The sequence below is a fragment of the Micromonospora sp. WMMD998 genome, assembly GCF_029581235.1.
Classification (GTDB): domain Bacteria; phylum Actinomycetota; class Actinomycetes; order Mycobacteriales; family Micromonosporaceae; genus Micromonospora.
Window position 1 is genome coordinate 5,267,313 of the sequence record NZ_CP120740.1, and the last position, 57,403, is coordinate 5,324,715.

The window sequence follows — 57,403 nt, forward strand, 5'->3', positions numbered from 1 at the left end:
CCGGTCGGCGCCACCGCCTGAGCCGCGCGTTACGGCGCGGCGGGAGCGGGAATACGGCCCGGACGACGGACCGTACGCCCGAGGGGAGCCACCGGTGCCGCGCAAGGGACTCGCCACGACCGCACCGCAGCGGCTGACCCCGGTGGCCGGCGCGCCGCTGTGGTGCGACGCCCGGGAGCACGGACTCACCGGGGACGGGGTGACGAACGACCAGCCGGCGCTGGCCGCGCTCGTGGACCGCCTCGGCGCGGGGTACGACGCCGACGGCCGGGCCCGGGTCATCCACTGCCCACCCGGCCTCTACTCGATCCGCGACGCCGGCACGATCTGGCGCAGCGGCGTCTCCCTGATCGGCGCCGGCCCGGCGGCGACCCGGTTCCTGCTCAGCAACGAGGGCAACCGCGCCGATCCGGTGCCGCTGGCCTTCTGGACCACCGTGCAGCACGGCGCGGACCGGGACCGGCACATCGCCGACTGCACCTTCGCCGACTTCGAGATCGACGGCTCCGGGGTGGCCCAGACCGCCTACGACTACCTGGCCAAGGGCCTGGGCCTGCAATACGTGGTGCGGGGCGTGTTCCGCAACCTCTACATCCACCACACCGGCGCGACCGGCCTCGGCTGCGACTTCCTCCAGGACAGCCTGATCGACGGCGTGGTCGTGGTGGGCTGCGGCCGGCTGGACAACGGCCGGCAGATGGGCGGCGCCGGGATCGGGGTGGGCATCGGCGGCTGGGGTGACGTGGAACGCCTCACCATCACCAACTGCACCACCATCGGCAACGGCACCAACGGCATCTTCCTGGAGTTGCAGAAGGACTACTGGACCCCGCCGCGCGGCATCCGCATCATCGGCTGCCACAGCCAGGCCAACCGGTTCGGCATCTCGGACTGGGGCGCGGACGGGCTGATCGTCTCCGGCTGCACCATGACCAACAACCTGGAGGCCGGTTTCGACGTCTCGGCCAACGGCACCGCCGGCGTCGCCGGACACGGCGGGCTGCTCACCGGCTGCGTGATCGACTGCAACGTCGGAAACGGGATCAGCATGGGCGACACCCCCGGGCCGTACGCCGTGCAGGCCAACCGGATCAGCCGCAACGGCGGGTACGGCTACCACGAGCACGACCTGGGCCGCGGCTACCGGGGCACGGCCGCGGACGTGGTGATCCAGGACAACGACATCCGGGAGAACGCGCTGGACGGGATCCGGATCGACCGGCCGATGCTCGACGCGTCGATCGTCGGCAACCGGATCCGGGACAACGGACGCCGCTCCGCGCCGCCGTACCGCGGCTCGGGTGACGCGGTGCGCTACGGCCCCCGGGAGGTCACCGACGGCGCGGCGGACTGGCCGACCGGCGGGCACCGGGGGAAGGTGGTCCGGGCCGGCACCCGGGAGGCGGTGGTCGCCGACAACACCAGCAACCGGCTCTCCCTGGCCGAGGTACGCCCCGACGGCGCCACCGGCTGGAACGAGGCCACCCCGGGCCCGGGCACCGCGTACGAGCTGCCGGACGGGCCGGCGGTGTGCGCCGGGATCACGATCGCCGCCCCGTTCGACTCGGCCACCGTGCGGGGCAACCGGATCTGGCAGCGGGACGCCGACACCCAGGCGTACGGCATCTGGGTCACCGAGTCGGGAAGCTGCGTCTCCTGCGCGGTGGAGGACAACGACCTGGCCGGGTCGTCGGCCGCGCTGCGGCTGGACACCCCGCCGATCGGCGGTCGCTGGGAACGCAACCACACCGACCGGGACTGAGGTTGCGCGGCCCAGCCGGCCCCGGCGGCGACGTCCGCGACCGTGACCGTGACCCGCCTCGCCGGGCGGCGGAGCGGACTGACCGGGCTGACCGGGCGCCGCGCATGCGCGGACGGTGGGCACGCGGTCGCCGCTCGGGCACCTCAGCAGGGCGCCCCCGCCGTGGGAACACCATCGGCGTGTCACTGCTCCGCAGACACCCCTGGCGTTCCACCCATCGGCCATGGACGTCACGGCTGGAACGCCACGGGTGCCTCAGACCCGCTCAGACACCCCTGGCGTTCCACCCATCGGCCACGGACGTCGCGGGTGGAACGCCATGGGTGCGTCGGCGGCGATCGGGCGGGCGCACGGGCGGAGGACCGCGTCGGGACAGCCATCGGGCCTCGTCGCGCGAGGGGTGGCGCTCTGGCGGGTGAAGGCGGTCGGGGCGGCGGGTTACGCCAGCGCGGCAGACCAGGCCGGTCAGAGCCGGAGCGGAGCCGGGCCGGAGCGGGCCGGAGCAGGGGGCAGACGGGACCGAACCGGAGGAGCGGGCGGGGCCGGTCAGCGGCGGTGGGCCAGGTGGGTCGTCACGGCATCGGCGAGGCGGTCCGGGGCGCCGTCGGCGTACCCGACGAACAGGCTCGGCTCGGTCAGCTCCAGCTCGACCAGCACCGGCGTGCCGTCCGGGCCGGGAATCAGGTCGACCCGGGCGTAGAGCAGCCGGTCGGCGCCGCCCGGCACGGCGGCGAGCACCCGCTCCGCGACGGCCCGCTGGCCCGGGGTGGCGGTGCGGGCCTCGATGCGCTCCTCCTTGTAGAGCGCGGCCTCGCCCAGGTCCGGGCCGGTCAGCATCGGCCCCTTGCGGATCGCGTGACTGAACGCCAGGCCGTCGGGGCCGGCCAGGAAGAGCAGCGCGGTCTCGCCGGCGGTGTCCACCGCGTCGAGGTACGGCTGGACCATGGTGACCCGGCCGGCGTCACCGAGCCGCCGTAGGTGCGCCCACGCCAGCTCACGGTGCTCCGGGTCGGCCAGGTCGTAGCGCCCGGTGTCCTGACTGCCGGCGCTGATCGCCGGTTTGAGCACGTGCTCGCCGCCGGTGGGCGGCGTCCAGCTCTCCCCCGGCCCGACCCACACGGTCGGCACGGTCGGCACGCCGGCGGCCGAGAGCGCGGCGAGGTAGCGCTTGTCGGTGTTCCAGGCGACCACGTCGGCCGGATTGACCAGGGCCGGGACGGTGCGCGCCCAGGCGACGAACTCGTCCCGGCGCAGCGCGTAGTCCCAGGGCGAGCGGAGGACGACGAGGGCGTAGGCGGCCCAGTCCACGGTCGGGTCGTCCCAGACCGCGATCTCGGCGGTGACGCCGCGCGCGGCGAGCGGGCCGAGCACGAGCCGGTCGTCGGGGTCGAGGTCGGGCAGGGCGGCGCAGGTGACGAGAGCGACCCGGGGTTTCCCCCGGGTCGACTGGTGGTGGTTGGTCATGCGGTTATGTGTGTCAACGGGCCATCGTGCGCCGAGCCATCGACCGCCAGAGGTCGTTGCTCGGACGCATCTGGTCCATCAGTTCACGCTCCCAAGCGTTTTCGATGTCGACCCCGGCCGTGGCGCAGGCCTGCCGCGCGACGTCGGTGTCGTCGGCGAACTGGTCGGCCCATGCCCCGTCGGAACCCACGAGGACGATCCGTGCACCGCGCTTGCCGACGTACTCGATGACGGCCTTCGCGCCACCGTGCCCGGCGGCGAACGACTTGATGCCCGCGACCAGGCCGTTGGAGGCCTGCTCAGGGGACTGATCAGCCGTAAGCGTCGTATCGGAACCATCTGCCATGACGCGAAGCCTAAGCAGACTTCCACCCGGATGTGCGAGAACAGTGAACTGAATGTGATACCAATTACCCGTCGGTTTAAGCGGAACCACAGGTAATTAGCCTAGATTTATCCGTTAAGTCTGGGCGAAACGGGCAACCAATATCGTCACACTCTGTCCCGGTTGGTCCCCCGGGTCGGTCTCCGGAAAAACTTCTGATGAACCGCCGCGCGGGGCGGGTCAGAGCAGCGCGTCGAGCGCGACGGCGGCGAAGAGGATGGTGAGGTAGGTGGTGGACCAGTGGAACAGCCGCATCGGCTTGACCGCCTCGCCACGGGCCGCGCGCCGGCACAGCTTGTGCGCCTCGACCACGAAGATGCCGCCGACGACGAGCGCCGTCACCCCGTAGAGCGGGCTCATCCCGAGCGGCCAGACCGCCAGCGAGGAGAGCAGCGTCAGCCAGGAGAACGCGATGATCTCCGCGTTGACCCGCCGGACGGAGGCGACCACCGGGAGCATCGGGATGCCGGCCCGCGCGTAGTCGTCCTTGTACTTGATGGCGAGCGCGTAGAAGTGCGGCATCTGCCAGAAGAACACCACCGCGAACAGGCCCCAGGCCGCGGGCGCCAGCGAGCCGGTCACCGCGGCCCAGCCGATCAGCACCGGCGCGGCCCCGCAGACACCGCCCCAGAACGTGTTGGCGGCCGTGGTCCGCTTCAACCAGAGCGTGTAGACCAGGTCGTAGTAGGCGATCGCGGCGAGCGTCAGCCCGGCCGCCAGCCAGTTGGTGGTGGCCGCCATCAGCGCCACCGACACCACCGCCAGGACCAACCCGAAGACGAGCGCGCTGCGGGGCGACACGGTGTGCGCGGGCAGCGGCCGGCGCTTGGTGCGCCGCATCAACTGGTCGATGTCGCGGTCGATGTAGCAGTTGAGCACGCTTGCCGCGCCGGCGGCGAGCGAGCCGCCGACAAGCACCACGGCCACCAGCCACAGCGACGGCATCCCGCCGTCCGCGAGCATCATCGCCGGCACGGTGGTGACCAGCAGCAGCTCCACGATCCGCGGCTTGGTCAACGCCACGTACGCGGCCACCACGGCCCGCACGTCCCGCCGGCCGGTCGCCGGCGCCGCGGTCACCGTGCCCACCGGCGACGTCCCGGCAGGATTGCTGACCGGGCGCTCGGTGATCATGCTCACGGATTGCCACCTTCCGGCATCGGCAGGGGAGGTCGTCGGCCCGGACCCGAGGCAGGTCCACACACCGCCCCACACCCTACGCGCCGTCGTTTTGGCTGCCCCGTGGACCCGGCAACGGTGCGGGCCGTCACACCGGTGGTTGAACGGCCGGTCGGGGCGGAAACGTACAAGTCAGCATGCCGAGATCCCCGGGCGGACGTTTAGCGTCGCTCGATAGGGTCATCAGTGAGGGTTCCGCCCATCTGCCGAGGAGCACATGAACGTGGCTGCGAAACGACCCGAGCTTCCCGCTCTCAACTGGTCCGACCTCGACCGCAGGGCCGTCGACACGGTCCGCGTGCTGGCCATGGACGCCGTGGAGAAATCCGGCAACGGCCACCCGGGTACGGCGATGAGCCTCGCCCCGGCGGCCTACCTCCTGTTCAACCGGGTCATGCGGCACAACCCGACCGACCCGAACTGGCCCGGCCGGGACCGGTTCGTGCTGTCCGCCGGGCACTCCAGCCTGACCCTCTACATCCAGCTCTTCCTCTCCGGCTACCCGCTGGCCCTGGACGACCTCAAGGCGCTGCGCCAGTGGGGCTCGCTCACCCCGGGCCACCCGGAGCACGGCCACACCCCGGGCGTGGAGACCACCACCGGCCCGCTCGGGCAGGGCCTCGGCAACGCGGTCGGCATGGCCATGGCGGCCCGCCGGGAGCGCGGCCTGTTCGACCCCGAGCCGGACCGCGCCGACTCGCCGTTCCGGCACGACATCTGGTGCATCGCCTCCGACGGCGACATCGAGGAGGGCATCACCCACGAGGTCAGCGCGCTCGCCGGCCACCAGCAGCTCGGCAACCTCTGCGTGATCTACGACGACAACGAGATCTCGATCGAGGACGACACCCGGATCGCCAAGAGCGAGGACGTGGCGGCCCGCTACGAGGCGTACGGCTGGCACGTGCAGACCGTCGACTGGCGCACCGGCGACGCGGACCAGGGCGACTACCACGAGGACGTGGAGGCGCTCTACCAGGCGCTGCTGGCCGCCAGGGCGGAGACCGGCAGGCCGTCGTTCGTCGCGCTGCGCACCATCATCGGCTGGCCCGCGCCGAACAAGCAGAACACCGGCAAGATCCACGGCTCGGCGCTCGGCGCCGACGAGGTGAAGGCCACCAAGGAGGTCCTCGGCTTCGACCCGCAGCGCACGTTCGAGGTCGACGAGGAGGTGCTCAAGCACGCCCGCCAGGTCGTCGAGCGCGGCACGCAGGCGCAGGCCGAGTGGACCAAGGGGTTCGACGCCTGGGCGCAGGCCAACCCGGAGCGCAAGGCGCTGTGGGACCGGATGGCCACCCGTACCCTGCCGACCGGCTGGACCGACGCGCTGCCCGACTTCCCGGCGGACGCCAAGGGCGTCGCCACCCGGGCCGCCTCCGGCAAGGTCCTGGAGGCGCTCGCCCCGGTGCTGCCGGAGCTGTGGGGCGGCTCGGCCGACCTGGCCGAGAGCAACAACACCACCATGAAGGGCGAGCCGTCGTTCGTCCCGGCCGGCCACGCCACCAAGGACTTCCCGGGCGACGAGTACGGCCGCACGCTGCACTTCGGCATCCGTGAGCACGGCATGGGGTCGATCCTCAACGGCATCGCGCTGCACGGTGGCACCCGCCCCTACGGCGGCACGTTCCTCGTGTTCAGCGACTACATGCGCCCGTCGGTGCGGCTCGCCGCGCTGATGAAGCTGCCGGTGACCTACGTCTGGACACACGACTCGATCGGCCTCGGCGAGGACGGCCCGACCCACCAGCCGATCGAACACCTGAGCGCGCTGCGGGCCATCCCCGGCCTGGACGTGGTCCGCCCGGCCGACGCCAACGAGACGGCGTGGGCGTGGCGGCAGGCGTTGGAGCACACCGACCGGCCGACCGCGCTGGCGCTCAGCCGGCAGGCGCTGCCGACTGTCGACCGCACCGAGTTCGGGTCCGCCGAGGGCACCGCCAAGGGCGGGTACGTCCTGGCCGAGGCGTCCAACGGCAAGCCGCAGGTGATCCTGGTCGGCACCGGCTCCGAGGTGCAGCTCTGCCTCACCGCCCGGGAGCGGCTGGAGGCCGACGGCACCCCCACCCGGGTGGTGTCCATGCCGTGCCAGGAATGGTTCTTCGCGCAGGACGAGGCATACCGGGAGTCGGTGCTACCGCGCGGGGTAAAGGCACGGGTGAGCGTGGAGGCGGGCATCGCGATGTCGTGGCGGGCGATCGTCGGCGACAGCGGCGAGTGCGTGAGCATCGAGCACTACGGCGCGAGCGCGCCCTACACCGTGCTCTTCGAGCAGTTCGGGTTCACCCCCGACCGGATCGTGGCCGCCGCGCACGCGGCGCTGACCCGGGTGGGCGACATCACCGGTTTCACGACCGGCAACTGAGGGGAGCGTGACGGCATGACGGACAGGCTGAGCGAGCTCCAGAGCGCCGGGGTGGCGATCTGGCTCGACGATCTTTCCCGGGTGCGACTGACCTCCGGCGGGCTGGACAAGCTGCGCCGGGAGAGCCACGTGGCCGGGGTGACCACCAACCCGACGATCTTCGCCAAGGCGCTGAGCGACGCCGACGAGTACGACTGGCAGCTCCGTGACCTCGCCACCCGCGACGTGGACGTCGAGGAGGCGGTCCGCATGCTCACCACGTACGACGTGCGGTGGGCGTGCGACGTGATGCGCCCGTCGTACGACGCCAGCGCCGGGGTGGACGGCCGGGTCTCGATCGAGGTGGACCCGCGGTCGGCGCACGACGCGGACAAGACCGCCGCCGAGGCGAAGGCGCTGTGGTGGCTGGTCGACCGGCCGAACCTCTTCATCAAGATCCCGGCGACCGAGGAGGGCCTGCCGGCGATCACGAAGACGCTGGCCGAGGGGATCAGCGTCAACGTCACGCTGATCTTCGGGCTGGACCGCTACTCGCAGGTGATGGAGGCGTTCCTCGCCGGCCTGGAGCAGGCGCAGGCGAACGGGCACGACCTGTCGAAGATCGGCTCGGTCGCCTCGTTCTTCGTCTCCCGGGTCGACACCGAGGTGGACAAGCGGCTGGAGAAGATCGGCTCCGACCAGGCCAAGTCGCTGCGCGGCAAGGCCGCGGTCGCCAACGCCCGGCTGGCCTACGAGCGCTACGGCGAGGTGTTCTCCTCGGCGCGCTGGCAGAAGCTGGCCGACGCCGGCGCCCACCCGCAGCGCCCGCTGTGGGCCTCCACGTCGACGAAGAACCCGGACTACCGGGACGTCATCTACGTCGAGGAGCTGATCGCCCCCGGCACGGTCAACACCATGCCGGAGCCGGTCGTCCACGCCTACGCCGACCACGGCGAGACCCAGGCGGACACGATCACCGGCGCGTACGACGACGCGCGCACGGTCTTCGCCGACCTGGAATCGGTCGGCATCGACCTGGCCGACGTGATCGCCACGCTGGAACGCGAGGGCGTGGAGAAGTTCGAGGCGAGCTGGCTGGAGCTGCTGGAGGGGGTCAAGAAGTCCCTCGCCGAGGCGGCCAAGGGCGTCGACCGCCCGCACCAGGCCGCCGAGGGCAACGCGCAGAACGCCCAGCAGGCCGGCGGGAACGCGTGACCGACGGCGTCCGACACGTCCCGGGGCGCTGCCCCGGGACGTGTTCCGCCGTACCGTGGAACCGGTGAGGTGAGTGACCTGAGCGACCTGGTGGCCGGTCCGGCGGACGTCGCCGCCGGCTTGGCCGTGCACGGCGCGGACGCGGTGGACCGGTCCGCGCGCGCCGCGCTGGTCGCCCACGACGTCCCCGCGCGGCTGGCCGCCCAGGACCCGACCCTCTGGGGGCCCGGGGCCGAGCCGGCGGCGCGCACCCGGCTGGGCTGGCTGGACACCCACTGCCGCAGCTGGGACCTGCTCCCCCAACTCGCCGAGCTGACCGCCGAGCTGGGCGACCTGGACCACGTGGTGCTGGCCGGCGACCGCGCCACCACGCTCGCCGCCGAGGTGATCGCCGAGTGCCTGGGCCGGCCGCTGACCGTGCTCGACACGGCCGATCCCGGTCCGGTCCGGGCGGCGCTGGCCGACCGGCCGGCGCGCACCGTGCTGGTGCTCGCCGGCCCCGACCTGGACCGCACCACCGACGCGCACCTGCGGGCCTACCGGCAGGTGTGGCGTGACGCGGGGCCGGAGGCCGCCCGGCACGTCGTGGTGGTCACCCGGCCCGGCTCGGCGCTGGAGACGCTCGCCGACGAGTGGGGCGCGGTGGTGCTTCCGGTCGATCCGGAGGTGGCCGGGCACTGGGCCGCGCTCACCGCGTTCGGGCTGGTCCCGGCGGCGCTCGCCGGCGCCCCGGTCACCGAGCTGCTGGACGAGGCGGCGGCGCTGGCCGGCGCGCTGGACCGGGTCCGGGACAATCCCGGCCTGGCGCTCGGCGCGGCCCTGGGCGCGGCGCCCGGCGGCGGCCGGGCCACCGTGGCGCTGGTGCCCGACGGCACCGGCCTCGACGGGCTGCGCCACTGGGCCGCCGCGCTGCTCGCCACGGCGACCGGCGGGCGGATCCTGCCGGTCGCGGCGGAGTCCCCGGACGCGCCCGGCGCCACCGGCCCGGACGTGCTGACGGTGAGCCTCGGCGGCGCGCTCGGCCCGGGCGCGGCACCCGGCCCGGTCGCCGACGTGGCGGTCAACGGCCCGCTCGGCGCGCAGTTCCTCACCTGGCAGTACGCCGCCGCGACCGCCGCGGCGGCGCTGCGGGTGGACCCGTTCGCCGCGCCCGCCGGCGTCGCGGGCGACGACGAGCCGACGCCGGCGGGCCGGTCGCCCTCGTCGGTCGAGGGCGCGATCGAGGTGTACGCCCCGGCGGGCGCCCCCGCCGACCTGGCCGGCGCGCTGCGCTGGCTCACCGACGGGCGGGGCCCCGAGGAGCACCTCGCGGTGACCGCGTGGCTCGACCGGCGGGCCGACGCGGCGGTGGCCGGGCTGCGCCCGGTGCTGGCGCGGCGGACCGGGTGGCCGGTGACCTTCGGGTGGGGTCCCCGTCGCCCGGCCCACACCGACGGGCGCGCCCGGCACCTCCAGATCACCGGTGCGGTCACCGATGATCTCCCGGTGCCCGGTCGTCCGTACACCTTCGCGGAGCTACAGGCGGCCCAGGCCGCCGACGACCGGGGGGCCCTGGCCCGCCGGGGGCGACCGGTGCTGCGACTGCATCTGACCGAGCGGGCGACCGGGGTCGCCCAGCTGCTGGACACGGCCGGACGGACACGTACGTGACGATCAACGACCTGGAATCGGTGGACCGAGACGCAGGAGGAGGTGGCCCGGTGAACCCGCTGCGTGACCCCCAGGACCGGCGGCTGCCGCGTATCCCTGAGCCGTGCGCCCTGGTGATCTTCGGAGTCACCGGCGACCTGGCCCGGAAGAAGCTGTTGCCGGCGGTCTACGACCTGGCGAACCGGGGGCTGCTGCCGCCCGGCTTCGCGGTGCTGGGCTTCGCCCGCCGCGACTGGGGCGACGGCGACTTCGAGTCGCTGGCCCACGACGCGGCCAAGAAGCACGCCCGCACCCCGTGGCGCGAGGAGGTCTGGGCCCGGCTGGTCGGCAACATCAAGTTCGTCGGCGGCTCGTTCGACGACGACGACGCCTTCGACCGTCTCGCCAGCACGCTCGACGAGCTGCGCGACTCGCACGGCATCCAGGGCAACGCCGCGTTCTACTTCTCCATCCCGCCGGCCGCCTTCCCGGTGGTGCTCAAGCAGCTCGCCCGCACCGGCATGGCGGACAACGAGAAGTCCGGCGGCTGGCGGCGGGTGGTCGTGGAGAAGCCGTTCGGCAACGACCTGCCCTCGGCCAAGGCGCTCAACGACCTGGTCGACGACGTCTTCACCCGTCAGGACGTCTTCCGGATCGACCACTACCTGGGCAAGGAGACGGTCCAGAACATCCTGGCCCTGCGGTTCGCCAACAACCTGTTCGAGCCGCTGTGGAACTCCCAGTACGTCGACTCGGTGCAGATCACCATGGCCGAGGACGTCGGCATCGGCACCCGGGCCGCGTTCTACGACTCGGTCGGCACCGCCCGGGACGTGCTCCAGAACCATCTGCTCCAGTTGCTCGCCCTGGTCGCGATGGAGGAGCCGACAAGCTTCGACGCCGACGAGATCCGGGCCGAGAAGCTCAAGGTGCTCAAGGCCATCGCCGTGCCGCGGGACATCGCCGCGGACACCGTGCGCGGGCAATACCTGCCCGGCTGGGTGGGCGGCGAGCGCGCCAAGGGCTACCGGGAGGAGGACGACGTCCCGGAGGACTCCACCACCGAGACGTACGTGGCGGTGAAGCTGGCCATCCAGAACCGGCGCTGGGCCGGGGTGCCGTTCTACATCCGGGCCGGCAAGCGGCTGCCCCGGCGGGTCACTGAGGTGGCCATCATGTTCAAGAAGGCGCCGCACCTGCCGTTCGACCCGGCCGACATGGAGTCCCTCGGCGCCAACCAGCTCGTCATCCGGGTGCAGCCGGACGAGGGCGTGGTGCTGAAGTTCGGCTCCAAGGTGCCGGGCACCACGATGGAGGTCCGCGACATCGCGATGGACTTCCAGTACGGCGAGGCGTTCACCGAGTCCAGCCCGGAGGCGTACGAACGGCTTGTCCTGGACGTGCTGGTCGGCGACCGGACGCTGTTCCCGGACGCCGCCGAGGTCGAGCAGAGCTGGCAGGTCGTCGACCCGCTGGAGCACGCCTGGGCGGGCACGAAGCCGGAGCCGTACCGGGCCGGCGAGTGGGGCCCCCGGGCCGCCGACGAGATGCTGGCCCGCGAGGGCCGGGCCTGGCGGAGAGCGTGACCGAGCAGAGCGAGCGGACCGGGAGGCTCCAGTGATCGGGTTGTGGGACACCACGGGCAACGAGGTGGTCAAGGCGCTGGCCGCCGAGCGACGCAGCGCCGGCGGGGTGGCCAGCGGCATGGCGCTCAGCCTGATCGTGGTGGTGGACGAGAAGCGGGTCCGGGAGGCGGAGGCGGCGGCCACCATCGCCGCCGCCGCGCACCCCTGCCGGCTCCTGGTGGTGGTCCGCTCGGACGTCGAGCGGGACCGCAACCGCCTGGACGCGGAGATCGTCGTGGGCGGCCGGCTCGGCCCGTGCGAGGCGGTGGTCACCCGGATGTACGGCCGGCTCGCGCTGCACGCCGAGTCCGTGGTGTTGCCGCTGCTGGTGCCGGACGTACCGGTGGTGACCTGGTGGCACGACGAGCCGCCGCACGAGATCGCCACCGACTTCCTCGGCGTGGTGGCCGACCGCCGGATCACCGACTCGGCGCAGGCCGCCGACCCGATCGCCGCGCTGCGGCAGCGGGCGCAGGACTACGCGCCGGGCGACACCGACCTGGCCTGGACCCGGATCACCCCGTGGCGCACGCTCGTCGCCGGGGCGTTCGACACCACCCAGGCCCGGGTGACCGAGGCGACGGTGGTGGCGCCGCGCACCGACCCGACCGCGGCGCTGATGCGCGGGTGGCTCACCGCCCGGCTCGGCATCGAGCCGACCTGGGAGCACACCGACGAGTTCCCGCGGATGCGCGAGGTGCAGTTGCGCTGCGCCAACGGCGACGAGCTGACGCTGACCCGGGACGACAGCATCGCGAACTTCCGGCGTACCGGGCAGGAGGACCGGACGCTGCCGCTGGTCCGCCGGCCGCTCGGCGACGAGTTGGCCGAGGAGCTGCGCCGGCTCGACGCCGACCAGGTGTACGCCGAGGCGCTCGGCGCGACGGTCGGGCTGACCGGTTTGGACCAGCGTCCGGCCCAGCGGGTGCACGTGTGGAAGGATCCGGCGACCGCCCGACGGGCCGAGGCCGGGGTGACCGCGCACGCGGGCGCGACCGCGAACGAGTGACCGTCCGGACCGGGCGGCGACACGCAGCGAGGACCGCCGCGGGGTGGTCGGAACGTGAGGGCACGACGGATGAGTGAGGCGAGTGTCGCCGTACACGCCGACCCTGACCTGCTGGCGCAGGCCGTGGCGGCCCGGCTGGTGGTGAAGCTGCTCGACGCGCAGGCCGAGCGCGGTCAGGCGTCGGTGGTGCTGACCGGCGGGCGGATCGCCGCGGCCGTCCACCGGGCGGTCGGCGAGCTTCCCGCCCGGGACGCCGTCGACTGGTCCCGGGTGGACGTCTGGTGGGGTGACGAGCGGTTCCTGCCGGCCGGTGACCCGGATCGCAACGAGACCCAGGCGCGGGCGGCGCTGCTGGACGCGCTGCCGCTGGACCCGGCGCGGGTGCACCAGATGCCGGCGTCGGACGGTCCGGCCGGTGACGACCCGGAGGCGGCTGCCGCCGGGTACGCGCGGGAGCTGGCCGCCGCCGCCCGCCCGGGGCACGCCGCCCTCCCCCACTTCGACGTGCTGATGCTCGGCGTCGGTGAGGACGGGCACGTGGCGTCGGTGTTCCCGGAGCATCCGGTGCACCACGACAGCCGCCCGGTCAGCGCGGTGCGGGGTAGCCCGAAGCCGCCGCCGGTGCGGACCACGCTGACCCTGCCGACGATCAACACGGCGGAGGAGGTGTGGCTGATCGCCGCCGGGGCGGACAAGGCCCGGGCGGTGGGCATGGCGTTGGCCGGGGCCGGGCCGGTGCAGTTGCCGGCGGCCGGCGTGCACGGCGTCTCCCGTACCCTCTGGCTGCTGGACCGCGCCGCGGCGGCGCACGTGCCGCCGCGCTCGCGCAGCTTGAGGTGATAAGGAGGGGCCCCCTTTTAACGCCTGCGGTAGAGGCGGGGCCCCTTCTTAACACCCGGGCTCAGGCGCGGCCCCTACGGCGACGCAGCGCCGCGAGTGCCTCCGCCAGCAGCGCCTCGCCCTCCTCGGGGGTGCGCCGCTCCTGCACGTACGCCAGGTGGGTCTTGTAGGGCTCGGCGCGCTGCCGGCCCGGCGGGTTGCCCGGCTCGGGACCGGCCGGCTCCCCGCAGCGGGGGCAGTCCCACGACGCCGGGGTCTCCGCCTCGGCCGCGATCAGGAACTCGACCCGGTGCTCGTGGCGGCACCAGTAGACGACCGGCCGGCGTGGGGCCGGCTCGGAGCGCTGGTCGAAGCGCTCGGGGGCGGACCCGATCCGGGTGCCGCGGATGACGTTGTTGCTGGGCACGGTTGCGCGCTCCCTGTCGTCGGAGGGGACCGCCGCCGGATGGGGTCGGCGACGGGCGACGGGCGGAGAAACAAACTGCGCGCGGTCCGTGACGGACCGCGCGCAGATTGTACGCTTATTCGGCGCTCGCTCAGGTGCCGCTGCTCATCTGGAGCCGGAGCCAGAGCCCGAGCCCGACGATGCACGCGAACCAGACGATCCCCACCAGAACGGTGTAGCGGTCGAGGTTCTTCTCGGCCACCGAGGAACCGGCCAGGCTGGAGCTGACGCCGCCGCCGAACATGCTCGACAACCCGCCGCCCTTACCGCGGTGCAGGAGGATCAGCAGGACGAGCAGCACGCTGGTGATGACCAGCAACGTGATCATCGTGTAGGCGAACCAGATCGGCATGGCGGGGGTCAGTCCTCTCGTTACGATCACTGCCCGGACCTGTCGGGCACGGTGGCACCGACCGGTGGACGGGCAGCGTCAAGGATAGCGAGCGATCAGCGGCCCGTGTGCTCCGGGAACCGACAGATCTGTGCGAACTCCTCCGCGTCGAGGCTCGCGCCCCCGACCAGCGCCCCGTCCACGTCCGGCTGGGCCATGATCGCGGCGACGTTCGACGCCTTGACCGACCCGCCGTAGAGGATCCGGACCTGCCCGGCGGTGGCCTCGTCGTAGGTCTCCACGAGCCGCTTGCGCACCTCGCCGCAGACCTCCTGCGCGTCCTCCGGCGTCGCCGTCTTGCCGGTGCCGATCGCCCAGACCGGCTCGTACGCGACGACGACCTTGGTGACCTGCTCGGCGGTGAGGCCCTTCAGCGCGCCGTCGAGCTGGTCGCAGCAGTGCGGAACCTGCTTGAGCTGCTCCCGGATCTCCAGGCCCTCGCCGATGCAGAGGATCGGGGTGAGCCCGTTCGCCAGCGCCGCCGCCACCTTCGCGTTGACGAGCGCGTCGTCCTCGTAGTGGTATTGCCGCCGCTCGGAGTGGCCGACCGCCACGTAGGTGCAGCCGAGCTTGGCGAGCATCGACCCGGCGATGTCACCGGTGTACGCCCCGGACGGGAACGGCGACAGGTCCTGCGCGCCGTAGCCGATCAGCAGCTTGTCGCCGTCCACCGCGGTCTGCACGGTACGCAGGTCGGTGAAGGGCGGCAGCACCACGCACTCGACGTCGGTGAGCTGCTTCTCGGTCAGGCTCGCGGCCAGCTTCTGCATCAGCAGGTTGGCCTCGAGGTGGTTCAAATTCATCTTCCAGTTGCCGGCCATCAGCGGCCGGCGGGTCGTGCTCGCCATTCAGTTCTCCAGAGCCGCGATGCCGGGGAGGGTCTTGCCCTCCAGATATTCCAGGGAGGCGCCGCCACCGGTGGAGATGTGCCCGAACGAGGACTCGTCCAGGCCCAGCGCGCGCACCGCCGCGGCGGAGTCGCCGCCGCCCACCACGCTGAACGCGTCGGCCTTGGTGATCGCCTCGGCCACCCCGCGGGTGCCGTTCGCGAACGCCGCCATCTCGAACACGCCCATCGGGCCGTTCCAGAAGATCGTCTTCGCCTGGGACAGCACGGCGGCGAACCCGGCCACCGTCTCCGGGCCGATGTCCAGGCCCAGGCGGTGGCTGGGGATGCCGTCGGCGGGCACCGTGTCGTGCGCGGCGTCCGGAGCGAACGCGTCCGCGGCCACCACGTCGACCGGGAGCATGATCTTGCCGGGCGCGCGTTCCATCAGGTTGCGGCAGGTCTCGACCATCTCCTCCTCCAGCAGCGAGGTGCCCACCTCGTGGCCCTGGGCCTTGAGGAAGGTGAAGCACATCCCGCCGCCGATGAGCAGCCGGTCGACCGTGGGCAGCAGCGCCTCGATCACGGCCAGCTTGTCGGAGACCTTCGAGCCGCCCAGCACCACCACGTACGGCCGCTCCGGGTCGCCGGTGAGCCGGCTGAGCACCTCGACCTCGCGCAGCACGAGGCGGCCGGCGACGTGCGGCAGCCGCGCCGGCACGTCGTGCACACTCGCGTGCTTGCGGTGCACCGCGCCGAAGGCGTCGTCGACGTAGGCGTCGCCGAGCGCCGCGAGCTGATCGGCGAACGCGCCGCGCTCGGCGGAGTCCTTGCTGGTCTCGCCCTTGTTGAACCGCAGGTTCTCCAGCAGCGCGACCTGACCGTCGGCCAGCCCGGCCACGGTCGACTGCGCCGAGTCGCCGACGGTGTCCTCGGCGAAGCTCACCGGGGCGTCGAGCAGCTCGCCGAGCCGCCCGGCGACCGGGCGGAGGCTGAACTGCGGGTCCGGCGCGCCCTTCGGGCGGCCCAGGTGCGAGCAGACGACCACCTTCGCGCCCGCCTGCACCAGCGCGCCGAGCGTCGGCAGCACGGCCCGGATCCGGCCGTCGTCGGTGATGGCACCGGTCTGCTTGTCGAGCGGGACGTTCAGGTCGGCGCGCACCAGCACGCGCCGACCCGAGACCCCCTCGGCGAGCAGGTCGTCGAGGTTACGGATCCCACTCACAGGGACTGACCCACCAGCTTGACCAGGTCGACCAGGCGGTTGGAGTAGCCCCACTCGTTGTCGTACCAGCCGACGACCTTGACCTGGTTGCCGATCACCTTGGTCAGCGGCGCGTCGAAGATGCACGACGCCGGGTCGGTGACGATATCGGCGGAGACGATCGGGTCCTCGTTGTAGACCAGGATGCCCTTGAGCGGGCCGTCCGCGGCGGCCTTCAGCGCGGCGTTGACCTCGTCCACGGTGGTCTCCCGGCCGACCTCGACGGTCAGGTCGGTGGCCGAGCCGGTCGGGATCGGCACCCGCAGCGCGTACCCGTCGAGCTTGCCCTTGAGATCCGGCAGGACCAGGCCGATGGCCTTCGCGGCGCCGGTCGAGGTCGGCACGATGTTGAGCGCGGCGGCGCGGGCCCGGCGCAGGTCCTTGTGCGGCGCGTCCTGCAGGTTCTGGTCCTGCGTGTACGCGTGGATGGTGGTCATCAGACCCTTGGTGATGCCGAACGTGTCGTGCAGCACCTTGGCCATCGGGGCGAGGCAGTTGGTGGTGCAGGAGGCGTTCGAGATGATGGTGTGCTTGGCCGGGTCGTACTGGTCCTGGTTGACGCCCATGACCACGGTGACGTCCTCGTTCTTCGCCGGCGCGGAGATGATGACCTTCTTGGCCCCGCCGTCGATGTGCGCCTTCGCCTTGCCGCCGTCGGTGAAGAACCCGGTGGACTCGATGACCACGTCGGCGCCGACCTCGCCCCACGGCAGCTTCGCCGGGTCCTTCTCGGCGAACGCCTTGATGGTCTTGCCGCCCACGGTGATCTCGTCGGCGGTGGCCTTCACCTCGTGCGGGAGGCGGCCCAGGATGCTGTCGTACTTGACGAGGTGAGCGAGCGTCGCGTTGTCGGTCAGGTCGTTGACGGCGACGACCTCGATGTCAGCGCCGGACGCCAGCACTGCCCGGAAGAAGTTACGGCCGATCCGGCCGAAGCCGTTGATGCCAACCCGGATGGTCACAGGTCCCATCTCCTCGCGTTCTGGTCCGCCGGCGTCAGACCACGGCCGGCGAAGGTGTGTGCGCCGACCGTTCGAGCCGGCCGTTGACGGTTCATCTCGGCCACCCCGCCGCGGTCTCTGGGGACCTGACCGCCCGAGGCGGTGATGACGGCGAGAGTGCCTGTGCCGGCCCCCTTGCCGTACGCAGCGACCCTATCCGAGCGCGTGACGGCCCGCTCGGGCGGGTGGTGGTCCCGCTCGGGCGACGTCGCCCCACCGTCCTATCAGACCACGAGCATGTCCGGCGTGACTGCCGCTTCGGTATCCGGGATGCCCAGGTCGCGGGCCCTTTTGTCGGCGAGCGCGAGCAGCCGGCGGATCCGGCCGGCGATGGCGTCCTTGGTCAGCGGCGGCTCGGCCAGCGCGCCCAACTCCTCCAGGGACGCCTGGCGGTGCTCCAGCCGCAGCCGACCGGCCGAGGTCAGGTGGTTGGGCGCGTCGTCGGCGAGGATCTCCAACGCCCGGGTGACCCGGGCGGCGGCGGCCACCGCGGCGCGCGCCGAGCGGCGCAGGTTGGCGTCGTCGAAGTTGGCCAGCCGGTTGGCGGTGGCCCGCACCTCCCGGCGTACCCGCCGCTCCTCCCAGGCCAGCACGCTGGAGTGCGCGCCGATGCGGGTGAGCAGCGCGGCGATCGCGTCACCGTCCTTGACCACCACCCGGTCCACGCCGCGTACCTCACGGTTCTTGGCGGTGATGCCGATGCGGCGGGCGGCGCCGACCAGCGCCAGCGCCGACTCCGGCCCCGGGCAGGTGATCTCCAACGCGCTGGAGCGGCCCGGCTCGGTCAGCGAGCCGTGCGCCATGAACGCGCCCCGCCAGGCGGAGACCGCGCAGCAGACGTTCGCGGCCACCACGTGCGGCGGCAGGCCCCGCACCGGACGGCCCCGCACGTCCAGCAGGCCGGTCTGCCGGGCGAGCGCCTCGCCGTCCTTGACCACCCGCACGATGAAGTGACTGCCCTTGCGCAGGCCGCCCGAGGCGAGCACGTGGATCTCACTCGGGTAGCCGTAGACCTCGGCGATCTCCCGCCGCAGCCGGCGGGCCACCGCGCCGGTGTCCAACTCCGCCTCGACCACCACGCGACCTGACACGATGTGCAGGCCGCCGGCGAAGCGCAGCAGGGCGGCCATCTCCGCCCGGCGGCAGCAGGGCTTGGGCACGTCGACCCGACTCAGCTCGTCCTTGACCGCAGCCGTCATCGCCATTCCAACGCCCCCTCACGGACCGGTACCGGCGTGTCGCCGGTGATTACGTACGTGTCTAACGATCGGCGCCCAGGACAGGCACCAGTGCGGCGCCCAGGGCGGCCGGATCATGACGGGGTGTGCCGTCGGTGACGGCGACGGGAGCGAGGACCAGCCGGGCACCAAGCGATTCTGCCGCACGTTCGACCGCCACGGGATCACCCACCGCCGTCGAGTCGGCGAGCACCATGTCCACCTTCAGCTCGGGCAGATAGCGCCGCAGGGTGTCCAGATGGTCGGGCAGGGACAACCCGGACGTCTCCTTCTCGGCCACCAGGTTCAACGTCACCAACCGCCGCGCCGGGCTGGACACGATCGCGTCGGCCAGGCCGGGCACCAGCAGGTGCGGCAGCACGCTCGTGTACCAACTGCCCGGCCCGAAGATCAGCCAGTCGGCGGCGCGTACCGCGGTCACCGCCTCGGCGCACGCGGCCGGCGCGGCCGGGGCCAGCCGCAGCGACTCGACCGTGCCCGGGGTGACCGCCACCTGGTGCTGGCCGCGCACCGTGGACACCTCGTCCGGGTGGGCCGGGTCGGCGCCCCGGACCCGCGCCTCGATGCCCACCGGCTGCCGCGACATCGGCAACACCCGACCGACCGCGCCGAGCATCGCCCCCGCGTGGTCGAGCGCGGCCACCGGGTCGCCGAGCAGCTCGATCAGCCCGTGCAGCAGCAGGTTGCCAACCGCGTGGCCGGCGAGCGGGTCGCCCACCCCGCCGGCCGCCGGCGGCGTGCCGAGCGTCGGCGCGGGCGTCGCGACCGCGGCGAAGCGGTGCTGGAACAACGCCGCGCTGCGCCGCGTCGCCGGATGGTCACCGGAGAGCGCCACGAGCGCCTGCCGCAGGTCACCCGGGGGCAGTCCGCCGCGCTCGGCCCGCAACCGGCCGCTGGAGCCGCCGTCGTCACCAACCGTGACCACCGCGGTGATGTCCAGATCCAGTCCGGGTACGCAGTGCCGCAGCGCCCGCAGGGACGCCGAGAGCCCGTGGCCGCCGCCGAACGCGACCACCCTGGTCGGGGTCACTCCCGCCCCAGGTCCCGGTGTTGCGCGTGGGCGGCGATGCCGGAGGCGCGCAGCCGGGCGGCCAACTCCTCGGCGATCGCCACGCTGCGGTGCTTGCCGCCGGTGCAGCCGACCGCCACCGTCAGATAGCGCTTGCCCTCCCGCTCGAACCCGGCGGTGGTGGCGTTGACCAGGTCGGCGTAACCGGTGACGAACCCGTCCGCGCCCTCCTGACCCAGCACGTACGCGCTCACCGCCTCCTCCCGGCCGGTGTGCTCGCGCAACTCCGGCACCCAGTACGGGTTGGGCAGGAACCGGGCGTCCATCACGAAGTCGGCGTCCGGCGGCAGGCCGTACTTGAAGCCGAACGACAGCACGGTGATCCGCAGCCGGCGGGCGTCCTCCCCGCCGAACAGCTCCTCGACCCGGCGGCGGAGCTGGTTGACGTTCAGGTGGCTGGTGTCGATGATCACGTCGGCCTGGTCGCGGGCCTCCTCCAGCAGCGCCCGCTCGACCGCGATGCCGTCGGCCAGCCGCCCGTCGCCCTGCAACGGGTGCGACCGACGCACGCTCTCGAACCGGCGGATCAGCACCTCGTCGTCGGCGTCGACGAAGACCACCCGCGGCTGGAAGCCCCGCTCCCGCAACTCCCGGATCGCGCCGGCCAGGTCGGTGGAGAAGGCCCGCGACCGCACGTCCAGCACCATCGCCGTACGCCGGGCCGCGCCGCCGGCCTTGGAGGCCAGCTCGGCCATGTCCAGCAGGAGCGCCTGGGGCAGGTTGTCGACCACGTAGTAGCCGACGTTCTCCAACGCCCGGGCCACCGTGCTGCGCCCGCCACCGGAGAGGCCGGTCACCACCACCAGGGAGGTCTCCGCCTCGGCCGACACCGGCCGCCCCGTCGCCGTCTCCGCGCCGGTCGGCCCCAGTTCGTCCACCGTTCGCGCCTCGCTCACCCGCTACCCCCAGCCTGGCGCCACGGCCGGTCGGCCGCGCATGGTCAGTCGACGACTCTAACGGCTGCGCCCCCGCCCGGGATTCCACGGGGTGACCACCAGAACAGCGGCCCGTCCGTTTCCCGCGCCCCGCCCCGCGCTCCGCGCCCCGCCTCCCCGCTGATTCACGGAAAGAGTGGCTATAGCTTCCGGAACAGCCACAGTTTCCGTGAATCAGCGGGGCAAGGGCGGGCGGCGATCAGGGTCGACGGAGCAGCGCCTTGACCCGTTGGCGACCGAGCACGGCGAGGTAGTCCCACGGCTCGTCGAGACACGAGTCGACCTCGCACGCGGCGATGATCTCGGCAAGTCGGGCCGCCAGGTCGTCGGGATCCGGCTGCACCTGCTCGCAGAGGCGGACGTGGACCGCCCGTAGCGCGCCGCCGATCTCGGCCGGCTCCTCCTCGTACGTCTCCCAGGCGTCGTACAGGTAGCCGGAGATGCCGTCCCACGCGCGAGCGGCCCGCTCCACGAGCACCAGCGTCTCCTCGGTCGGCGGCCGTTGGGCGAGCACCTCCACCTCTTCGACGAGCGCCCGCCCGGCCTTCTCCACGCCGTGCAGATCCCAGCCGGAGCCGCTGGTCGCGTCATGGACCAGGTTGTCGATCGTGCGACGAACCTGGGCCAGCTCACCCGCGGTGAGCGCCTCACGCTGGCCGGCCTGCGCCCGCAGCCTGCCCTCCAGGACGCGGTCCGTGGCCGCCCACTCGGCGACCAGCATGGCCAGCCGCCGCGCCGGGATGCGCCGCGCGAGCTCGGCCAGCTCAGCGACCGTGGGGTCGACCGCCACCGCCGACGGCGGGGTGGCCGCCGACGACCAGGCGAACCCGCCGTCCAGGGCGGCGAGCGTAAGGGCCACCGCGTGCGCGCACAGCCCGGCCCCGGACACGCAGTCGCACTCGGCGGTGAAGCCGCCGGGTGTGACTCCGACCCAGACCTCGATCGGCGGCTCCCCGGCCGCCCGGATGACGCCTGACGCTCCCCCGCCGACCGGCACGAACTCCGCCGGCTGGCCCGCTGATCGCAGCTCGTCCGCTCCGGCGCAGGCCGCCGACCCGGCCGCGTCCCGGAGTACGTCGATGTCGATGCTCACCGCCATCGGGTCATTCAAGCCGATGCGGGTGATGCCGCCGGCATCAGGGCGGCGGACCGACGTCGCGAGCTGTCAGTCGTCACGCAGGTCGACGACGAACAACGACCAGGCGTGCCGGGTGAAGAGGAGGGTCGGCCCGTCCGGGTCCTTGGAGTCACGCACCGCCAGCGCGTCGGAAAGCTCGGCCACCTCGACGCAGTTCGAATCGTTCGCACCGCTTCGGCTGCTCTTGCGCCAGCGAACCGGCGCCGAATCTGAGGGGGGCATCGGCAGCGCTCCACGAGGTCGGAGTCAGTCCGGAACCTCGGCGGCAGCCCGGCTGAGGAGGTCTGCGGACTGGTCGGGATCGAGCGCCTTGGCCCGGAGGTGGTCGAACATGAGTCTATAGCGGGCCACCTGTCGGCTCTCCTCCAGCAACAGCGTGCTGGTGTCGTTGCTGAGGTAGACCACGGTCGGGTCGAGCACCGGATCGTCGTAACTCAGCAGGGTGAAGGCTCCGCCCATCGCGGCGTGCGCTCCGGCGGTGAACGGCAGGACCTGGATCTCCACCGTGGGCATCTCGCACGCCTCGACCAGGCGCGCGAGCTGGGCGCGCATTACCGCCGAACCGCCGACCACGCGCCGGAGCACCGCCTCGTCCAGCACCACCCACAGCGACGGTGGCACGTCACGGGAGAGCAGCGCCTTACGCGCCAGCCTCGCCGCCACCACCCGGTCCGCCTCGTCCTGGTCGGCGGTGCTGCGACCGGCACGGACGATGGCGCGGACGTACTCCTCGGTCTGCAACAGGCCGGGCACGTAGAGGCTCTCGAACGTGCTTATCGAGGTGGCCTCCGCCTCGAAGCCGACGTAGTTGTCCGGCAGCACGTCACCGTACGCGCTCCACCAGCCCTTCTGCCGGGACTGGCGGAGCAGCGCGGTGAGCGACTCCCGTTCGGACTCGGTGGCCTCGTAGAGGTCGAGCAGCGGCGGCATGTCCTTCGGCATCACCCGCGAGTGCCCCTGCTCCAAGCGAATGATCTTGGTCCGGTGCCAGCCGAGGATCTTGGCCACCTCCTCGGCGGTGCGCCCGGTGCGGTCCCGCAGGCGGCGCAACTCCCGTCGCAGTCGACGGGCCCTGATCGTCGGACTTGGCACCTGCGCCATCGCGCCTCACCTCCACGGGGAGTAGCCAATTGTTCTCCAACCGCAGTTGAACATCAAGGCCTTGATGCGACGTTGTATTTTCTTCCACCGTGGGCAACACTGTTGGCAACCGCTCACCTACGGAGAGGCGCAGCCCGGTGACTGACGAACAATCGCTGCGGCGAGGGCGAACCGAGTCCGACTTCCACCGGGACCTGGCCGCCATGCTCGACGGGGCCGACGTGTCCGAGCGGGTCCGCGCCGCCATCGCCCACGCGCTGACCACGGCGGATCCGCTCTCGGCGTACCCCGAAGCTGTGATCAACCGCGGGCCGGCGGAGCGCGAGCGGCGGTCGGGCCGCAACCGGGCGCCCGCCGGCGCCTACCGGATGCCGCGCCGCTGGACGCTGCACCTCACCTACCTGGCGGCCGACGCGCAGGAGGCCCGCGACCAGGCCGTCGTCTACACCGAGGGGCTGACCATCCTGCGCCCCGAACTGAACGCGGACGCCGCGCTGCTGTCCCGGGCCGACGCCTGGAACCACATCGAGCCGGTCTTCTGCAGCCGGGTCGGCCCCGACGGCGAGGTCTGCGCGGACGCCACCGGCCACCCCGGTTTCCACCACGCGGCCGGCATCGACGGGCTGCGGTGGGGTGACGGCGACGGGACGACGGGGCTTCTTCCGTAACGCTGTCGGGGGACGCTCGTAGACTGCGCGGATGGTCTCCCCCACCGAGCAGCGGACCTCCGACGCGCTTGACGTGTTGCGCCGGGTCTTCGGCTACGACGCCTTCCGTGGCGTCCAGCAGGACATCATCGAGCACGTGGTGGCCGGCGGCGACGCGCTGGTGCTCATGCCCACCGGTGGCGGCAAGTCGCTCTGCTACCAGATCCCGGCGCTGGTCCGCGACGGCGTGGCGGTGGTCGTCTCACCGCTGATCGCGCTCATGCAGGACCAGGTCGACGCGCTCACCGCGGTCGGCGTCCGGGCCGGCTTCCTCAACTCGACGCAGGACCCGGCGCAGCGCCGCCGGGTCGAGGCCGCCTACCTCGCCGGCGAGTTGGACCTGCTCTACCTGGCCCCGGAAGGGCTGGCGGTGCGGTCCACCCTCGGCCTGCTGGAACGCGGCCGGATCGGCCTGTTCGCGATCGACGAGGCGCACTGCGTCTCGCAGTGGGGGCACGACTTCCGCCCCGACTACCTCAACCTGTCGATGCTGCACGAACGCTGGCCGCAGGTGCCGCGGATCGCGCTGACCGCCACCGCGACCCGGGCCACCCGCACCGAGATCGCCACCCGCCTGCAACTCACCGACGCCCGGCACTTCGTGGCCAGCTTCGACCGGCCCAACATCCAATACCGGATCGTGCCGAAACGGGAGCCGCGCCGGCAATTGCTGAGCCTGCTGCGCGACGAGCACCCGGGCGACGCCGGCATCGTCTACTGCCTGTCCCGGGCCTCGGTGGAGAAGACCGCCGACTTCCTGGTCGCCAACGGCATTCCGGCGCTGCCCTACCACGCCGGCCTCGACGCGGGCACCCGCGCCACCAACCAGCAGCGTTTCCTGCGGGAGGACGGGCTGGTCATGGTGGCCACCATCGCGTTCGGCATGGGCATCGACAAGCCCGACGTGCGCTTCGTCGCCCACCTCGACCTGCCCAAGTCGGTGGAGGGCTACTACCAGGAGACCGGCCGCGCCGGGCGCGACGGGCTGCCGTCCACGGCCTGGCTGGCGTACGGGCTCCAGGACGTCGTGCAGCAACGCAAGATGATCGAGACGTCCGAGGGCGACCTGGCGCACCGGCGCAACCTCGCCGCCCACCTCGACGCGATGCTGGCGCTCTGCGAGACGGTCCGCTGCCGCCGCGCCCAACTGCTCGAATACTTCGGCGAGACCGGGGCGCCCACCTGCGGCAACTGCGACACCTGCCTCGACCCGCCGGAGTCCTGGGACGGCACGGTGGCGGCGCAGAAGCTGCTCTCCACCGTCTACCGGCTCGACCGGGAACGCCACCAGCGGTTCGGTGCCGGGCACAGCATCGACATCCTGCTCGGCAAGCACACCGACAAGATCGACCAGCACGGCCACGACGCGCTGAGCACGTTCGGCATCGGCACCGACCTGCGCGACACCGAATGGCGCGGCGTGGTGCGGCAACTGCTCGCCGAGGGCCTGCTCGCCGTGGAAGGCGACTACGGCACGCTGGCGCTCACCGAGGCCAGCGCCGACGTGCTCGGCCGGCGGCGCACGGTCACGCTGCGCAAGGAGCCGGAGCGTCCGCTGTCCGGCCGGGCCGCGAAGCCCCGAGGCGCGGCGACAGTCGTCGCCGACCTCTCCCCCGCCGCCGCCGGTGTCTTCGAGCGGCTCCGCGCCTGGCGGGCCGCCACCGCCAAGGAGCAGGGCGTCCCCGCGTACGTCATCTTCCACGACGCGACGCTGCGCCAGATCGCGGCCGAGCCGCCGGCATCGCTGGCCGAGCTGTCCCGGTTCAACGGCGTGGGCGAGAACAAGCTCGCCAAGTACGGCGAGGCCATCCTCACCGTCCTCGCCGAGTCCTGACCTGCCGAGCGGGGTGGGGCCTGCTCGATGCGTGAAAGGGCCCGACCCCGGGTGGTGGGATCGGGCCCTTGTCGTTCGTTGTGGGTCAGGAGGTGGAGTAGCCGCGGGTGGCGATCCAGTCGGCGAGGTTGTCGATGGTGATGTGGTAGGAGGCGGTGTTCGGGTTGGCGCTGTCGGCGATGGTGACGGTGTGGCCGTTGTTCTGGTAGCCGACGATGCTGATGTAGTGGCCGCCTTCGAAGGCGTGGGGGTTGCCGTCGGTGTCGGTGGTGGTGCCGGCGATGTTGGCGACCACGGCGCGGCCGTCGTCGATCGTGCGGACGATGTCGGTGCGTAGGGTGTCGGTCTGCTTGTGGTCGGCCTTGGGCGTCTTGATTTCGACGGACCGGTAGGTTTTGCCGGTTTCCTTGTTCAGGACGGGGGTGATGTCGTTGATGCTGTTGGTGCCGTTCTCGGTGGTGCCCATGTCCTTGGCCATGGTGTCGACGTCGATGTTCTTGCCGAGGACGCTGATGGCGTTGCGGGCGGCGGCGGGGCCGCAGTAGTAGAAGTTGGGTTGGGCTTCGTAGCGCACGTCGAGTTCCCGGTCGCCGTTCTTACGGTCGGCGAGCACGGCCTTGTCGGCGTGGGCGGGGGTGGCGTGGGCGGCGATGGCGGGGCCGGCGATGCCGCCGGTGGTGGCGGCGATACCGGCGGCGGTGAGCACGGTCTTACGCAGCAGGGTGGTAGCCATGACGGGTGCCTCCCAAAGGGGGGTGGGGGATGACGCGGCGGTGCCGCGTGCGGGGGTGTGCGGCGATCGGGGGATGCCGCGAGGTCTTGGGGTGAGCGTGTGCCCGGGGTGCGTGTGCCCGGCGCGGGGCGCGGCTCGGGAAGGCGCGTCGAGCGGCCAAGGCGGGTGGCCTGCCGTGACGGCCTTCCGGCGCTGGAGCGCGGCTGACCACGGGGGTGGCCTGCTCGACTGGCCCGGGGATGTAACGACGGCCGGTGGCCGGCCATTCCGACCGGGGCTGCCTCGGCGGGGGCCGGGCTCCACGTGGTCTGCCAGGTATAACGCCTGGCCCCCGGCGGCGATTCCGCGATGGCGGTGGCGCCGACCACGCCCCACCCACCCAAACCAGGCACAATTCGCAGCAAGTTTCGCGAATCCCGCGATGAGACTACGTGTCCGGTTGGATCTTGGTACGGATCCGCCCCCGGAAGGGCGGATCCGTACCAAGATTCACCGTTGTCTCGAAGATCGGACAATTAGTCCCAGAGATCGAGAAGACGGGCTTGATCGACTCCTTTTCGCCGAAGTGGCGGGGTCGGACACACTCGGATACCGCCGTTTCGGCGAGATGGAGTTGATCAAGGGTGCGGCGAATCCACCACGCACGTGGAGCACGGTTCTCGGATGCGGCATGGCAGGTGGGTGAGCGGGGCGGATCCTCGACTGCGGTCAGCGGCGACTACGGGAGCGGCGCAGTGCCCAGATCCCCCCGGCGACGGCCACGGCTGTCGGCAGCAGGCAACAGAGCAGCAGGACGGACAGATGCCACGGCTTGATCGCTCCCATGGGCCGAAGGATAGGCGCCGGGGTCCACCGGGACGGTAGTCAGGACGGTGTCGTGGCCGGGTCGCCGTCGAGGGCGGCGAGGATCGCCTCGGCGGTGCGCCGGCCCACGCCGGGCACCTCGGTGATCTCCTCCACCGTCGCCGTGGACAGCCGCTTCAGCGAGCCGAAGTGCCGCAACAGCGCCTTGCGGCGGACGTCACCGAGGCCCGGCACGTTGTCGAGCGCCGACTCGGTCATCCGCTTCGAGCGCCGCTGGCGGTGGAACGTGATGGCGAAGCGGTGCGCCTCGTCGCGGACCCGTTGCAGCAGGTAGAGCGCCTCGGAGGTGCGCGGCAGGATGACCGGGTAGTCGTCGTCGGGCAACCAGACCTCCTCCAGCCGCTTGGCCAGCCCGCACAGCGCCACGTCGTCGACGCCCAGCTCGGCCAGGGCCTTCGCGGCGGCGGCCACCTGGGGCGGGCCACCGTCGACCACCACGAGCTGCGGCGGGTACGCGAACCGGCGCGGGCGCCCGGTGGTCGGGTCGATGCCGGGGCGGTCGGGGTCGGTGGCGGTTTCCTCGCCCAGCTCCCCGGTCTCGGCGCGGGCGTCGAGGTAACGGGCGAACCGCCGGCGCAGCACCTCGGACATGGCGGAGAGGTCGTCGGTGGCGCCCCGCACGATGAACCGGCGGTATTCGCTCTTGCGGGGCAGCCCGTCCTCGAACACGACCATGCTGGCGACCACGTCGGTGCCCTGGATCTGGGACACGTCGTAACACTCGATGCGCAGCGGCGAGGTGCGCATGGCCAGCGCGTCGGCGATCTCGTCGAGGGCCTGGCCTCGGGTGGTCAGGTCACCGGCGCGCTTGAGCTTGTGCCGGGCCAGCGCGTCCTTCGCGTTGCGCTCGACGGTCTCCAGCAGCGAACGCTTGTCGCCACGCTGCGGCACCCGCAGCGACACCCGGCTGCCCCGCCGTCCGGAGAGCCAGTCGGCGAGCGCCTCGGCGTCGCCGGGCAGCTCGGGCACGAGCAGCTCCCGCGGGACGTCGGCCTCGCCCTGCTCGCCGCCGTAGACCTGGGTGCAGAAGTGGTGCACGAGGTCTCCGGTGGTCAGCTCCTCGGTCTTCTCCACCACCCAGCCGCGCTGACCCCGGACCCGGCCGCCACGGACGTGGAAGACCTGCACCGCGGCCTCCAGCGGATCGTCGGCGAACGCGACCACGTCGGCGTCGGTGCCGTCGCCCAGCACCACGGTCTGCTTCTCCATCGCCCGGCGCAGCGCGGCCACGTCGTCGCGCAGCCGGGCGGCCCGCTCGAACTCCAACTGCTCGCTGGCGTCGAGCATGTCCTTCTCGAGCCGGCGGACCATGGTGTCGGTGCGGCCGGCCATGAAGTCGCAGAAGCCGTTGACGATCTCCCGGTGCCGCTCGGCGGTGACGGTGCCGACGCACGGCGCCGAGCACTTGCCGATGTAACCGAGCAGGCAGGGCCGGCCCACCTGACCGGCCCGCTTGAACACCCCGGAGGAGCAGGTGCGCGCCGGGAACACCCGCAGCAGGAGGTCGAGCGTCTCGCGGATGGCCCAGGCGTGCGAGTAGGGGCCGAAGTAGCGCACCCCCTTGCGCTTGGCGCCGCGCATCACCTGCAACCGCGGGTATTCCTCGTCGAGGGTGACCGCGAGGTAGGGGTAGGACTTGTCGTCGCGGTAGCGGACGTTGAACCTCGGGTCGTACTGCTTGATCCAGGTGTATTCCTGCTGGAGCGCCTCCACCTCGGTGGCGACGGTGATCCAGTCCACCGACTCGGCGGTGAAGACCATCTGCCGGGTGCGCTGGTGCAGGTTGACCGGGTCGGCGAAGTAGGAGTTGAGCCGGCTGCGCAGGTTGCGCGCCTTGCCCACGTAGATCACCCGGCCGGTGCCGTCGCGGAAGCGGTAGACCCCTGGCGCCTCCGGGATGGTGCCGGTCGCGGGACGGTAGGTCGAGGGGTCAGCCACACCGCAAGCGTAGTCCGCACCCCCGACACCGACCGCCGCCGCGCCCTCGCCCGCACCCGGCGGACGAGGGCGGCGCGTCCGGTCAGGCGAGCGTGATCTGGTCGCCGTCGACCTTGATCTGCCTGGCGGCGAGCGGCGTGGTGGCCGGGCCACCCTTCACCGCGCCGTCGGTGATCGAGAACCTGCTGTTGTGGCAGGTGCAGTTGATCGTGCCGCCGTCGACGTTCGACACCGGGCACCCCTGGTGGGTGCAGATCGGATCGAAGGCTTTGAACTGGCCGGCTTCGGGCTGGGTGATGACGACGCCCTGGCTGGCGTACACCCGGCCACCGCCGACCGGGATGTCGGTGGTGCGGGCCAGCGGACCGCTGCTGTCCCGGTTGCCACCGCCGGCGTCGCCGGTCGCGGTGGCGCTCGGCGGGCCCGCACTGGTCGGGGCGAGGCCCGGGGTCGCGTCGTCGTCACCGCAGCCCGCGAGCACCACCGCCGCGCCGACCGCGCCGGCGCCCGCGAGCAGGGCCCGCCGGCTCTGGGTGACCCGCCCGGTCAGCCCCTGGTCATCACTCATCTCCGGCCTTCCTCTCGACTGTCGCCACCGTTCATGATCCGTGGCCACACGGGGTTACACGCACCAGGGTGGGGGCCCGGTTCATACCGGGGCGTCACGGAACGGGTAAACCATCCGCATGCGCAGGGACGGACCGGTCACGCCCGGCCCGCCCGCGTACGCGGCGGTCAGCGCGCCCCCGCCGGCACCTTGCGGGCCCGCGACTTCGTGGCGCCGTTGGCCTTGGCCGCCCGGGTGGTGGCCGCCTTGGCGCCCTTGGCCTCGCCCGCCAGCTTGAGGATCGGCCGCAGGAACTCGCCGGTGTGGCTCTCCGACACCTCGGCGACCTCCTCCGGGGTGCCGGTGGCGAGCACCGTGCCGCCCCGGTGACCGCCCTCCGGCCCCATGTCGATCAGCCAGTCGGCCGTCTTGATCACGTCGAGGTTGTGCTCGATGGTGATCACCGTGTTGCCCTTGTCGACCAGGCCCTCCAGCACCATCAGCAGCTTGCGGATGTCCTCGAAGTGCAGGCCGGTGGTGGGCTCGTCGAGCACGTAGACCGTCCGGCCGGTGGAGCGCTTCTGCAACTCGGAGGCGAGCTTGACGCGCTGCGCCTCGCCGCCGGACAGCGTCGGCGCGGGCTGGCCGAGCCGCACGTAGCCCAGCCCGACGTCGACGAGCGTCTTCAGGTGTCGGTGGATGGCCGGGATGGCGGAGAAGAAGTCGGCCGCCTCCTCGATCGGCATGTCCAGCACCTCGGCGACGGTGCGGCCCTTGTAGTGCACCTCGAGCGTCTCCCGGTTGTAACGCGCGCCCTTGCAGACCTCGCAGGGGACGTAGACGTCCGGCAGGAAGTTCATCTCGATCTTGATGGTGCCGTCGCCGGAGCACGCCTCGCAGCGCCCGCCCTTGACGTTGAACGAGAACCGGCCCGGGCCGTACCCCCGGACCTTCGCCTCGGTGGTCTCGGCGAAGAGCTTGCGGACGTGGTCCCAGACCCCGGTGTAGGTGGCCGGGTTGGAGCGTGGGGTGCGCCCGATCGGCGACTGGTCCACGCCGACGACCTTGTCCACGTGCTCCAGGCCGGTGATCCGGGTGTGCCGGCCGGGCACCAACCGCGCGCCGTTGATCTGGTTGGCGAGCACCGTGTAGAGGATGTCGTTGACGAGCGTGGACTTGCCCGAGCCGCTGACCCCGGTGACCGCGATGAGCTGGCCGAGCGGGAAGCTCACGGTGAGGTTGCGCAGGTTGTGCTCGCGGGCGCCGTGCACCACCAGCTCCCGGCCCGGCGTCTGCGGCCGGCGGGTGGCCGGGGTCGGGATGGCCCTGCGCCCGGCCAGGTAGGCGCCGGTGACCGACTCGTCGTTGTCGAGCAGGGCCGGCACCGAGCCGCTGTGCACGATCTTGCCGCCGTGCTCGCCCGCGCCCGGGCCGATGTCGACGATCCAGTCGGCCACCCGGATGGTGTCCTCGTCGTGCTCGACCACGATCAGCGTGTTGCCCAGCCCACGCAGCCGCAGCAGCGTCTCGATCAGCCGGTGGTTGTCGCGCTGGTGCAGGCCGATCGAGGGCTCGTCGAGCACGTAGAGCACGCCGACCAGGCCGGAGCCGATCTGGGTGGCGAGCCGGATCCGCTGCGCCTCGCCGCCGGAGAGCGTGCCGGCCGGCCGGTCCAGGGAGAGGTAGTCCAAGCCGACGTCGAGCAGGAACTTGAGCCGGGCGTTGATCTCCTTGAGCACGCGCTCGGCGATCATCTTCTGCCGGTCGGTCAGCTCGATGCCGGCGAGCAGGTCGGCCGCCTCGCCGACGGAGAGGTTGCAGACCTCGGCGATGCTCCGGCCGGCCAGGGTGACCGCGAGCACCTCCGGCTTGAGCCGGGCGCCGCCGCAGGCCGCGCAGGGCACGTCGCGCATGTAGCCCTCGTACTTGTCGCGGGACCACTCCGACTCGGTGTCGGTGTGCCGGCGCTCGATCCACTGCACCACGCCCTCGAAGCCGGTGTAGTAGGAGCGCTCGCGGCCGTACTTGTTGCGGTAGCGCACGTGCACCTGGTCGTCGGAGCCGTGCAGGATCGTCTTCTGCGCCCGCGACGGCAGCGCCCGCCACGGCGTGTCGACGTCGAAGTGCTCGGCCTCGCCGAGCGCCTCCAGCAGCCGCAGGAAGTATTCCAGGTTGTGCCCGGTGGCCCAGGGCTGGATCGCGCCCTCGCGCAGCGTGCGCTCCGGGTCGGGGATGACCAGCTCGGGGTCGACCTCCTTCTTGGTGCCCAGGCCGGTGCACTCCGGGCAGGCGCCGTAGGGCGCGTTGAAGGAGAACACCCGGGGTTCCAGGTCCTCGATCGCCAGGGGGTGGTCGTTGGGGCAGGCCAGGTGCTCGGAGTAGCGGCGCTCGCGGGCCGGGTCGTCCTCGGCCAGGTCGACGAAGTCGAGCAGCACCAGGCCGCTGGAGAGGCCGAGCGCGGCCTCGACGGAGTCGGTCAGCCGCTGCTTGGCGCTGGGCTTGACGCTGAGCCGGTCGATGACCACCTCGATGGTGTGCTTCTCCTGCTTCTTGAGCTTCGGCGGCTCGGTCAGCGGGTGCACCACACCGTCGACCCGGGCCCGGGCGTAGCCCTTGGCCTGCAACTCGGCGAAGAGGTCGACGTATTCGCCCTTGCGGCCACGCACCACCGGCGCGAGCACCATGAAGCGGGTGCCCTCGGGCATGGCGAGCACCCGGTCGACGATCTGCTGCGGGCTCTGCTTGGAGATCCGCTCGCCGCAGACCGGGCAGTGCGGCTCACCGATGCGGGCGAAGAGCAGGCGGAGGTAGTCGTAGACCTCGGTGATGGTGCCGACGGTGGAGCGCGGGTTGCGGGAGGTGGACTTCTGGTCGATGGAGACGGCGGGGCTGAGGCCCTCGATGAAGTCGACGTCGGGCTTGTCCATCTGGCCGAGGAACTGCCGGGCGTACGACGACAGCGACTCGACGTAGCGGCGCTGCCCCTCGGCGAAGATGGTGTCGAACGCCAGGCTCGACTTGCCCGAACCGGAGAGCCCGGTGAAGACGATCAGAGCGTCCCGGGGCAGGTCGAGACTGACGTCACGCAGGTTGTGCTCGCGCGCGCCACGGATGATCAGACGGTCGGCCACGGTGCGTGTGCTCCCGGAAGAAGAATATGAGGCGAAGTCTGTTTTCACGAGTTGCTCGGGCAGGTTTCCCACTGCGATGGCGCAGGAAAAGCGCCCCGGCAACTCTAGCCCCGAGGTGTGACAACTTCCGTCACGCGACCATTCCCCCAGCTCAGAACGCACCGGGAGCGGGCGGGGTCGCCGGGCGTCCGGCCCGCCGCCGCCCGCCCCGCCAGCCGCCCCGCCGCTCGGCGGCCAGCCGGGTCGCGCGCCGCCCGCCCTCGTACGCGATCTCCCGCTGGAGCCGACGCCAGCTCTCCCAGCGCCGCGCCGGCAGCTCGCCCCGGTCGACCGCGTCCCGCACCGCGCAGGCCGGCTCGGCGTCGTGCGCGCAGTCGGCGTACCGGCAGCCGGTGGCCAGCTCGGCGATGTCGGCGAAGGCCCGGTCCAGGCCGGCGGCGCCGTCCAGCAGGCCGACCGCCCGTACGCCCGGGGTGTCCAGCACCGCTCCCCCACCCGGCAGCGGCACCAGCGCCCGCCAGGTGGTGGTGTGCCGGCCCTTGCCGTCGACCCGGCGGATCGCCTGGGTCGGCATCACGTCGGCCCCGGCCAGCGCGTTGACCAGGCTCGACTTGCCGGCGCCGGAGGGGCCGAGCAGGCCGAGCGTGCGTCCCGGCGCGACGTGCCGGCGCAGCGGCGCCAGGCCGGTGCCCCGTTCGGCGCTGACCGGCAGGACCGGTACCCCGGGGGCCAGCTCGGCCAGTTGCCGGGCCACGGCGGCCGGGTCGGCGGCCAGGTCGGCCTTGGTGAGCACCACGAGCGGCTCGGCGCCGGACTCGTGGACCAGCGAGAGCAGCCGCTCGATCCGGGCGGCGTCCGGCGTCGGGTGCACCGGCTCGACCACCGCGGCGGCGTCGAGGTTGGCGGCCAGCACCTGGCCGCTGGCGTCCTTGCCGGCGGTGCGCCGCACCAGCGCCGTGCGCCGCGGCAGCACCGCCTCCACGGTGACCGGGCCGTCCGGCCAGGTGGCCAGGAGCACCCAGTCGCCGGCGCACGGCAACGCGGTCAGGTCGCGGGCCGCGGCGGCGAGCACACCGCCGCCGAGGCTGGCCCGCACCGGCCCTTCCGGGCGCAGCACGGTGCACACGCCCCGGTCGACCCGGGCCACCCGCCCGGGTCGGTGGTCGGCGCGTCGGTCGAGGTGGTCCGCCCAGCGGGCGTCCCAGCCGAGGGCGGTCAGATCGAGGGTCATGGTGTCCTCATCGGTGTCGTCGGGGTGAAGGGCGGAACACGCGCGCTGCGTCCGGCATGCTCACCACCTCCCTCCCGACGCCGCGACCGAAGCCGTCGGCCCCGACGGTAAGGGGCGCGTCGACGCGCCGAAAGCGATTTCCCCGGCAGCGGGGCGGGTCCCGGCCCGCTAGGGTCAGACCCGATGACGACTGATCCGCTGCTGTTGACCGGCGAGCTGGCCGAGGCGAACGACCGGTTGCTGCGTACCGTCTCCGGCCTGACCGCCGCGCAGGTCGCGGCGCCGTCGCTGCTGCCGGGGTGGACCCGCGCGCACGTGCTCACCCACCTGGCCCGCAACGCCGACGGGTTCGTCAACCTGCTCACCGCCGCGCGCACCGGCGAGCCGATCCCGATGTACGCCTCGGTCGAGGCGCGTAACGCCGACATCGAGGCGGGCGCCGGGCGGGGCCCGGCGGACCTGCTGGACGACCTGCGTCGCAGCGGCCAGCGCTTCGACGCGGCGGTGGCGGAGATGCCGGTGGCGGCGTGGGGCGCGACCGTGCAGACCCGGCGCGGTCCGTGGCCGGCGGCGCTGCTGGTCTGGGGCCGGTTGCGCGAGATCGAGGTGCACCACGTCGACCTGGCGGCCGGCTACCGGCCGGCGGACTGGCCGGAGGCGTTCGCCAAGCGGCTGCTGCACGAGGTGACGACCGGGCTGAACGGCGACCCGACCGCGCCGGCCATGGTGCTGCGCGTCGACGGCGCCGCGCACGAACTCGTCGTGGGCGACCCCGAGGGGGCGCCCACGGTCACCGGCCCCGCGCCGGAACTCGCCGCCTGGCTGACCGGCCGGGGCGACGGCGAGCTGCTCACCGTCGACCCCGACGGCCCTCTGCCGAACCCACCGGAATGGATCTGAACATCGTCATGACCTACACCGGAGACGTCACGCCCGGCGGTCCGCCGGCCGTGCGCGAGCTCGACCGGCTCACCGTCACCAAGCTGTCGGTGGGCCCGATGGACAACAACGCCTACCTGCTGCGCTGCCGGGCCACCGGCGAGCAGGTCCTCATCGACGCCGCCAACGAGGCGCCCCGGCTGCTGGAGCTGATCGGTGACGGCGGGCTCGCCACGGTGGTGACCACCCACCGGCACATGGACCACTGGGTCGCGCTGGAGGAGGTGGTCGCCAAGACCGGCGCCCGCGCGCTCGTGCACGTCGACGACGCCGAGGGCCTGCCGATCGACGCGGAGCCGCTACGCGAGGGCGACACCGTGCCGGTCGGCGACTGCGCGCTCGAGGTGATCCACGTGCGCGGGCACACCCCGGGGTCGGTCGCGCTGCTCTACCGGGACCCGGCCGGCGGGCCGCACCTCTGGACTGGCGACTCGCTCTTTCCCGGTGGCGTCGGCAACACCGACCAGGACCCGGAGCGGTTCGGCCAGCTCATCGACGACGTCGAGGCCAAGCTCTTCGGCCGGCTGCCGGACGAGACCTGGTTCTACCCGGGGCACGGCAAGGACAGCACGCTCGGCGCCGAGCGGCCGTCGGTGCCGCAGTGGCGGGCGCGCGGCTGGTGAGCGCGCCGGGTCCGGCCTCCCCCGTGGCGGCCGGACCCGGCCCGGTCAGCCGGTCACCGCGCGCAGCCGGCGCCGGGCGCCGAGCAGCACCGGGCCGGCGAGCAGCAGCCCGACCGCCATGGTGAGCACGGTCGGGTCGGGCGCGCCGGGCAGCAGACCGGTGAGTGTCCGCGCGGCCAGCCCGAGCGCCACGTAGAGCCCGGCCCACGCGGTGGCACCGAGCGCCGCGCAGGTGACGAACCGCCGGTACGGCATCCGTAGCCCGCCGGCGGCGAGCGGCAACAGCGCGTTGAACACCGGCAGGAACGGCGCCACCAGGACGATCCGGCCGCCACCTCGATGCAGCAGCGTCTCGGCGGCGGCCCAGCGGGACTCGCCGATCCAGGCGCCCAGCCGACCGCTGCGCAACCGCGCGCCCCAGCGTCGCCCGGCGAGGAAGCTCAACGACCAGCCGGCCAGGCATCCGGCCACCACCGCCGCGACGGCCGCCGCGCCACCGGCGGGACGGCCCGCGCCGACCGCGGCGAGAACCGCGGCGTCGCCGGGGACCAGCACCCCGAGCAGGGGTACGGCGTCGGCGAGCATCACCACGCCCAGCAGGCCCATCAGCAGTGGTGGGCAACTGCCCGAACTGGGCGAGGAGATCGGTCATGCCTCGCACGCTAGGCCCGGCCGGCCACCCGGCACATCGGGCGTGATCCCCCACCGGCCCCGGAGATCGCATCCGGAGGATCCCCGAGGGTCAACGGGGACGCAGCACCTGCACCCGGCGCACCGGTGAGTCCACCGCGGGCTCGGTGGTGGGCACCGGATAGTCGGCCACCACCTCCAGCCCGTCCGGCGGCAGGTGTCCCCGGTCCGGGTCGCCGACCAGCACCTCGACGCCCCGGTCGGCGCAGCGCCGCAGGTAGGGCAGCACCCGCGCGGCCAACTCCGCGTCGTACAGGGCGTCCCCGGCCACCAGCAGGTCGACCGGGGCCACGCCGTCGAGCAGGTCCTGGCCGTCGGCGTTCACCGTGACCCGGTTCACCCGGGCGTTGACGGTCACGGCGGCCAGCGCGTAGGGGTCGATGTCGTTCGCGACCACCAGGTCGGCGCCGGCGAGCGCGGCGGCGATGGCCACCAGCCCCGAGCCGGCGCCCAGGTCGAGCACCCGCCGCCCGGCGGCCAACTCGACGTGGTCGAGCAGGTGTCGGGCCAACGCCTGCCCCCCGGCCCAGACGGAGGCCCAGTACGGCGGCGGGAGGGACCGACCGGCGGCGGCCTCCATCCGCGCCCACCACAGGATGGCGTCCTCGGCCAGGTGCAGCCGCACCTCGGGCACGAACGGCGCGGCCACCAGCCGTAGGCGGTCCGGGCCCGCGCCCGGCGCGGTGATCTCCCGTTCGAGGTCGGCCAGCGCCGTCGTTGTGCTCATCGGGGCAAGCATGCCCCCGCCCGCCGCGTGTCGGGGGCATTTGGCGGTTCCGAGGTATTCACGAGCCACGCCGGCACTTCCGCCAGCGGATCCGGGCGCGGGCGGTTACTGTCGAGGAGGTACAGGGCGATCACCGGCCGCGGGCCGGTGCTCACCCGCATTGAACAGGGAGAGACGCATGGCAAGCGGCACGGTCAAGTGGTTCAACTCGGAAAAGGGCTTCGGCTTCATCGAGCAGGACGGCGGAGGCCCGGACGTCTTCGTCCACTACTCGGCCATCCAGAGCGGCGGATACCGCGAGCTGAACGAGGGCCAGAAGGTCGAGTTCGAGGTGACGCAGGGCCAGAAGGGCCCGCAGGCGGACAACGTCCGCCCGATGTGATGTGACAACGTGCCGGTGGCGGCGGTCGGGCTCCGACCGCCGTCGCAGCGCGTTCTCAGGCGGGTGCCGCCGGCAGGTCACGCCGCCGGCGTAGTGGCCCCAGCAGCAGAAGCAGCGGGGTGAGCGCGAGCCAGCCGGTCATCAGCCGGATCGCGCCCGCCGGCCCCCACGCGGCGCCGAGCGCGCCGGCCAGCAGCGCGGCGAGCGGGATGGTGCCGTAGTTGAGCAACTGCATGCTCACGGTGACCCGGCCGAGCAGGTGGTGCGGCGTGTAGGTCTGCCGGAAGCTGCCCTTGACCACGTTGCCGACCGCGACGCCCAGGCTGACCAGCACCCCGCCGAGCACCAGCCGGGCCACCCGCGCGCCGGGGCCGGCGAGCGGGATCAGCAGCGCGGGCGGGCCGGTGAGCGCGCCGGCGAGCAGCAGGACCCGGGCGGTGCCGAGCCGGCGGGCGAGCCGGGCGGCCAGCGTCGCACCGACGACGCCGCCGAGGCTGGCCAGGCCGATCAGCAGGCCGACCAGGCCGGCCGGCAGGTGCGCCGAGCGGACCAGGAAGACCACGAGGACCGCCTGGTAGCCGGTGAGCCCGATGTTGCTGGCCGCGCCGAAGACGGTCAGCACCCGCAGGTACGGATCCCGGGTGACGAAACGCAGCCCGTCGGCCACCTCCCGGCGCATGGAGGTCGACGCGGCGGGACGCGCCGGTCCGGGTTCGACGGTGCGGATCCGGCGCAGGCACAGCGCGGACGCCAGGAAGCTCACCGCGTCCAGCGCCACCGCGGTCACCGCGCCGGCGAGCTGGGCGATCAGGCCGGCGAGCCCGGGGCCGAGCAGGTAGCTCGCGGTCTGGGTGGCGTGCAGCCGGGCGTTGGCCGGCGGCACCTGCTCCGGTGGCAGCAGGGCGGGCAGGTAGACCTGGTCGGCGGTCTCGAAGAAGACCCGGGCCAGGCCGGCGCCGAGCGCCACCACCAGCAGGTGCCCGACGGTGAGCAGGTCGAGCAGCGCGGCGGCCGGGACGCTTGCGAACAACGCCGCCCCGGTCAGGTCGGCGGCGATCATCACGGGGCGGCGGCGGACCCGGTCGACCCACGCCCCGACCGGCAGGCCGGCCAGCAGCCAGGGCAGCCAGGCCGCGGCGGTCAGCACCGCCACCTGGAACGTGGTGGCGTCGAGCACCGCGACGGCGACGAGCGGCAGCGCGACGGTGGTCATGTTGCTGCCCACCGCGCTGATCGTGTGGCCGGTCCAGAGCAGCCGGAAGTCGCGGTGCCGGCGCAGCCCGCCGCGCGGCGCGGCGGTGGGCGGCGCGGGCACGCCGGCCGGGGCGGTCACGGCCGGGCCGGGACGCCGTGGGTGAACACGAAGACCGGTTCGCGCCGTTGGCCGTCCTCGGGGACGGGCCGGTCGGCCCACCGCATGAAGAGGGCGATCACCTCGCGGCTGAGTTCGGCCAGCTCCTCCGGGGTGAGGTGCAGCCAGTGGTCGGTGCTGAACGGTCCGTCGCCCCAGGCGGCGCGGGCCTCGTCGGGGGCGGCGTGCCAGGCCCGCACCAGCGCGGCGTGCCGCTCCAGGTTGAGCGAGCCCGCCGCGTCGGCCACCACCCGGGCGGACGGGTCGTCGTCGAAGTCGGACTCGGACCAGCGCACGCCCCTGTTCCGAAGCTTCCACCAGCTCTCGCGGCGGTCGCGGGCCAGCTCGGGCGCCTCGACCAGCAGGTCGGCGGCGGCCAGCACCCGGAGGTGGTGGCTCACGTTCGCCGGCGCCTGGTCGGTGCGCTCGGCGAGTTGGCCCACCGTGCTCGGGCCGTACACCTTGAACACGTCCATGAGGCGGCGGCGCAGCGGATGGGCGAGCGCGGCGAGCACCCGCGAGTCGGTGACCTGTCTGACCGTGGGCTGATCCATGCGGCCGAGTCTGACATCCGCAAGAGATGTTGCGCAATGTCTGTTGCGGAATGCCCCGGCGCCGCGACGCTGCAGTCGTCGCGGCGCGCGCGTCAGGCGGTGAGCCGCCGGGACAACTCGTCGGCGACGTCCCGGGCGATCTGCGGGGGGATGGCCTCGGCGATCCGCTCCGGCGGCAACCCGGCGAGGACGCCGGCGACGATCTGCTGCTCGTCGGTGAAGTCCTTGCCGGACAACTCGTTCACCTGCGCCACGAGCGCCGGCCATCCGCGCAGCATGGCCAGCATCTGCTGGAGCGGGGAATTGGCCGCCGGCGGGGTGATCAGGCCGGCGGTGTTGGCCGGCGAGATCAGCCAGTTCCGCAGGTTCTGCAGATCGGCGAGGACGTCGCCGACGGTACGGCTCGTCGAGCCGGTGTTGCCCACGAGCTTGTCGTTCTGTTCCATCTCGTTCTCCGGTTTCGTCGGGGCGATCAGTCCGATCGCGGTGAGATAGCGGCGGAACAACGGGGTCTGGTCCCGGCCCGCTTTGGTGGAGTCGCGGAAGAAGCTGATGTGGGTGTGGAACAGGTGGCTGCTGTCGCCGCTGGTGCGCTTGCCCAGCCGGTCCCACCGCCGCACGGTGCGGCCGTCCGCGGAGTAGATGACCTCCCGGATGTCCCGGGAGTCGGCCGTGTTCGCCGCGCACTGCGCCACCAGCCAGGTGGAGAACGTCCGCAGCGTGTGCGTGGCGCCGTCGGAGCGGACCGAAAACGTACCGACGTCGAGCGCGGAGGCGTACAGCGTCAGCCCGGAACGGTCCCGGGTGGACTCCACCACCGAGTAGTCGTTCGCGACGGTGCGGTCCGAGCCGCAGTGGTAGCCGCCGCGGTGACTGGCGTCGCCGACGATGCCGACCTCCGCGGGTTCGAGATCGGCGTCCCGGACCGCGTTCTTGTCCACGTTGAGATAGGTGAGCAGCAGGGTACGGACGGCCAGCAGGTTTGCCGGGGCCGACGTCATGGCAGATCCCCTTTCCGATCGATGATCGGCAACGACACGACGATCACGAAAAGTGATGACGTGAGATCTGCGGACGTGCCCCTGCCGGATGACTGCACAGCAGCGGGCACTTGCTGCGAGCCTATCCCCCGTTCCGGGAAATGCCCAGCTCAGCAGCGATATTTAGCGATTATCGGACCGGTGTGGACGGCGACGACGTGAGCGGCAGCAGCAATGCCGAAGGGTGCTCGCGACCGCACAGCACCTCCCGCCATCCGGCACGCAGCGTCACGGCGGTGCCGAGTGGCTCCCCGGTGCCCGGGTTGCGCGCGTACCGCGGGTGGGCGCCGCCGGAGACCTGGACGCGCAGCCGGTGCCCGGGCGCGAACCGGTAGGCGGTCGGCCAGAGCGCGACCGGCACCCGCACCGCGCCGGACCCGTCGGGCGGGAACCGGCCCGGTTCGACGCGGACCAGGCCGTCGCAGACGTTCCAGGAGCGTCCCCGCCGGTCCACGTCGCACAGCCGCACGAACACGTCCAGGTAGGACAGCTCGCTGCGTAGGTGGATCTCGGCGTGCACCGGCCCGACCACCTCCACCGGGTCGCGTACCGGGTCGCTGGTGTAGGTCAGCACGTCCGGGCGGGACTCGACCGGACGGTTGTCCACCGCGCCGGCCCGCTGGGCGACGAGCAGCGGCCCACCGAGCGACGGGGTCGGGTCGGCCGGGTCGTACCAGATCCGGTCCGGCGCGCCGTCGTCGGGCGGCCCGGGCGCCAGGCCGCCACCGGGTCGCAGGTGCCAGCGGGTCGGCGTGGCGGGCGGGGGCCAGTCCGGCAGGTCCCGCCAGCCGCCGCCGGCGCCGCCGACGTGCACCCGCACCGGCGCGCGGGCCGGCGCGGGACGCCCGGCCAGGTGCTCGTCGAACCAGTCCAGCCCCTCCCGCAGGGACGCCACCAGCAGCCCGGGGCTGCCGTGGGTCCACGGGCCGACGGTCAACGTCGGCCGGGCCCCGGCGGCCCGCAGCCGGGCGTAGTCGTCGAGCTGGGCCGGGAGGAAGATGTCCTGCCAGCCGCTGACCATGGCGATCGGCGCGCGGACCTCGGTGATCCGGTCGCCGAAGACCCGGGCCCGCCAGTAGTCGGCGTCCGGCGTGTGGTGACGCAGCCACTCCTGGAAGAACGGCACGGTGACCCCGGTGGCGACCCGGTCCGCCTCGGCCAGCGGCAGGTGGGTGAGCGCGCGGACGAGCCGGGGCTGGCCGCGCTTGAGCTCCCACTGCCGGGCCAGCCAGGGCACGGTCTGCGCCTGGAGCAGCTCGGCCCAGGTGAGCACCGTGTCCAGCGCGAACGACTCCCCCGCGTACGTCGAGTCGCGGGTGGCCGAGGCGGTCACCACCGCGACCATCGCGCGCAGCTCGTCGCCCGCCTCGGCGGCCACCGCCCACTGCACGAAGCCCTGGTAGCTGGCGCCGAACATGCCGAACGCCCCGGTCCACCACGGTTGGCGGCGCAGCCAGTCGAGGGTGTCCAGGCCGTCGTCGCGCTCGTGCACGAGCGGGGCGAACTCGCCGCCGGAGCCGAAGGTGCCGCGGCAGGACTGGATCACCACGTGGAAGCCCCGCTCGGCGACCAGGCGGCCGAGCAGCCGGATCGGCCCGCCCCGCCCGTACGGCGTGCGGATCAGCACGCAGGCCGCGCCCGGCAGGTCCGGCGCGTAGTGGTCGGCGCGCAACGTGGTGCCGTCGCGGACCCGCACCGGGATGTCCCGCCGGACGGCGATCCGGCCGGCGCGGGCGGCGGGCAGCCGCAGCGCCGCCGCGGCGAGCCGGGTGACCAGCCGCACGGTCAGCGGTCGCCGGACGGCTCGGGGGCGACGCGGGCGGCGCGCACCTCGTCCCGGTGCGCCCGCATGCTGTGCACCATCTCGCCCAGGAACCGGTGCACCACGGCCAGCTCGTCGTCGGTGAAGCGGGCCATCACCTCGTCGGTGCGCCGGCCCAGCGGGCCGAAGAAGCTCCGCGCCAGCGTGGCGCCCCGGTCGGCGTAGTGCAGCAGGATCTTGCGGCGGTCGGCGGTGTCCCGGTCGCGCCGGATGTGGCCCGCGCGCTCCAGCCGGTCGACGAGCGCGGTCACCGAGCCGGACGAGAGGTTGAGCACGTCACCGAGCCGGCCGGGGGTGATCGGGTCGCCCACCAGCTCGGCCTCCATCACCGCGATCAGGGCCTGCAGGTCGGTGGGGTTGAGCCCGTGCAGGCCGGCGAAGGCGTGCCCGACGTGCTGCGCGTCCGTGGAGTAGCGACGCAGGTCGTTGGTGATCTCCGCGACCATCCGCCCCCGCGGATCGTCCCGTCGCCGGTACATGCCGTGCCCCGCCACCGCTCGCCGCCACCTCTTCCCCGGTCCGGTTGCAGCATAAGCCCTTTCCGGATAATCTCGCCCATCAAGATACTCGCCCAGCGAGAAGACATGTGAGGCCCGCAGATGTCCCTGTTCACCCGCGTCGCCCGGGGCCGGCTGGCCGCCTGGCTCACCGTGGTCGCCGCCCTCGTCGTCGGCGCGGTCGTCTTCGGCCTGCCCAAGCCGGACAACCCCGAGCCGATCTCGGCCACCGGCCTGTCCGTCGAATGGCAGTCGACCCAGGTCGAACGCCTCCAGGCACAACTGCCCTCCGACGACGTCCAGCCCGCCCTGGTGGTGGTCAGCCGCGCCGACCGGGCGCCGCTGACCGGCGCCGACCGGAGCGCGCTCGACGACGCCGCCGGCACGCTCGGCGACCTCGCGGCCGGCGGCCGGGTCGCCCCCGCCCAACTGTCCCCCGACGGCACCGTGGCACTCGTCGCCGTGCCGCTGTCCACCGCGGGCGACCAGCAGGCAGTCGTCGACGAGGTGGTCAAGGTGCGTGACGCCGTCGCCGGACTGCCCGACAACCTGATCGTCGAGGTCACCGGCGGGCCCGCCTTCACCGCCGACCTGAGCAAGGTGTTCCAGGGCGCCGACACCACGCTGCTGCTGGTCACCGCCGCGGTCGTGGCGCTGCTGCTGCTCGTCACCTACCGCAGCCCGTTCCTCTGGCTCGTCCCGCTGCTGGTGGTCGCCGCCACCGAGCAGCTCACCCTGCGCACGGTGGAGACCATCGTGCCCGCGCTGGGGATCTACCTGCCCAGCGGCCAGGTCACCGGCATCGCCAGCGTGCTGGTCTTCGGCGCCGCGACCGACTACGCCCTGCTGCTCATCGCCCGCTACCGGGAGGAGCTGCGCCGCGAGGAGAACCGGTTCGCCGCCATGCGCGCCGCTCTGCGACGCACCGCCGAGCCGATCCTGGCCAGCGGCGGCACCGTCGTCCTCGGCGTACTCACGCTGTTGCTGTCGGAGCAGGAGACCAACCGGGCGCTCGCCGTGGCGTGCGCCACCGGCGTGGTGTTCGCGATGCTCTCCGCCCTGTTCGTCCTCCCCGCCGCGCTCGTGCTCTTCGGCCGTGGCCTGTTCTGGCCGTTCGTCCCGCGCGTCGGCTCGCCCGCCCGGGAGGGCCGGCTCTGGGGCCGCCTCGGCGAGCTGGTCCTCCGCCGGCCGCTGCCGGTCGCGGTGCTGGCCACGCTGCTCCTCGCCGGCCTCGCCCTGGGCGGCCTGGGCATCCGCACCGGACTGTCCGAGACCGAGCAGTTCCGGGAGCGGCCCGAGGCGGTCGCCGGCGCGGAAACCCTGGCCCGGGCGTTCCCGGCCGGCAGCACCCAGCCGGTGGCCGTGCTCACCACCCCGCAGGCGGCCCCCGCGGTGCTCGCCGCCGCCGGCGCGGTCGACGGGGTCGCCTCGGCCCGGCCGGGCGCCGCCGACGACCGGGTCGCCCAGGTCGACGTGGTGCTCGCCGCCGAGCCCGGCACCGCCGCCGCCGACCGCGCGGTGGTGGCGCTGCGCGACGCGGTGGCCGCCGTGCCGAACTCCGCGCCACCCGCCGTCGACGGCGTGGACGCTCCCGACGGCGCCCTGGTCGGCGGCGCGGTCGCCGCCACCTACGACTCGAACCAGGCGAACACCCGGGACCTGCGACTGATCCTGCCGATCATCCTGCTGCTCGTCGGCGCCGTGCTGGTGCTGCTGCTGCGCGGCCTGCTCGCGCCGCTGCTGCTGGTGCTGACCGTGATCGCGTCGTTCTTCGCCAGCCTCGGCGCGGCCTGGCTGCTCTTCGACCACGTGCTGGACTTCCCGGCGCTGGACAGCGGGGTGCTGCTGCTCGCGTTCGTGTTCCTGGTCGCGCTCGGCGTGGACTACAACATCTTCCTGGTCACCCGCGCCCGGGAGGACGCGCGGCGGGCCGGCACCCGCGACGGCATGCTCTCCGCGCTGCGGGTCACCGGCGGCGTCATCACCAGCGCCGGGGTGCTGCTGGCCGCGGTCTTCGCGGTGCTCGGCGTGCTGCCGCTGATCACGCTCACCCAGATCGGCATCATCGTCTGCCTCGGCGTGCTGCTGGACACGCTGCTGGTCCGCACCGTGCTGGTGCCGGCACTGGCGTTCCTGCTCGGTGACCGGTTCTGGTGGCCGGGACGGATCACGCGCGAGCCCGGGACGCCCGACGCACCCACCGACGGGGCCGGCGCGCCGGCCGAGCCGGTCACCGCCCGGGACTGACCCGACGGTCGGGTGCCGGCGGGTTGCCGGCACCCGACCGCTCCCACGGGCCGATCAGAACGCGAGGCACTCGCATTCGGTCATCAGCGCCCGCACGTTGTAGACGTAGGGCTCGTTCGGGATCGTCAACGGCAGCGGCTCACAGGGCGGGTGCCCGCCGTCGTCGCAGTCCGGCGCCACGTTGCCGGGGCCGACGTTGTACGCGGCGATCACCGCGTTGAGCAGGCAGGACGTCAGATCGGGGGTGCAGAGCGAGGCGTCGAGCCGGTAGTCCGAGCCGAAGTGCGAGTCGCCGATCTTCTTGGTCAGCCAGGCCAGGTAGTTGGCGCCGAGCACCGCGTTGTCCCGGTAGTCGTCCACGTCGTAGTTCTGCTCGAACCGGTCGTTGACGAACGTCGCCGTCGGCGGCTGGACCTGCATCAGCCCGACCCCGGTGTCGCAGGCGTAGATGTTGGACTGCCAGCCGCTCTCCTGCCAGGCGGTGGCCTTCACCAGGCTGAGCGGCACCTTGATCTCCGGCGCGGAGGACGGCCAGTAGGTCTTCCCGGCCGCGTCGGTCAACGCCTTCTTGACCTGAGCCCTGGTGGCCGCCGTCCCCTTGTAGTGGGGTTTGCAGCCGACGACCGGCGGCTTCGGCGCGGGCGGCGCCTTGGTCTCGGTCAACGCCTTGACCGGGCGCCGGGGCGCACCGGCTCGACCGGCGGTCGGCTTCGCGGACGCCGGCGCGCTGGGGCTGGGCCGGCCGCCCATCGCCTCGACCGCCGGCGGCTCCTCGCTCGGCGCGTCGGCGGGCGCGTCGGCCGGATCCTCCCCGGGCTCCTCGACCGGCGCGGCGGTGGGCAGGTCCGCCGCCACCCCGCGCACCGGCGGCTCGTCGCCGCCGCACCCGGTCACCGCTGCTGTCGCCAGCAGCGCCACCACCGCCGCGGCCAACCGGCCGACTCCTCGCCGCATCGGACCTCCCCGTGGTTCCGTCGGCGCACCCTAGCAGGGATCGACGGGGCTACGGGGTCCCGGCGACGCCGGACGGCGCTCCTCCCGCGGCCGGGGCGGACGCTCCCCGACGCCCGCCGCGGGCGGACCCGAGTCGTCGCCCGCCGCGGACGGCCCCGACTCGTCGCCCGCCGGGCCGGGCGGACCGGTGTCCTCGCCAGCCACCACCCGCTCCCGGGTCGCCCAGGCGACCACGAACACGGTGGTCCAGGCGACGCCCAGCAACACCGAGGAGACCGTGCCGCTGGCCGTGCTCCAGCCCAGATAGAGCCGGGCGCCGGTGACCGAGACCACGCCGGCCGCGGCGGCCGTCCAGACGGCCACGCCGATCGGCCAGCGGGCCCCGCGCGACAGCAGCCAGGCCAGCGTGCCGAAACTCGCCGTCACCACCACGTTCTGGGTGGGGAACAGGTCACGGACCCGGTGCGGGCCGGTCAGGTCGGCGACCACCACCAGCAGCACCAGCGGCACCGCCGCGCCGACGGTGCCCACCACCGACAACAGGTCCGCCCGCCAGGGCCGGTGCCGCCGCGCCACCACCGCCGCCACCACGGCGACCACGCCGATGAGCACCCAGCCGCGCAGCACCGACAACGCGGCCAACGCCGCGTCGACCACCCCGGGGGTACGCCGGGCGGCGAACCAGTCGGCGATCAGCCCGTCGAGCACCCCGAGCCCGCTATGCCGGACCACCGCCTCCAGCAGCGCGGCCACCGCCAGCCCCGCGCCGAACAGCAGCGCCAGCCCCAACGCCAGGTTGATCAGCAGGGTCCAGAGCGGGCCGACCCGCATGCCGGCCAGGAAGAACAGCACCCCGTACCGGGCTCGGAGCCAGCGCAGCGGCGGCACCGCGGCGGCACGGGCGGCGAGCGCCCGGGCCGGATCCGGGTTGCGCCCCAGCCAGCGACCGGCAAGCACCACGCCGAGCAGGCACAGCACCAGCACCAGCACCGCTCCGGTGGCGCGGCCCAGCAACTCCGACACCCGCGCGTAGGACTCGCCGGCCAGGTAACCGGCGAGCACCGAAGCCCCGACCCAACCCACCACCCCGGCCAGGTTCCACGGCGCGAACCGCCGGTACGGCAACCCGCCCGCGCCGGCCAGCCGGGGCGCCAGCGTGCGGGCGAAGGCGACCCAGCGGGCGGCCAGCACGCCACGGCCACCCAGCCGGTCCAGCAACTCCTCGGCACGCCGCCACCGGTGCGGCCCGATCCGGGCCCCGAGCCCGGAGGCGCGCAACCGGGGGCCGTACCGCCGGCCGGACCGATAGGCGAGTGTGTCTCCGATCACGGCGGCGGCCACCATGACCGCAAGCGTGGGGGCGAGCCGTAGCGTCCCCGCGTACGCTAGGAAGCCGACCAGCAGCAGGGTCGCCTCACCCGGCACCAGCAGCCCGAAGATCACCGCGGTCTCACCCGCGACGATCATCGCGGTGACCAGGTAGATCAGCAGGGGCGGCAGCTCCTGCAGCCAGTTCAGCAGGTCAGGCATTCGGCACCCCGCACGGGAGTCAGCATGCCAGTCGCTGGAACGGTCGGCACAGCACTTTCGACACAGATCCGGGCGATCTCGGGGTGACCCCGAGGCGTGCCCCGGCAACCGCAGACAGGAGTATGGAGGGTATGCAGCTACGCACCGACCTCCGCAACGTCGCCATCATCGCCCACGTCGACCACGGCAAGACGACCCTGGTCGACGCCATGTTGCGGCAGGCCGGCGCCTACGGCGCCCGCGGCGAGGACACCGAGCGGGTCATGGACTCGATGGACCTCGAGCGGGAAAAGGGCATCACCATCCTCGCCAAGAACACCGGCGTGCGGTACCTGCCGGCGGACGGCGACCCGGTCACCATCAACATCATCGACACCCCCGGCCACGCCGACTTCGGTGGTGAGGTCGAACGCGGCCTGACCATGGTCGACGGCGTGGTGCTGCTCGTCGACGCCAGCGAGGGCCCGCTGCCGCAGACCCGGTTCGTGCTCCGCAAGGCGCTGCGCGCCCGGCTGCCGATCATCCTGGTGATCAACAAGGTGGACCGTCCGGACGCCCGGATCAAGGAGGTCGTGGACGACACCTACGAACTCTTCCTCGACCTGGACGCCGACGAGGAGCAGATCGACTTCCCGATCGTCTACGCCTGCGCCCGCGACGGCATCGCCTCCCTCACCCAGCCCGCCGACGGCGCCGTACCGGACGACAGCAGCAACCTGGAGCCGCTGTTCCGCACCCTGCTGGACACCATCCCGGCGCCCGCCTACGACGAGGGCGCGCCGCTCCAGGCACACGTCACCAACCTCGACGCCTCGCCGTTCCTGGGCCGCCTCGCGCTGTGCCGGGTCCGGCAGGGCACGATCAGCAAGGGTCAGACCGTGGCCTGGTGCCGCACCGACGGCAGCACCCAGCGGGTCCGCATCTCCGAGCTGCTGATGACCGAGGGCCTGGAGCGCAAGCCGGCCGACTCGGCCGGACCGGGCGACATCATCGCCGTCGCCGGCATCCCCGAGATCATGATCGGCGAGACGCTCGCCGACGCCGAGAACCCGATCCCGCTGCCGCTGATCACCGTGGACGAGCCGGCCATCTCGATGACCATCGGCACCAACACCTCGCCGCTCGTCGGCCGGGTCAAGGGCGCCAAGGTCACCGCGCGGATGGTCAAGGACCGGCTCGACAAGGAGCTGGTCGGCAACGTCTCGCTGCGGGTGCTGCCCACCGAGCGCCCGGACGCCTGGGAGGTGCAGGGCCGCGGCGAACTGGCCCTGGCCATCCTGGTCGAGCAGATGCGCCGCGAGTCCTACGAGCTGACCGTCGGCAAGCCGCAGGTGGTCACCAAGGAGATCGACGGCAAGACCTGCGAGCCGGTCGAGCGGCTGACCATCGACGCCCCGGAGGAATACCTGGGCGCGATCACCCAGCTCCTGGCCACCCGCAAGGGCCGGATGGAGCAACTGGTCAACCACGGCACCGGCTGGATCCGGATGGAGTGGCTGGTCCCGGCGCGCGGCCTGATCGGCTTCCGCACCGAGTTCCTCACCGACACCCGGGGCACCGGCATCCTGCACCACGTCTTCGAGTCCTACGAGCCGTGGTTCGGCGAGCTGCGCACCCGCAACAACGGTTCGCTCGTGGCCGACCGGTCCGGCGCGGTCACCTCGTTCGCCATGATCAACCTTCAGGAGCGCGGCCAGCTCTTCGTCGAACCGACCACCGAGGTGTACGAGGGCATGATCGTCGGGGAGAACTCCCGCTCCGACGACATGGACGTCAACATCACCAAGGAGAAGAAGCTCACCAACATGCGGGCCTCGACCTCCGACGAGACCGAGAAGCTGATCCCGCCGCGCAAGCTGTCGCTGGAGCAGGCGTTGGAGTTCTGCCGCGAGGACGAGTGCGTCGAGGTCACCCCGGTGGCGGTGCGCATCCGCAAGGTGGTGCTGGACCAGACCCAGCGCGGCCGGATGGCGGCCCGCCGCAAGCACGCCGGCTGACCCACCCACCCCTCCCGTTGCACTTTCACGGAAAGAGTGGCTATTCCGCGCCGAATAGCCACTCTTTCCGTGAATCAGCGCTCGCTGGAGGGGTGGGGTTTGGTGGCGCGGAGGGCGAGGATGTCGGGGATCCGGGCGGAGCCGGACTCGACGACGCCGGTGACCGTCAGGCCGGCGTCGGCGACGGCGGTGAGCAGGTCGGGCACGGGCACGGGCACGGTGCCGCCGCTGCCCCGCGCCCACCGGGACGATCCGCTACGGTCGGCCCATGATCTGGGACGAGCTCGACGCGCATCTCGACCAGGTGCCCGGCACCGTCTCCGCGTACGTGGGGCGCCCCGGCGCCCCGCCCACCTGGACCCGGCGCGCCGACGCCACCCACTACGCGGCCAGCACCATGAAGGTCGCCGTGCTCGTCGCGCTGCACCGGGCCGCCGAGGAGGGCCGGCTCGACCTGGACGCGCCGGTGCCGGTACGCAACACGTTCGACTCCGCGCTGGCCGGCGCGCCCCGCTTCACCAACGCCCGGGACTACGACAACGACGAGGCGGTCTGGGAGCGGATCGGCGGCGCCGCGCCGCTGCGCTGGCTCGCCGAACGGATGATCGTGCGCTCCAGCAACCTGGCCACCAACCTGTGCATCGGCCAGGTCGGGCTGCCCGCCGTCGCCCAGGCGTGGGCGCTCGCCGGCGCCCGGCACAGCGTCACCGGCCGCGGCATCGAGGACTTCGCCGCCCGCGACGCCGGCATCGACAACCTCGTCACCGCCGCCGACCTGGCCGCCCTCCTCGGCGGGCTGGCGCTGGGCGCCACCCGACCCGGCCCGCTCGCGTCACCGGCCGGCTGCGCCGCCATGCTCGACGTGCTCCTCGCCCAGGAACACCGCGAGGACCTCGCCGCCGGGCTGCCCGACGGCACCCGCGTCGCGCACAAGAACGGCTGGGTACGCGGCGTCCGCCACGGCGCCGGCGTGGTGTTCCCCGACGACGCGCCGCCGTACGCGATCGTCGTGTGCACCACCACCGACCCGGCCGGCGGGGGCGCGGACGGCGAGCCGGTCGAGGACGACGCCTGCCGGCTGATCGCGCACGTCTCCGCGCGGGTGTGGGACGCCCGGCGCGAGCTGGCGGGCTGAGGCACTACTCCAGCAACCGCGCCCGCAACGCGGCCCGCACCTCGTCGGTCACCCCCAGGCCGTCGCTCAGGTACGCCTCGAACGACCCGTACGCCCGGCGCACCTCGTCGTACGCGGCGTCCAGGTATTCCGGGCGCGCTTCGAGCAGCGGCAGGGCCGCCGCCGGGTCGAGGTCCGGCCGGCGCTTCGTCATCGCCGCCAGCAGCACCTCGCGCAGGCTCTCGGTCAGCTCGTTGTGCCGCAGGTAGTCGGCCCGGATCGCCGGCTCCGGCACGCCCAGCGCGGTCAGCAGCACCACCGACAGCCAGCCGGTGCGGTCCTTGCCGGCGGAGCAGTGGAACAACAGCGGCAGGTTCGCGTCGTCCGCGGCCAGCCGCGCCGCCGCGCCGAACCCGGCCCGCGCCGGCTCCCCGGTGACGAACCAGCGGTAGATCGCAGTCATCGCCCCCGGCATGCCGTCGCGGGCCAGATCCGCGTACGCGTCCAGGTCGTGCCCCTGCACCATCGCCGACACGTACGTGAACACCGGGTGCGCGGCGTCGTAGACCGGCAGGTGCACGACGCGGGGCGCACCCACCAGGCGGTCCGGCGGGGCCACCGCCTGTTCCTCGGCGGCGCGCAGGTCCACCACGCACGCCGGGGCGAGCTTGCCCAGCACCGGCAGATCCTCGTCGGTCAGCCGACCCAGCGCCGCGGCGCGGACGAGCCGCCCGGCGCGGACCCGCCGCCCGTCGGTCGTCGGCAACCCGCCCAGGTCACGGGCGTTCGGCGCGCCCACCAGCTCCCAGTCCCGCCCGGTCATCGGCCCTCCCCTGCTCGCCGCCAGTTGCCGATAGGGTGCCCCACATGACGATCACGGCGGTGCGCACCCACCGGCTCTCGGCACCCTTGCACACCCCGTTCGTCACCGCACTGCGGAGCACCACCACCGTGGAGACGCTTGTCGTCGAGGTGGTCGACAGCGACGGGCGGACCGGGTTCGGTGAGGCCCCGCAGGTGTGGCAGGTCACCGGCGCGTCGATCGGCGGCGCCGAGGCGTGCGTACGCGAACTGCTCGCGCCGCTGCTGACCGGCCGCGACCCCGACGACCTCCTGGCCCGGTGCGCGCAGGTGCGCGGCGCGGTGGTGGGCAACGAGTCGGCGAAGGCGGCCGTCGACGTGGCGCTGCACGACCTGGCCGCGCGGCGGCTCGGCGTACCCCTGGTGCGGTTGCTCGGCGGCACGGCGCTGCGCGTCCCGACGGACGTCACGCTGGCCGCCGGCGACGCGGTCGACCTGGCCACGGCCGCCGGCCGGCGGCGTGCCGAGGGTTTCACGGTGTTGAAGCTCAAGGTCGGCACCGACGCCGGCGGCGACCTGGACCGGGTCCGCGCGGTGCGCGCCGCCGTCGGCCCGGACGTGCGGATCCGGCTGGACGCCAACCAGGGTTGGACGCCGCGCGAGGCGGTCCGGGTGATCCGGGGCATCGAGGACGCCGGGCTCGACGTGGAGCTGGTCGAGCAGCCGGTGCACCGCCGCGACCTGGACGGGCTGGCCTGGGTCAGCGACCGGGTGGGCGTGCCGATCCTCGCCGACGAGTCGGTCTTCGACGTGCGTGACCTGGTCGAGGTGATCCGCCGGCGGGCCGCCGACATGGTCAACGTCAAGCTCGCCAAGTGCGGCGGCCTGCAACCGGCCCGTACGCTGCTCGACCTGGCCGCCGCCCACGGCATGGGCACGATCGTCGGGTCCATGATGGAGGGTCCGATCGGCGTGGGCGCGGCGGCCAGCCTGGTCGCCGCCGGCGGCACCACGGCCGTGTCGGACCTCGACGCCGCCTGGTGGCTCGCCTGGTCGCCGGTCACCGGCGGCATCCGGTACGAGGGCGCGAGCGTGCTGCTGCCGGACGCGCCCGGTCTCGGCATCGCCGACGTGAGTGAAGCTAAGATTCAGCAGCATGGTTGAGTGTCGTTGGATTTTTTCATAGGGTCGCCCCACAGGAGCGTGGGAGGAGGGGTGCGCATGGCGCCTCAGCCGGGCCACCAGGCCGTCGTACGGGTCCCGGTGGCGACCCTCTGGACCACCCCGGAGGCGGTCCGCCCGATCGACGGGCCGGCCTGGTCCGACGTGCCCGACATCGCCACCTGGGTCGCCGGGATGGACCGCGACCAGCGGGTCGGCGACTGCGTCCTGACCCAACTGCTGCTCGGCGAGCCGGTCCTCGTCATGGAGACCCGGCCGGACGGCTGGGTGCGGGTGCTCGCCCTGGGGCAGCCCGCCGCCAAGCTCGACGTCCGCGGCTACCCGGGCTGGATGCGGGCCGCCCACCTGGCCGCCTCCGTCGCCACCGTGCCGGCCGCCACCGCGCTCGTGGTCGACGTCGACCGCGCCACGCTGCACGACACCGCCGGCGGGCCGCCCGCGCTCACCGGCGTGGTCCTCGGCACCCGTCTCGCCTCCGCCGGGCGCCCGGCCGACGGCTGGCGGCCGGTCCGGGCGCCCGGCCGGACCGACCCGCTCTGGGCCCCCGAGGGCGACCTGGTGCCGCTGCCCGCCGCGCGGCCCGAGGCCAAGGAGGTGCTCGGGGTCGCCGAGCGGTTGCGCGACCTGGCCTACGTCTGGGGCGGCCTGTCCACCGACGGCATCGACTGCTCCGGGCTGGTCCACCTGGCCTGGCGGCGGTACGGCGTCACGCTGCCCCGCGACGCCGACGACCAGGCCGAGGCGACCATCCCGCTGGCGCTGGGCGCGGAACGCCCCGGCGACCTCTATTTCTTCGCCCATCCCGGCCGGCGCATCCATCATGTCGGCATCGTCTCGGCCGAGCCGCACGGCGGCCGGCGCCGGATGCTGCACGCCTGCTACCTGACCCGCCGGGTGGTCGAGGAGGAACTGCCTCCGGCCCGGGTGGACACTCTGGTCGGCGCGCACCGCGTCTGACCGTCGGCTGCCGCCCCCGGCCGGCGGGAACGGCAGCCGGCGGGTCGGTCAGCGGCGTGCCTCGGCCAACTCCCGGCGTCGGTCGCGCGACGACTTGACCACGCTCGCCATCGTGGCTACGGCTAGCGTGCCGAGGATGACCGTCAGCGAGAGCCAGATCGGGATGTGCGGCGCCCAGCCCACCGGGTCGCCGCCGTTGAGGAACGGCAGGTTGTTGTCGGCGAGCGCCTCCAGGACCAGCTTCACCCCGATGAAGCCGAGCACCACGGCCAGCCCGTAGCTGAGGTAGATCAGCCGGTCCAGCAGGCCGCCGAGCAGGAAGTAGAGCTGCCGCAGCCCCATCAGCGCGAAGACGTTGGCGGTGAAGACCAGGTACGGCTCCTGCGTGATGCCGAAGATCGCCGGAATCGAGTCGAGCGCGAAGATGAGGTCGGTGGTGCCGATCGCGATCATCACGATCAGCATCGGGGTGAACAGCCACCGCCCGTTCTCCCGGGTGGTCATCCGCGCCTCGTGGAAGTCCCGGGACAGCGGCAGCGCCTTGCGGCTCCACCGGATCAGCACGTTCTCGCTGAACTCGTCCTCCTCCGGCTCACCCTGCCGGGCCAGGTTCACCGCGGTGTAGATGAGGAACGCGCCGAAGATGTAGAACACCCAGGAGAACTGGGAGATCAGCGCGGCGCCGGCCGCGATGAAGCCGCCGCGCATGACCAACGCCAGCAGGATGCCGATGAGCAGCATCTTCTGCTGGTACTGCCGGGGCACGCCGAAGCGGGCCATGATGATCACGAAGACGAAGAGGTTGTCCACCGAGAGGCTGTACTCGGTGAGCCAGCCGGTGTAGAACTGGCCGGCCACGCTCGGCCCGGCGGCCACCCAGAGCACCACGCCGAAGAGCAGCGCCAGAGCGACGTAGAAGCCCACCCACAGGCTCGACTCGCGGACGCTCGGCTCGTGCGGGCGACGGCCGATGATGAACAGGTCGGCCATCAGGACCGCGATCATCGCGGTCAGGGTTACCGCCCACACCAATGCGGACACGTTCAAATCCATCCTCCGGCAGACACGCAGCGTCGGGCACACCGTACGCCGGGTGCGGGCCGGGGTGCGTCAACGCTGACTGTGGTGACTGTCGGAGGTCTCTTCCGCCGGCGCCCTCGCGGGAGCCGACCGACGGAGCCGGGTCGAGCTGGCGCTCTTCCGTGCTGACGACTCCGTCGCGGGGGAATACTCCCCTCCTCGGCCGCCATTGTTCACCATCCGGCGGGGGTAACGCATCTCTGGAGACCCATCAATCGCGATCAGGTGCCCCGCGTCACCACCCGCAGCGCATCCTAGGAGGCTAGACTTGATCTTGCGGCCGGGTCGGCGGCAGGACCGGGTCGGCGAAGGCCCAACCGGCGTCGAGCAGGGTCTCGACGGCGGCGACCGCCGTGGTCAGGCGCTCCTCGTGCGTCCCGCGCAGCTCGACCACCGGCACCCCGCACCCGGCCAGCGCCGCGCGGAACCGCCCGGTCATCCACGCCCGCAGGTGCTCCCCGTCGCGCAGGCCGTCGTCGGCGAAGGGCACCCCCTCGTGGTCGGTGAGCAGATAGAGCGCCGGCCGGCGGGCCGCCGCCCGCACCCGCGCCGAGGACGCGCCCAGGTAGCGCTCCTCCCAGACCGCGGTGGCCCGGGCATCGGTGTCGCAGATCAGCAGCGGGCCGCCGACCCGCGCCGTCGCGTCCTCGGCGGCCTGCTGCTCGCGTACCACCTCGACGAAGTCGTCCCGGTCCCACGTGACGTCGAAGACGGTCGCGTCCGGCCGGGACCGGCGCAGCACGGCGAGCTTGCGCTCGGTCAGCTCGCGGCCGTACTCGGGCACCCAGGCGGCGCCGAAGCGCCCGGCGAGCGCCCGCGCCATGGTCGTGGTGCCGGTGGACTCGGCGCCGACCACCACCACCCGCCGGACCAGCCACGCCCGCACCGGCGGACTCAGCCACCGCCAGTGGGCCGCCGGGTCCGCGCGCACGGCGGTGCCGGAGACCGGCACGGCCCGCCGCCACGGATCCACGTCGACCGCGACCGCGCCGAACCGGCGGGCCAGCTCCTTGCCGTACGCCTCGGAGGAGAAGACCGCGTCCACCGGCTCGCCGCCCAGCGCGTCGGCGAACACCGCGCAGTGCAGGTCCCAGACCGCCGGATCGCCGTAGTCGACCGGATGGTCGTCGTAACGGCCGACGAACCGCACCCACGGGGTGCCGGCGTGGACCTCGCGCAGCCAGTCCAGTCGCAGGGCCAACGGGACCGACTCCCGCCGCGACGGCGCCACCACCACGGTCACCGCGGCGCAGCGGGCCGCGGCGGCCTCGACGAGCGCGTGGTGCCCGGCGTGCGGCGGGTAGAACTTCCCGACCACCAGGCCGTGCCGGAACCGCCCGGTCACGCGGCCACCGGGGCGGGGCCGGGCGGCACCGGCGTCGCCGCCGCCCGCCGGCGCAGGTCCGCGCGCCAGGCGCGCAGCCCGACCACGCAGAGGGCCAGGAAGATCAGGTACAGGCCGCCGGTGAGCCAGAGTCCCTTGTACGCGTAGAGCGGGATGTAGATCAGGTCGGCGGCGATCCACAGCCACCAGCTCTCCACCAGCTTGCGGGTCTGACCGTAGGTGGCCAGCAGCGACAGCGCGGTGGTGACCGCGTCGGCCAGCGGGACGGTGGAGTCGGTGGCCCGGTCCAGCAGCGCCCACAGGCCGGCGGTGAGCAGCAGCCCGGCCGCGCCGAGCGCCCACCACTCGCGCCGCCCGGTGCGGGTCACGGTGAGCCGGCTGCGCCGGTCGCCGCCGAAGAGCCAGTGCCACCAGCCGTAGACCCCGAGCGCCACGTAGACCAGTTGCAGGCCGGCGTCGGCGTACAGGCCGGCGGTCTGGAACAGCACCATCAGCAGCAGCACGTTGGCGATGCCGATGGGCCAGTTGGCGATGTGCTGGCGAGCGACCAACCAGACGTTGACCACGCCGGTGCCGAAGCCGAGCAGCTCGGCCCAGGTGGTGCCGGCGCCGAACACGGTGAACGCGGTGCCGGTGAGCCAGTCGAGCATTGTCGTCCTCCCCCGCCCGTCGGGTGACACGGTGGAGGGGCGCGGCCCGCCGGAGCGCCCCCGGAGCGTACCGGTCAGGGCCCGGCGTGAAAGGCTGCGGGCATGGTTCTTGAGGTCGCGCTTATCGACGTGACGCCCGGACACGAGGACGACTTCGCCGCCGCGTACGCGCAGGCGCGGCCGATCCTCGCCGAGGCGCAGGGGTGCCGCTCGGTGCGGATGACCCGCGGGATCGAGTCGCCCACCCGGTTCGTGCTGCTCGTCGAGTGGGACTCGGTCGAGGCGCACGACGTGAACTTCCGGCAGACCGAGCGCTTCGGGCGGTGGCGGGGCCTGATCGGTCCGTTCTTCGCCGGCCCGCCGCTCGTCGAGCACTTCGTCGACGTGCCGGCCTGAACTGTCGTACCCCTCACGTAACCTGCCCGCGACGCGCGGTCACCGGTCCCGACGGGCATCGGGGGCGCCGGGCCCGGTGAGCGCGCGGCGACCTCACTCCAGCTCGTGCGGGTCCCGCGGCCGGGGCACCGGCGCGACGCCGAGCCGGCGGGTGAGCAGCTCGGTCGTCGCCTCCTCCGGCAGCGCCGCCGCGAGCAGGCGCTCGATCACCTGCTCGTAGCGGGCCACGTCGGCCTCGGCGACCAGGCGCAGGTCGGTGGTGAGCGTCTCGACCAGGACCGTGCGCGGGTCGTCCGGGTCCGGATAGGCGTAGTAGGAGAACGGCGCGAGCGGATGCAGGTCGTCGCCGGGCGAGGCGCCGCGGGGCACCACCCGCAGGGTGATGTGCGGCCGTTCGGCAAGCGCCAGCAGGCGCCGCGTCTGCTCCCGCCACACCTCGGCCGGCAGCCCGTCCGGCTCGCAGGCCCGCTCGTCGAGCAGGGCGGTGTAGTGCGGCGGGTCCGGCCGGACCAGCAGCTCCTGGCGCACCGCCCGGGCCCGGACGTCGGCCTCCACGTCCACCTCGCCGGCGAACGACGCGCCGGCCGACACCCGCAGCCGGGCGTACGCGGGGGTCTGCAACAGGCCGGGCACGAGCACCGGCTGGTATTCCACGATGCGCTCGGCGCCGGCCTCCAGCTCCG

The 57,403-nt window shown here is 73.1% G+C and carries 52 protein-coding genes and 1 pseudogene (2 of these 53 only partly in view); 19 read left to right on the forward strand and 34 right to left on the reverse strand.

Annotated features, from left to right (window positions below; all coding sequences use genetic code 11):
• Positions 1-21 carry the 3' portion of a COX15/CtaA family protein gene (locus O7619_RS23710; RefSeq protein ID WP_282283508.1) on the forward strand. Its footprint begins 942 nt before the window's first position, so the window shows 21 of its 963 coding nt (coding positions 943-963); its start codon lies off the left edge, out of view; the stop codon is at positions 19-21.
• Positions 22-94: 73 nt separating this feature from the next.
• Positions 95-1,762, forward strand: a complete 1,668-nt coding sequence (locus O7619_RS23715; RefSeq protein WP_282283509.1) for a right-handed parallel beta-helix repeat-containing protein — start codon at positions 95-97, stop codon at positions 1,760-1,762.
• Between the two features lie 546 nt (positions 1,763-2,308).
• Here O7619_RS23715 and O7619_RS23720 read toward each other — a convergent pair.
• The 3 genes from O7619_RS23720 to O7619_RS23730 form a co-directional block, all read right to left on the reverse strand.
• A complete protein-coding gene (locus O7619_RS23720; RefSeq protein WP_282283510.1) occupies positions 2,309-3,226 on the reverse strand; it encodes a hypothetical protein in 918 nt (305 codons plus the stop codon).
• A 13-nt stretch (positions 3,227-3,239) separates the two neighbouring features.
• Positions 3,240-3,572, reverse strand: a complete 333-nt coding sequence (locus O7619_RS23725) for a hypothetical protein (RefSeq protein WP_282283511.1) — start codon at positions 3,570-3,572, stop codon at positions 3,240-3,242.
• Positions 3,573-3,791: 219 nt separating this feature from the next.
• Positions 3,792-4,751: a heme o synthase gene (locus tag O7619_RS23730; protein WP_282283513.1), complete on the reverse strand. Its 960-nt coding sequence runs from the start codon at positions 4,749-4,751 to the stop codon at positions 3,792-3,794.
• Between the two features lie 262 nt (positions 4,752-5,013).
• Here O7619_RS23730 and tkt point away from each other — a divergent pair, with 262 nt between their 5' ends.
• The 6 genes from tkt (at position 5,014) to pgl (ending at position 13,449) form a co-directional block, all read left to right on the forward strand.
• Positions 5,014-7,152, forward strand: coding sequence for a transketolase (tkt, locus tag O7619_RS23735; protein ID WP_282283514.1), 2,139 nt, complete (start codon positions 5,014-5,016; stop codon positions 7,150-7,152).
• 15 nt (positions 7,153-7,167) lie between these two features.
• A complete protein-coding gene (gene tal / locus O7619_RS23740; protein ID WP_282283515.1) occupies positions 7,168-8,346 on the forward strand; it encodes a transaldolase in 1,179 nt (392 codons plus the stop codon).
• A gap of 78 nt (positions 8,347-8,424) precedes the next feature.
• Entirely contained in the window at positions 8,425-9,996 is a 1,572-nt protein-coding gene (locus O7619_RS23745; RefSeq protein WP_282288919.1) for a glucose-6-phosphate isomerase, read from the forward strand.
• 50 nt (positions 9,997-10,046) lie between these two features.
• Positions 10,047-11,561 carry a glucose-6-phosphate dehydrogenase gene (zwf, locus tag O7619_RS23750; RefSeq protein WP_282283516.1) on the forward strand — a complete coding sequence of 505 codons (1,515 nt, stop codon included), beginning with the start codon at positions 10,047-10,049 and terminating at the stop codon, positions 11,559-11,561.
• A gap of 31 nt (positions 11,562-11,592) precedes the next feature.
• Entirely contained in the window at positions 11,593-12,609 is a 1,017-nt protein-coding gene (locus O7619_RS23755) for a glucose-6-phosphate dehydrogenase assembly protein OpcA (RefSeq protein ID WP_282283517.1), read from the forward strand.
• Between the two features lie 69 nt (positions 12,610-12,678).
• Positions 12,679-13,449, forward strand: coding sequence for a 6-phosphogluconolactonase (gene pgl / locus O7619_RS23760; protein ID WP_282283518.1), 771 nt, complete (start codon positions 12,679-12,681; stop codon positions 13,447-13,449).
• 61 nt (positions 13,450-13,510) lie between these two features.
• On the opposite strand, the gene O7619_RS23765 is transcribed toward pgl, so the two are convergent.
• The 11 genes from O7619_RS23765 to O7619_RS23815 all read right to left on the reverse strand — a co-directional run bounded on the left by O7619_RS23765 (position 13,511) and on the right by O7619_RS23815 (position 22,857).
• On the reverse strand, positions 13,511-13,855 hold the full coding sequence (locus O7619_RS23765; protein ID WP_282283519.1) for an RNA polymerase-binding protein RbpA: 345 nt from the start codon (positions 13,853-13,855) through the stop codon (positions 13,511-13,513).
• Between the two features lie 130 nt (positions 13,856-13,985).
• Entirely contained in the window at positions 13,986-14,246 is a 261-nt protein-coding gene (gene secG, locus O7619_RS23770) for a preprotein translocase subunit SecG (protein WP_181569394.1), read from the reverse strand.
• Positions 14,247-14,341: 95 nt separating this feature from the next.
• Entirely contained in the window at positions 14,342-15,133 is a 792-nt protein-coding gene (gene tpiA, locus O7619_RS23775; RefSeq protein ID WP_282283520.1) for a triose-phosphate isomerase, read from the reverse strand.
• Positions 15,134-16,327, reverse strand: a complete 1,194-nt coding sequence (locus O7619_RS23780; protein ID WP_282288920.1) for a phosphoglycerate kinase — start codon at positions 16,325-16,327, stop codon at positions 15,134-15,136.
• Positions 16,328-16,332: 5 nt separating this feature from the next.
• Entirely contained in the window at positions 16,333-17,337 is a 1,005-nt protein-coding gene (gap, locus tag O7619_RS23785; protein ID WP_282283522.1) for a type I glyceraldehyde-3-phosphate dehydrogenase, read from the reverse strand.
• A 263-nt stretch (positions 17,338-17,600) separates the two neighbouring features.
• Positions 17,601-18,581, reverse strand: coding sequence for a DNA-binding protein WhiA (gene whiA / locus O7619_RS23790; RefSeq protein WP_018788213.1), 981 nt, complete (start codon positions 18,579-18,581; stop codon positions 17,601-17,603).
• 55 nt (positions 18,582-18,636) lie between these two features.
• Positions 18,637-19,644, reverse strand: coding sequence for a 2-phospho-L-lactate transferase CofD family protein (locus O7619_RS23795; protein ID WP_282283523.1), 1,008 nt, complete (start codon positions 19,642-19,644; stop codon positions 18,637-18,639).
• A complete protein-coding gene (gene rapZ, locus O7619_RS23800; RefSeq protein ID WP_282288921.1) occupies positions 19,641-20,513 on the reverse strand; it encodes an RNase adapter RapZ in 873 nt (290 codons plus the stop codon). The genes O7619_RS23795 and rapZ overlap by 4 nt, the downstream gene beginning before the upstream one ends.
• Before the next feature lie 304 nt (positions 20,514-20,817).
• Positions 20,818-21,717: a hypothetical protein gene (locus O7619_RS23805; RefSeq protein ID WP_282283524.1), complete on the reverse strand. Its 900-nt coding sequence runs from the start codon at positions 21,715-21,717 to the stop codon at positions 20,818-20,820.
• Positions 21,718-21,783: 66 nt separating this feature from the next.
• On the reverse strand, positions 21,784-21,978 hold the full coding sequence (locus O7619_RS23810; RefSeq protein WP_282283525.1) for a DUF397 domain-containing protein: 195 nt from the start codon (positions 21,976-21,978) through the stop codon (positions 21,784-21,786).
• Between the two features lie 24 nt (positions 21,979-22,002).
• Entirely contained in the window at positions 22,003-22,857 is an 855-nt protein-coding gene (locus O7619_RS23815) for a helix-turn-helix transcriptional regulator (RefSeq protein WP_282283526.1), read from the reverse strand.
• A gap of 137 nt (positions 22,858-22,994) precedes the next feature.
• Between O7619_RS23815 and O7619_RS23820 the strand changes: the two genes are divergently transcribed.
• Together O7619_RS23820 and recQ are read left to right on the forward strand one after the other, a co-directional pair.
• Positions 22,995-23,525, forward strand: a complete 531-nt coding sequence (locus O7619_RS23820) for a hypothetical protein (RefSeq protein WP_282283527.1) — start codon at positions 22,995-22,997, stop codon at positions 23,523-23,525.
• A 31-nt stretch (positions 23,526-23,556) separates the two neighbouring features.
• Positions 23,557-25,398 (forward strand): DNA helicase RecQ, encoded by a 1,842-nt coding sequence (gene recQ / locus O7619_RS23825; RefSeq protein WP_282283528.1) that lies wholly within the window; start codon positions 23,557-23,559, stop codon positions 25,396-25,398.
• Positions 25,399-25,483: 85 nt separating this feature from the next.
• On the opposite strand, the gene O7619_RS23830 is transcribed toward recQ, so the two are convergent.
• From O7619_RS23830 to rsgA, 5 genes are all read right to left on the reverse strand, one after another.
• Positions 25,484-26,131, reverse strand: a complete 648-nt coding sequence (locus O7619_RS23830; protein ID WP_282283529.1) for a C39 family peptidase — start codon at positions 26,129-26,131, stop codon at positions 25,484-25,486.
• An 864-nt stretch (positions 26,132-26,995) separates the two neighbouring features.
• Positions 26,996-28,933: an excinuclease ABC subunit UvrC gene (gene uvrC / locus O7619_RS23835; RefSeq protein ID WP_282283530.1), complete on the reverse strand. Its 1,938-nt coding sequence runs from the start codon at positions 28,931-28,933 to the stop codon at positions 26,996-26,998.
• A gap of 82 nt (positions 28,934-29,015) precedes the next feature.
• Positions 29,016-29,501 (reverse strand): Rieske (2Fe-2S) protein, encoded by a 486-nt coding sequence (locus O7619_RS23840; RefSeq protein ID WP_282283531.1) that lies wholly within the window; start codon positions 29,499-29,501, stop codon positions 29,016-29,018.
• Between the two features lie 167 nt (positions 29,502-29,668).
• Positions 29,669-32,611, reverse strand: coding sequence for an excinuclease ABC subunit UvrA (uvrA, locus tag O7619_RS23845; protein ID WP_282283532.1), 2,943 nt, complete (start codon positions 32,609-32,611; stop codon positions 29,669-29,671).
• Between the two features lie 151 nt (positions 32,612-32,762).
• A complete protein-coding gene (rsgA, locus tag O7619_RS23850) occupies positions 32,763-33,842 on the reverse strand; it encodes a ribosome small subunit-dependent GTPase A (protein ID WP_282283533.1) in 1,080 nt (359 codons plus the stop codon).
• Positions 33,843-34,025: 183 nt separating this feature from the next.
• Between rsgA and O7619_RS23855 the strand changes: the two genes are divergently transcribed.
• Both O7619_RS23855 and O7619_RS23860 read left to right on the forward strand, forming a co-directional pair.
• A complete protein-coding gene (locus O7619_RS23855; RefSeq protein ID WP_282283534.1) occupies positions 34,026-34,742 on the forward strand; it encodes a maleylpyruvate isomerase family mycothiol-dependent enzyme in 717 nt (238 codons plus the stop codon).
• An 8-nt stretch (positions 34,743-34,750) separates the two neighbouring features.
• A complete protein-coding gene (locus tag O7619_RS23860; protein ID WP_282283535.1) occupies positions 34,751-35,404 on the forward strand; it encodes an MBL fold metallo-hydrolase in 654 nt (217 codons plus the stop codon).
• Positions 35,405-35,449: 45 nt separating this feature from the next.
• Here O7619_RS23860 and O7619_RS23865 read toward each other — a convergent pair.
• Both O7619_RS23865 and O7619_RS23870 read right to left on the reverse strand, forming a co-directional pair.
• Positions 35,450-36,056: pseudogene (locus O7619_RS23865) on the reverse strand (VTT domain-containing protein).
• A gap of 90 nt (positions 36,057-36,146) precedes the next feature.
• Positions 36,147-36,821 (reverse strand): 50S ribosomal protein L11 methyltransferase, encoded by a 675-nt coding sequence (locus tag O7619_RS23870; protein WP_282283536.1) that lies wholly within the window; start codon positions 36,819-36,821, stop codon positions 36,147-36,149.
• A gap of 178 nt (positions 36,822-36,999) precedes the next feature.
• Between O7619_RS23870 and O7619_RS23875 the strand changes: the two genes are divergently transcribed.
• Positions 37,000-37,203 carry a cold-shock protein gene (locus tag O7619_RS23875; RefSeq protein ID WP_281587571.1) on the forward strand — a complete coding sequence of 68 codons (204 nt, stop codon included), beginning with the start codon at positions 37,000-37,002 and terminating at the stop codon, positions 37,201-37,203.
• A 55-nt stretch (positions 37,204-37,258) separates the two neighbouring features.
• On the opposite strand, the gene O7619_RS23880 is transcribed toward O7619_RS23875, so the two are convergent.
• From O7619_RS23880 to O7619_RS23900, 5 genes are all read right to left on the reverse strand, one after another.
• A complete protein-coding gene (locus O7619_RS23880; protein WP_282283538.1) occupies positions 37,259-38,536 on the reverse strand; it encodes an MFS transporter in 1,278 nt (425 codons plus the stop codon).
• A complete protein-coding gene (locus O7619_RS23885; protein ID WP_282283539.1) occupies positions 38,533-39,108 on the reverse strand; it encodes a helix-turn-helix domain-containing protein in 576 nt (191 codons plus the stop codon). The genes O7619_RS23880 and O7619_RS23885 overlap by 4 nt, the downstream gene beginning before the upstream one ends.
• A gap of 92 nt (positions 39,109-39,200) precedes the next feature.
• Entirely contained in the window at positions 39,201-40,109 is a 909-nt protein-coding gene (locus O7619_RS23890; protein WP_282283540.1) for a hypothetical protein, read from the reverse strand.
• A gap of 169 nt (positions 40,110-40,278) precedes the next feature.
• Positions 40,279-41,937 (reverse strand): CocE/NonD family hydrolase, encoded by a 1,659-nt coding sequence (locus O7619_RS23895; RefSeq protein WP_282288922.1) that lies wholly within the window; start codon positions 41,935-41,937, stop codon positions 40,279-40,281.
• A complete protein-coding gene (locus tag O7619_RS23900; RefSeq protein ID WP_282288923.1) occupies positions 41,934-42,449 on the reverse strand; it encodes a MarR family transcriptional regulator in 516 nt (171 codons plus the stop codon). The genes O7619_RS23895 and O7619_RS23900 overlap by 4 nt, the downstream gene beginning before the upstream one ends.
• 120 nt (positions 42,450-42,569) lie before the next feature.
• Between O7619_RS23900 and O7619_RS23905 the strand changes: the two genes are divergently transcribed.
• On the forward strand, positions 42,570-44,714 hold the full coding sequence (locus O7619_RS23905; RefSeq protein ID WP_282283541.1) for an MMPL family transporter: 2,145 nt from the start codon (positions 42,570-42,572) through the stop codon (positions 44,712-44,714).
• A gap of 54 nt (positions 44,715-44,768) precedes the next feature.
• On the opposite strand, the gene O7619_RS23910 is transcribed toward O7619_RS23905, so the two are convergent.
• Entirely contained in the window at positions 44,769-45,668 is a 900-nt protein-coding gene (locus O7619_RS23910) for a transglycosylase SLT domain-containing protein (protein WP_282283542.1), read from the reverse strand.
• Between the two features lie 30 nt (positions 45,669-45,698).
• On the reverse strand, positions 45,699-47,198 hold the full coding sequence (locus O7619_RS23915; RefSeq protein WP_282283544.1) for a DedA family protein: 1,500 nt from the start codon (positions 47,196-47,198) through the stop codon (positions 45,699-45,701).
• A 131-nt stretch (positions 47,199-47,329) separates the two neighbouring features.
• On the opposite strand from O7619_RS23915, the gene typA reads away from it, so the two are divergent.
• The gene (gene typA, locus O7619_RS23920; protein WP_282283545.1) at positions 47,330-49,195 is read left to right on the forward strand and encodes a translational GTPase TypA; all 1,866 of its coding nucleotides are present in this window, start codon (positions 47,330-47,332) and stop codon (positions 49,193-49,195) included.
• Positions 49,196-49,269: 74 nt separating this feature from the next.
• On the opposite strand, the gene O7619_RS23925 is transcribed toward typA, so the two are convergent.
• Positions 49,270-49,413, reverse strand: a complete 144-nt coding sequence (locus O7619_RS23925; RefSeq protein ID WP_282283546.1) for a hypothetical protein — start codon at positions 49,411-49,413, stop codon at positions 49,270-49,272.
• 50 nt (positions 49,414-49,463) lie between these two features.
• Here O7619_RS23925 and O7619_RS23930 point away from each other — a divergent pair, with 50 nt between their 5' ends.
• Positions 49,464-50,330 (forward strand): serine hydrolase, encoded by an 867-nt coding sequence (locus O7619_RS23930; RefSeq protein WP_282283547.1) that lies wholly within the window; start codon positions 49,464-49,466, stop codon positions 50,328-50,330.
• 4 nt (positions 50,331-50,334) lie between these two features.
• Here O7619_RS23930 and O7619_RS23935 read toward each other — a convergent pair whose 3' ends face one another.
• Positions 50,335-51,132 (reverse strand): tyrosine-protein phosphatase, encoded by a 798-nt coding sequence (locus O7619_RS23935; RefSeq protein ID WP_282283549.1) that lies wholly within the window; start codon positions 51,130-51,132, stop codon positions 50,335-50,337.
• A gap of 44 nt (positions 51,133-51,176) precedes the next feature.
• On the opposite strand from O7619_RS23935, the gene O7619_RS23940 reads away from it, so the two are divergent.
• On the forward strand, positions 51,177-52,274 hold the full coding sequence (locus O7619_RS23940; RefSeq protein ID WP_282283550.1) for a dipeptide epimerase: 1,098 nt from the start codon (positions 51,177-51,179) through the stop codon (positions 52,272-52,274).
• Between the two features lie 57 nt (positions 52,275-52,331).
• A complete protein-coding gene (locus O7619_RS23945) occupies positions 52,332-53,249 on the forward strand; it encodes an NlpC/P60 family protein (RefSeq protein ID WP_282283551.1) in 918 nt (305 codons plus the stop codon).
• 48 nt (positions 53,250-53,297) lie between these two features.
• Here O7619_RS23945 and O7619_RS23950 read toward each other — a convergent pair whose 3' ends face one another.
• The 3 genes from O7619_RS23950 to pnuC form a co-directional block, all read right to left on the reverse strand.
• Positions 53,298-54,296 (reverse strand): TerC family protein, encoded by a 999-nt coding sequence (locus O7619_RS23950; RefSeq protein WP_282283552.1) that lies wholly within the window; start codon positions 54,294-54,296, stop codon positions 53,298-53,300.
• 295 nt (positions 54,297-54,591) lie between these two features.
• Positions 54,592-55,674, reverse strand: coding sequence for an AAA family ATPase (locus O7619_RS23955; RefSeq protein ID WP_282283553.1), 1,083 nt, complete (start codon positions 55,672-55,674; stop codon positions 54,592-54,594).
• Positions 55,671-56,324, reverse strand: a complete 654-nt coding sequence (pnuC, locus tag O7619_RS23960) for a nicotinamide riboside transporter PnuC (protein ID WP_282283554.1) — start codon at positions 56,322-56,324, stop codon at positions 55,671-55,673. Before pnuC ends, O7619_RS23955 begins: the two co-directional genes overlap by 4 nt.
• 102 nt (positions 56,325-56,426) lie before the next feature.
• Between pnuC and O7619_RS23965 the strand changes: the two genes are divergently transcribed.
• Positions 56,427-56,720 carry an antibiotic biosynthesis monooxygenase gene (locus O7619_RS23965; RefSeq protein WP_282283555.1) on the forward strand — a complete coding sequence of 98 codons (294 nt, stop codon included), beginning with the start codon at positions 56,427-56,429 and terminating at the stop codon, positions 56,718-56,720.
• Between the two features lie 93 nt (positions 56,721-56,813).
• Here O7619_RS23965 and O7619_RS23970 read toward each other — a convergent pair whose 3' ends face one another.
• On the reverse strand, positions 56,814-57,403 hold the 3' portion of the coding sequence (locus O7619_RS23970) for a DUF5753 domain-containing protein (protein ID WP_282283556.1). It continues 310 nt past the right edge of the window; 590 of the gene's 900 nt are visible here — the last part of the coding sequence; its start codon lies off the right edge, out of view — the gene reads right to left on this strand; its stop codon occupies positions 56,814-56,816.

What these genes read in the sequence shown, in the direction of transcription:
- O7619_RS23720 (WP_282283510.1), bottom strand. Translation starts at nt 3,226, where the DNA reads ATGACCAACCACCACCAGTCGACCCGGGGGAAACCCCGGGTCGCTCTC.
- O7619_RS23725 (WP_282283511.1), bottom strand. Translation starts at nt 3,572, where the DNA reads ATGGCAGATGGTTCCGATACGACGCTTACGGCTGATCAGTCCCCTGAG.
- tal (WP_282283515.1), top strand. Translation starts at nt 7,168, where the DNA reads ATGACGGACAGGCTGAGCGAGCTCCAGAGCGCCGGGGTGGCGATCTGG.
- pgl (WP_282283518.1), top strand. Translation starts at nt 12,679, where the DNA reads ATGAGTGAGGCGAGTGTCGCCGTACACGCCGACCCTGACCTGCTGGCG.
- secG (WP_181569394.1), bottom strand. Translation starts at nt 14,246, where the DNA reads ATGCCGATCTGGTTCGCCTACACGATGATCACGTTGCTGGTCATCACC.
- tpiA (WP_282283520.1), bottom strand. Translation starts at nt 15,133, where the DNA reads ATGGCGAGCACGACCCGCCGGCCGCTGATGGCCGGCAACTGGAAGATG.
- whiA (WP_018788213.1), bottom strand. Translation starts at nt 18,581, where the DNA reads ATGGCGATGACGGCTGCGGTCAAGGACGAGCTGAGTCGGGTCGACGTG.
- O7619_RS23805 (WP_282283524.1), bottom strand. Translation starts at nt 21,717, where the DNA reads ATGGCGGTGAGCATCGACATCGACGTACTCCGGGACGCGGCCGGGTCG.
- O7619_RS23810 (WP_282283525.1), bottom strand. Translation starts at nt 21,978, where the DNA reads ATGCCCCCCTCAGATTCGGCGCCGGTTCGCTGGCGCAAGAGCAGCCGA.
- O7619_RS23815 (WP_282283526.1), bottom strand. Translation starts at nt 22,857, where the DNA reads ATGGCGCAGGTGCCAAGTCCGACGATCAGGGCCCGTCGACTGCGACGG.
- recQ (WP_282283528.1), top strand. Translation starts at nt 23,557, where the DNA reads ATGGTCTCCCCCACCGAGCAGCGGACCTCCGACGCGCTTGACGTGTTG.
- O7619_RS23830 (WP_282283529.1), bottom strand. Translation starts at nt 26,131, where the DNA reads ATGGCTACCACCCTGCTGCGTAAGACCGTGCTCACCGCCGCCGGTATC.
- O7619_RS23840 (WP_282283531.1), bottom strand. Translation starts at nt 29,501, where the DNA reads ATGAGTGATGACCAGGGGCTGACCGGGCGGGTCACCCAGAGCCGGCGG.
- rsgA (WP_282283533.1), bottom strand. Translation starts at nt 33,842, where the DNA reads ATGACCCTCGATCTGACCGCCCTCGGCTGGGACGCCCGCTGGGCGGAC.
- O7619_RS23855 (WP_282283534.1), top strand. Translation starts at nt 34,026, where the DNA reads ATGACGACTGATCCGCTGCTGTTGACCGGCGAGCTGGCCGAGGCGAAC.
- O7619_RS23860 (WP_282283535.1), top strand. Translation starts at nt 34,751, where the DNA reads ATGACCTACACCGGAGACGTCACGCCCGGCGGTCCGCCGGCCGTGCGC.
- O7619_RS23870 (WP_282283536.1), bottom strand. Translation starts at nt 36,821, where the DNA reads ATGAGCACAACGACGGCGCTGGCCGACCTCGAACGGGAGATCACCGCG.
- O7619_RS23875 (WP_281587571.1), top strand. Translation starts at nt 37,000, where the DNA reads ATGGCAAGCGGCACGGTCAAGTGGTTCAACTCGGAAAAGGGCTTCGGC.
- O7619_RS23885 (WP_282283539.1), bottom strand. Translation starts at nt 39,108, where the DNA reads ATGGATCAGCCCACGGTCAGACAGGTCACCGACTCGCGGGTGCTCGCC.
- O7619_RS23890 (WP_282283540.1), bottom strand. Translation starts at nt 40,109, where the DNA reads ATGACGTCGGCCCCGGCAAACCTGCTGGCCGTCCGTACCCTGCTGCTC.
- O7619_RS23900 (WP_282288923.1), bottom strand. Translation starts at nt 42,449, where the DNA reads ATGTACCGGCGACGGGACGATCCGCGGGGGCGGATGGTCGCGGAGATC.
- O7619_RS23905 (WP_282283541.1), top strand. Translation starts at nt 42,570, where the DNA reads ATGTCCCTGTTCACCCGCGTCGCCCGGGGCCGGCTGGCCGCCTGGCTC.
- O7619_RS23910 (WP_282283542.1), bottom strand. Translation starts at nt 45,668, where the DNA reads ATGCGGCGAGGAGTCGGCCGGTTGGCCGCGGCGGTGGTGGCGCTGCTG.
- O7619_RS23915 (WP_282283544.1), bottom strand. Translation starts at nt 47,198, where the DNA reads ATGCCTGACCTGCTGAACTGGCTGCAGGAGCTGCCGCCCCTGCTGATC.
- typA (WP_282283545.1), top strand. Translation starts at nt 47,330, where the DNA reads ATGCAGCTACGCACCGACCTCCGCAACGTCGCCATCATCGCCCACGTC.
- O7619_RS23930 (WP_282283547.1), top strand. Translation starts at nt 49,464, where the DNA reads ATGATCTGGGACGAGCTCGACGCGCATCTCGACCAGGTGCCCGGCACC.
- O7619_RS23935 (WP_282283549.1), bottom strand. Translation starts at nt 51,132, where the DNA reads ATGACCGGGCGGGACTGGGAGCTGGTGGGCGCGCCGAACGCCCGTGAC.
- O7619_RS23940 (WP_282283550.1), top strand. Translation starts at nt 51,177, where the DNA reads ATGACGATCACGGCGGTGCGCACCCACCGGCTCTCGGCACCCTTGCAC.
- O7619_RS23945 (WP_282283551.1), top strand. Translation starts at nt 52,332, where the DNA reads ATGGCGCCTCAGCCGGGCCACCAGGCCGTCGTACGGGTCCCGGTGGCG.
- pnuC (WP_282283554.1), bottom strand. Translation starts at nt 56,324, where the DNA reads ATGCTCGACTGGCTCACCGGCACCGCGTTCACCGTGTTCGGCGCCGGC.
- O7619_RS23965 (WP_282283555.1), top strand. Translation starts at nt 56,427, where the DNA reads ATGGTTCTTGAGGTCGCGCTTATCGACGTGACGCCCGGACACGAGGAC.